The 57,127-nt window shown below is 58.7% G+C and carries 50 protein-coding genes and 1 pseudogene (1 of these 51 cut by a window edge); 26 read left to right on the forward strand and 25 right to left on the reverse strand.

Translation table 11 applies throughout. The features are described from left to right. Nucleotides 1-113: IS1 family transposase (locus MHZ89_RS20905; protein WP_001348174.1), on the reverse strand; the 113-nt coding region annotated here is incomplete at its 3' end. A gap of 49 nt (nt 114-162) precedes the next feature. Here MHZ89_RS20905 and MHZ89_RS20910 point away from each other — a divergent pair. Together MHZ89_RS20910 and MHZ89_RS20915 are read left to right on the forward strand one after the other, a co-directional pair. Beyond that, complete coding sequence (locus tag MHZ89_RS20910) at nt 163-786, forward strand: substrate-binding domain-containing protein (protein ID WP_227741460.1); 624 nt, start codon at nt 163-165, stop codon at nt 784-786. A gap of 214 nt (nt 787-1,000) precedes the next feature. Continuing rightward, nucleotides 1,001-2,275 carry an amino acid permease gene (locus MHZ89_RS20915; RefSeq protein WP_200879048.1) on the forward strand — a complete coding sequence of 425 codons (1,275 nt, stop codon included), beginning with the start codon at nt 1,001-1,003 and terminating at the stop codon, nt 2,273-2,275. Between the two features lie 38 nt (nt 2,276-2,313). On the opposite strand, the gene MHZ89_RS20920 is transcribed toward MHZ89_RS20915, so the two are convergent. Further along, a complete protein-coding gene (locus tag MHZ89_RS20920) occupies nt 2,314-3,867 on the reverse strand; it encodes a sensor domain-containing diguanylate cyclase (protein WP_224481799.1) in 1,554 nt (517 codons plus the stop codon). A 271-nt stretch (nt 3,868-4,138) separates the two neighbouring features. Between MHZ89_RS20920 and MHZ89_RS20925 the strand changes: the two genes are divergently transcribed. After that, entirely contained in the window at nt 4,139-4,504 is a 366-nt protein-coding gene (locus MHZ89_RS20925) for a hypothetical protein (protein ID WP_033755676.1), read from the forward strand. Between the two features lie 49 nt (nt 4,505-4,553). Next, nucleotides 4,554-6,608 (forward strand): pyrroloquinoline quinone-dependent dehydrogenase, encoded by a 2,055-nt coding sequence (locus MHZ89_RS20930; protein WP_369799195.1) that lies wholly within the window; start codon nt 4,554-4,556, stop codon nt 6,606-6,608. 78 nt (nt 6,609-6,686) lie between these two features. Here the strand turns inward: MHZ89_RS20930 and MHZ89_RS20935 are convergent, their stop codons facing one another. Genes MHZ89_RS20935 through budA form a run of 3 tightly spaced genes read right to left on the reverse strand, consistent with a single transcriptional unit; the run spans nt 6,687 to nt 9,960 of the window. Further along, a complete protein-coding gene (locus MHZ89_RS20935; RefSeq protein WP_033755672.1) occupies nt 6,687-7,460 on the reverse strand; it encodes a (S)-acetoin forming diacetyl reductase in 774 nt (257 codons plus the stop codon). A gap of 23 nt (nt 7,461-7,483) precedes the next feature. Continuing rightward, nucleotides 7,484-9,163, reverse strand: coding sequence for an acetolactate synthase AlsS (alsS, locus tag MHZ89_RS20940; RefSeq protein ID WP_033755671.1), 1,680 nt, complete (start codon nt 9,161-9,163; stop codon nt 7,484-7,486). 14 nt (nt 9,164-9,177) lie between these two features. Beyond that, nucleotides 9,178-9,960 (reverse strand): acetolactate decarboxylase, encoded by a 783-nt coding sequence (gene budA, locus MHZ89_RS20945; protein WP_033755670.1) that lies wholly within the window; start codon nt 9,958-9,960, stop codon nt 9,178-9,180. Nucleotides 9,961-10,064: 104 nt separating this feature from the next. Between budA and MHZ89_RS20950 the strand changes: the two genes are divergently transcribed. Continuing rightward, the gene (locus tag MHZ89_RS20950; RefSeq protein ID WP_311784528.1) at nt 10,065-10,988 is read left to right on the forward strand and encodes a LysR family transcriptional regulator; all 924 of its coding nucleotides are present in this window, start codon (nt 10,065-10,067) and stop codon (nt 10,986-10,988) included. Between the two features lie 3 nt (nt 10,989-10,991). On the opposite strand, the gene MHZ89_RS20955 is transcribed toward MHZ89_RS20950, so the two are convergent. Then, on the reverse strand, nt 10,992-11,855 hold the full coding sequence (locus MHZ89_RS20955) for an NmrA/HSCARG family protein (protein ID WP_311784529.1): 864 nt from the start codon (nt 11,853-11,855) through the stop codon (nt 10,992-10,994). A gap of 108 nt (nt 11,856-11,963) precedes the next feature. Between MHZ89_RS20955 and MHZ89_RS20960 the strand changes: the two genes are divergently transcribed. After that, nucleotides 11,964-12,839: a LysR family transcriptional regulator gene (locus MHZ89_RS20960; protein ID WP_033755664.1), complete on the forward strand. Its 876-nt coding sequence runs from the start codon at nt 11,964-11,966 to the stop codon at nt 12,837-12,839. 37 nt (nt 12,840-12,876) lie between these two features. On the opposite strand, the gene MHZ89_RS20965 is transcribed toward MHZ89_RS20960, so the two are convergent. Both MHZ89_RS20965 and MHZ89_RS20970 read right to left on the reverse strand, forming a co-directional pair. Continuing rightward, nucleotides 12,877-13,650, reverse strand: a complete 774-nt coding sequence (locus MHZ89_RS20965; RefSeq protein WP_072010474.1) for a carboxymuconolactone decarboxylase family protein — start codon at nt 13,648-13,650, stop codon at nt 12,877-12,879. Further along, nucleotides 13,637-14,122 (reverse strand): cupin domain-containing protein, encoded by a 486-nt coding sequence (locus MHZ89_RS20970; protein ID WP_033755661.1) that lies wholly within the window; start codon nt 14,120-14,122, stop codon nt 13,637-13,639. Before MHZ89_RS20970 ends, MHZ89_RS20965 begins: the two co-directional genes overlap by 14 nt. Nucleotides 14,123-14,256: 134 nt before the next feature. Between MHZ89_RS20970 and MHZ89_RS20975 the strand changes: the two genes are divergently transcribed. Further along, the gene (locus MHZ89_RS20975) at nt 14,257-15,153 is read left to right on the forward strand and encodes a LysR family transcriptional regulator (RefSeq protein ID WP_033755660.1); all 897 of its coding nucleotides are present in this window, start codon (nt 14,257-14,259) and stop codon (nt 15,151-15,153) included. A gap of 249 nt (nt 15,154-15,402) precedes the next feature. On the opposite strand, the gene MHZ89_RS20980 is transcribed toward MHZ89_RS20975, so the two are convergent. Next, nucleotides 15,403-16,434 (reverse strand): tyrosine-type recombinase/integrase, encoded by a 1,032-nt coding sequence (locus MHZ89_RS20980; protein ID WP_033755658.1) that lies wholly within the window; start codon nt 16,432-16,434, stop codon nt 15,403-15,405. Nucleotides 16,435-16,852: 418 nt separating this feature from the next. After that, complete coding sequence (gene oxlT / locus MHZ89_RS20985; RefSeq protein ID WP_033755656.1) at nt 16,853-18,136, reverse strand: oxalate/formate MFS antiporter; 1,284 nt, start codon at nt 18,134-18,136, stop codon at nt 16,853-16,855. 443 nt (nt 18,137-18,579) lie between these two features. Here oxlT and MHZ89_RS20990 point away from each other — a divergent pair, with 443 nt between their 5' ends. After that, on the forward strand, nt 18,580-19,665 hold the full coding sequence (locus MHZ89_RS20990; RefSeq protein WP_311784531.1) for an aldo/keto reductase: 1,086 nt from the start codon (nt 18,580-18,582) through the stop codon (nt 19,663-19,665). A 151-nt stretch (nt 19,666-19,816) separates the two neighbouring features. Here the strand turns inward: MHZ89_RS20990 and malG are convergent, their stop codons facing one another. Genes malG through malE form a run of 3 tightly spaced genes read right to left on the reverse strand, consistent with a single transcriptional unit; the run spans nt 19,817 to nt 23,499 of the window. Then, complete coding sequence (malG, locus tag MHZ89_RS20995) at nt 19,817-20,707, reverse strand: maltose ABC transporter permease MalG (protein ID WP_033755652.1); 891 nt, start codon at nt 20,705-20,707, stop codon at nt 19,817-19,819. 9 nt (nt 20,708-20,716) lie between these two features. Beyond that, complete coding sequence (malF, locus tag MHZ89_RS21000; RefSeq protein WP_084885377.1) at nt 20,717-22,249, reverse strand: maltose ABC transporter permease MalF; 1,533 nt, start codon at nt 22,247-22,249, stop codon at nt 20,717-20,719. Nucleotides 22,250-22,308: 59 nt separating this feature from the next. Further along, nucleotides 22,309-23,499, reverse strand: coding sequence for a maltose/maltodextrin ABC transporter substrate-binding protein MalE (malE, locus tag MHZ89_RS21005; RefSeq protein ID WP_033755649.1), 1,191 nt, complete (start codon nt 23,497-23,499; stop codon nt 22,309-22,311). A 362-nt stretch (nt 23,500-23,861) separates the two neighbouring features. Here malE and malK point away from each other — a divergent pair, with 362 nt between their 5' ends. The 5 genes from malK to MHZ89_RS21030 all read left to right on the forward strand — a co-directional run bounded on the left by malK (nt 23,862) and on the right by MHZ89_RS21030 (nt 28,133). Continuing rightward, the gene (gene malK, locus MHZ89_RS21010) at nt 23,862-24,971 is read left to right on the forward strand and encodes a maltose/maltodextrin ABC transporter ATP-binding protein MalK (protein WP_033755647.1); all 1,110 of its coding nucleotides are present in this window, start codon (nt 23,862-23,864) and stop codon (nt 24,969-24,971) included. A 41-nt stretch (nt 24,972-25,012) separates the two neighbouring features. Further along, nucleotides 25,013-26,314 carry a maltoporin gene (locus MHZ89_RS21015; protein ID WP_033755645.1) on the forward strand — a complete coding sequence of 434 codons (1,302 nt, stop codon included), beginning with the start codon at nt 25,013-25,015 and terminating at the stop codon, nt 26,312-26,314. Between the two features lie 117 nt (nt 26,315-26,431). After that, entirely contained in the window at nt 26,432-27,346 is a 915-nt protein-coding gene (gene malM / locus MHZ89_RS21020; RefSeq protein ID WP_033755643.1) for a maltose operon protein MalM, read from the forward strand. A gap of 143 nt (nt 27,347-27,489) precedes the next feature. Continuing rightward, nucleotides 27,490-27,720, forward strand: a complete 231-nt coding sequence (vapB, locus tag MHZ89_RS21025; protein WP_033755641.1) for a type II toxin-antitoxin system VapB family antitoxin — start codon at nt 27,490-27,492, stop codon at nt 27,718-27,720. After that, complete coding sequence (locus MHZ89_RS21030; RefSeq protein ID WP_311784532.1) at nt 27,717-28,133, forward strand: type II toxin-antitoxin system VapC family toxin; 417 nt, start codon at nt 27,717-27,719, stop codon at nt 28,131-28,133. The genes vapB and MHZ89_RS21030 overlap by 4 nt, the downstream gene beginning before the upstream one ends. 71 nt (nt 28,134-28,204) lie before the next feature. Here MHZ89_RS21030 and malQ read toward each other — a convergent pair whose 3' ends face one another. After that, on the reverse strand, nt 28,205-30,274 hold the full coding sequence (gene malQ / locus MHZ89_RS21035; protein ID WP_033755639.1) for a 4-alpha-glucanotransferase: 2,070 nt from the start codon (nt 30,272-30,274) through the stop codon (nt 28,205-28,207). Nucleotides 30,275-30,282: 8 nt separating this feature from the next. Beyond that, nucleotides 30,283-32,685, reverse strand: coding sequence for a maltodextrin phosphorylase (gene malP, locus MHZ89_RS21040; protein ID WP_033755637.1), 2,403 nt, complete (start codon nt 32,683-32,685; stop codon nt 30,283-30,285). A 281-nt stretch (nt 32,686-32,966) separates the two neighbouring features. Here malP and malT point away from each other — a divergent pair, with 281 nt between their 5' ends. Further along, nucleotides 32,967-35,669: an HTH-type transcriptional regulator MalT gene (gene malT / locus MHZ89_RS21045; RefSeq protein ID WP_033755635.1), complete on the forward strand. Its 2,703-nt coding sequence runs from the start codon at nt 32,967-32,969 to the stop codon at nt 35,667-35,669. Nucleotides 35,670-35,842: 173 nt separating this feature from the next. Here the strand turns inward: malT and MHZ89_RS21050 are convergent, their stop codons facing one another. After that, the gene (locus MHZ89_RS21050; protein ID WP_033755633.1) at nt 35,843-37,273 is read right to left on the reverse strand and encodes a cytosine permease; all 1,431 of its coding nucleotides are present in this window, start codon (nt 37,271-37,273) and stop codon (nt 35,843-35,845) included. Nucleotides 37,274-37,583: 310 nt separating this feature from the next. Here MHZ89_RS21050 and rluF point away from each other — a divergent pair, with 310 nt between their 5' ends. The 3 genes from rluF (at nt 37,584) to MHZ89_RS21065 (ending at nt 40,254) form a co-directional block, all read left to right on the forward strand. Further along, nucleotides 37,584-38,459, forward strand: coding sequence for a 23S rRNA pseudouridine(2604) synthase RluF (rluF, locus tag MHZ89_RS21055; protein ID WP_033755631.1), 876 nt, complete (start codon nt 37,584-37,586; stop codon nt 38,457-38,459). Nucleotides 38,460-38,868: 409 nt separating this feature from the next. Then, nucleotides 38,869-39,474: a TetR/AcrR family transcriptional regulator gene (locus MHZ89_RS21060; protein WP_033755629.1), complete on the forward strand. Its 606-nt coding sequence runs from the start codon at nt 38,869-38,871 to the stop codon at nt 39,472-39,474. Nucleotides 39,475-39,573: 99 nt separating this feature from the next. Beyond that, on the forward strand, nt 39,574-40,254 hold the full coding sequence (locus tag MHZ89_RS21065; protein WP_033755628.1) for a type 1 glutamine amidotransferase domain-containing protein: 681 nt from the start codon (nt 39,574-39,576) through the stop codon (nt 40,252-40,254). 85 nt (nt 40,255-40,339) lie between these two features. Here the strand turns inward: MHZ89_RS21065 and MHZ89_RS21070 are convergent, their stop codons facing one another. Continuing rightward, the gene (locus MHZ89_RS21070) at nt 40,340-41,089 is read right to left on the reverse strand and encodes a DeoR/GlpR family DNA-binding transcription regulator (RefSeq protein ID WP_311784533.1); all 750 of its coding nucleotides are present in this window, start codon (nt 41,087-41,089) and stop codon (nt 40,340-40,342) included. A gap of 81 nt (nt 41,090-41,170) precedes the next feature. Here MHZ89_RS21070 and MHZ89_RS21075 point away from each other — a divergent pair, with 81 nt between their 5' ends. Continuing rightward, a complete protein-coding gene (locus MHZ89_RS21075; RefSeq protein ID WP_311784534.1) occupies nt 41,171-41,761 on the forward strand; it encodes an NUDIX domain-containing protein in 591 nt (196 codons plus the stop codon). Beyond that, complete coding sequence (locus MHZ89_RS21080) at nt 41,758-42,117, forward strand: NUDIX hydrolase (RefSeq protein ID WP_033755623.1); 360 nt, start codon at nt 41,758-41,760, stop codon at nt 42,115-42,117. The genes MHZ89_RS21075 and MHZ89_RS21080 overlap by 4 nt, the downstream gene beginning before the upstream one ends. A 73-nt stretch (nt 42,118-42,190) precedes the next feature. Here MHZ89_RS21080 and MHZ89_RS21085 read toward each other — a convergent pair whose 3' ends face one another. Continuing rightward, complete coding sequence (locus MHZ89_RS21085) at nt 42,191-43,117, reverse strand: Rpn family recombination-promoting nuclease/putative transposase (protein WP_033755621.1); 927 nt, start codon at nt 43,115-43,117, stop codon at nt 42,191-42,193. 183 nt (nt 43,118-43,300) lie between these two features. Here MHZ89_RS21085 and MHZ89_RS21090 point away from each other — a divergent pair, with 183 nt between their 5' ends. From MHZ89_RS21090 to MHZ89_RS21105, 4 genes and pseudogenes are all read left to right on the forward strand, one after another. Further along, on the forward strand, nt 43,301-43,864 hold the full coding sequence (locus MHZ89_RS21090) for a peroxiredoxin (protein ID WP_033755619.1): 564 nt from the start codon (nt 43,301-43,303) through the stop codon (nt 43,862-43,864). A gap of 23 nt (nt 43,865-43,887) precedes the next feature. Next, nucleotides 43,888-45,127 (forward strand): annotated as a pseudogene (locus MHZ89_RS21095) (protein-disulfide reductase DsbD family protein). A 60-nt stretch (nt 45,128-45,187) separates the two neighbouring features. Continuing rightward, the gene (locus MHZ89_RS21100; protein ID WP_033755618.1) at nt 45,188-45,742 is read left to right on the forward strand and encodes a sigma-70 family RNA polymerase sigma factor; all 555 of its coding nucleotides are present in this window, start codon (nt 45,188-45,190) and stop codon (nt 45,740-45,742) included. After that, the gene (locus MHZ89_RS21105; protein ID WP_033755617.1) at nt 45,729-46,382 is read left to right on the forward strand and encodes a DUF1109 domain-containing protein; all 654 of its coding nucleotides are present in this window, start codon (nt 45,729-45,731) and stop codon (nt 46,380-46,382) included. Before MHZ89_RS21100 ends, MHZ89_RS21105 begins: the two co-directional genes overlap by 14 nt. Before the next feature lie 23 nt (nt 46,383-46,405). Here MHZ89_RS21105 and MHZ89_RS21110 read toward each other — a convergent pair whose 3' ends face one another. Next, nucleotides 46,406-47,557 carry a glycosyltransferase gene (locus MHZ89_RS21110; RefSeq protein WP_033755616.1) on the reverse strand — a complete coding sequence of 384 codons (1,152 nt, stop codon included), beginning with the start codon at nt 47,555-47,557 and terminating at the stop codon, nt 46,406-46,408. A gap of 443 nt (nt 47,558-48,000) precedes the next feature. On the opposite strand from MHZ89_RS21110, the gene MHZ89_RS21115 reads away from it, so the two are divergent. The 3 genes from MHZ89_RS21115 to MHZ89_RS21125 all read left to right on the forward strand — a co-directional run bounded on the left by MHZ89_RS21115 (nt 48,001) and on the right by MHZ89_RS21125 (nt 49,778). Beyond that, on the forward strand, nt 48,001-49,221 hold the full coding sequence (locus MHZ89_RS21115; RefSeq protein WP_311784535.1) for an MFS transporter: 1,221 nt from the start codon (nt 48,001-48,003) through the stop codon (nt 49,219-49,221). Next, entirely contained in the window at nt 49,221-49,391 is a 171-nt protein-coding gene (locus tag MHZ89_RS21120; RefSeq protein ID WP_071997469.1) for a DUF2256 domain-containing protein, read from the forward strand. The genes MHZ89_RS21115 and MHZ89_RS21120 overlap by 1 nt, the downstream gene beginning before the upstream one ends. A 162-nt stretch (nt 49,392-49,553) precedes the next feature. Then, nucleotides 49,554-49,778, forward strand: coding sequence for a hypothetical protein (locus MHZ89_RS21125; protein ID WP_033755612.1), 225 nt, complete (start codon nt 49,554-49,556; stop codon nt 49,776-49,778). Between the two features lie 232 nt (nt 49,779-50,010). Here MHZ89_RS21125 and MHZ89_RS21130 read toward each other — a convergent pair whose 3' ends face one another. The 6 genes from MHZ89_RS21130 to MHZ89_RS21155 form a co-directional block, all read right to left on the reverse strand. After that, entirely contained in the window at nt 50,011-51,021 is a 1,011-nt protein-coding gene (locus MHZ89_RS21130) for a substrate-binding domain-containing protein (protein WP_311784536.1), read from the reverse strand. 29 nt (nt 51,022-51,050) lie between these two features. Next, nucleotides 51,051-52,460: a sucrose-6-phosphate hydrolase gene (locus MHZ89_RS21135; RefSeq protein WP_033755608.1), complete on the reverse strand. Its 1,410-nt coding sequence runs from the start codon at nt 52,458-52,460 to the stop codon at nt 51,051-51,053. After that, nucleotides 52,460-53,830: a sucrose-specific PTS transporter subunit IIBC gene (locus MHZ89_RS21140; protein WP_033755606.1), complete on the reverse strand. Its 1,371-nt coding sequence runs from the start codon at nt 53,828-53,830 to the stop codon at nt 52,460-52,462. Before MHZ89_RS21140 ends, MHZ89_RS21135 begins: the two co-directional genes overlap by 1 nt. 66 nt (nt 53,831-53,896) lie before the next feature. Further along, the gene (locus MHZ89_RS21145) at nt 53,897-55,423 is read right to left on the reverse strand and encodes a carbohydrate porin (protein WP_033755604.1); all 1,527 of its coding nucleotides are present in this window, start codon (nt 55,421-55,423) and stop codon (nt 53,897-53,899) included. A gap of 158 nt (nt 55,424-55,581) precedes the next feature. Beyond that, entirely contained in the window at nt 55,582-56,508 is a 927-nt protein-coding gene (locus MHZ89_RS21150) for an aminoimidazole riboside kinase (RefSeq protein ID WP_033755602.1), read from the reverse strand. Between the two features lie 270 nt (nt 56,509-56,778). Further along, on the reverse strand, nt 56,779-57,127 hold the final stretch of the coding sequence (locus MHZ89_RS21155; protein WP_033755601.1) for an anti-sigma factor. The gene runs 389 nt beyond the window's last position; only the last 349 of its 738 coding nucleotides appear in the window; its start codon lies beyond the right edge, outside the window; the stop codon is at nt 56,779-56,781.

Below are 57,127 nucleotides of genomic sequence, written 5' to 3' on the forward strand. Positions count from 1 at the left end.
GTTTTACGGCAGTGAGAGCAGAGATAGCGCTGATGTCCGGCAGTACTTTTACCGTTACGCACCACCCCGTCTGTAGCTGAACAGGAGGGACAGCTGATAGAAACAGAAGCCACTGGAGCACTTCAAAAACACCATCATACACTAAATCAGTAAGTTGGCAGCATCACCGAGCTTCCCTATGTCACGATTGCGCCCGTGCTATATGAATTCTCTATGACCTTTCCTGAGGTCGATATCCATATCAAAGAGCCTTTTCGCGGCGATGTGGAGGCGATGGTGAAAAATGGCGAAGTCGATCTGGGCATCGCGCTGTCTCACCCCGTTGAGAGCGAGAAAATTCAGTTTAGGCAGCTGGGGAAAGTGGTCATGGTGCATGTCGTCAGCGCCGCGCATCCGCTGGAGCAGCGCATCCCCGTCTCCTTTGCCGATTTGCACAGCTGGCGGCACATCACCTTTGGTTCCCAGGAGACAAGGATCGCCACCACCGAATACTTAGGCAGTCCCATGCTCTGGCGGGTGGAAAGCTACAGCGCGATGCTGGAGGCGGCGCTGGCCGGTCTCGGATGGGCGTCGCTTCCTCGCGAGTTCGTCGATCGCGAATTGCGCGCAGGGACCTTGATCGAGCTACGGCAGCAGGAGTACCCCCATACCGACTGGATCGTCGGCATTGATCTGCTCTGGTCTAAACAGGCGCCCGCCGGCAAAGCGCAACGCTGGCTGCGCGACCGTCTGGTGAAACATAAAATTTTTGAGCAGGACAGGGCGGGGAACCGAACCACGCTATAACGGTTAAAAATAGTTATCCAGACGTAAACGCCCAGGTTTTTTTCACCGAAATCATTTGGCCTGCTCGCTTTTTTACCAGACAATCTGCCGCCTTGTTATGTGTCTGGTCTGGCGCGGATGTCCGGTCTCCTTCGCTCTGTTCAGTCTGGCCAGACAAAGAGTGATCAATCCTGTTGCGCCGGCATCTGAACAACCAGTAATTCAAAGTGTAAAAATGACTATTCAAGCAAGTACGGAAAACGCAGTAGCAAACAGACCATCCTGGTCGCTGAAAGATACCATCTGGATGATGGGGGTATATGGCACCACGGTGGGCGCCGGCACGCTATTTTTGCCGGTGGAGGTGGGAACGCGCGGGCCGCTGGTGTTTTTTATGATGCTGCTGCTGGGCCTGCCGCTGTCGCTGATACCGCACGTGCTGATCTGCCGCATCTTTATGCGCGACCATCAGGCGGAAAACGCCGCTCTTCCGCTCTTCGGTAAATTCTTCGGCCCAAAAGGGCGTCAGGGCATTAAGATCTTTTTCTGCGTAGCCCATTTTCCCGTCACGCTGGTGTACGTCGTCTCGCTGGTCAATGCGTTAGACAACTATGTTACCGCCCACCTGCATGTCGCCGCACTGAACCGCGCCGTGCTGGCTTTTATCGCGGTGTCGTTACTCTATCTGGTGTTAAGCAAAGGCCGCGACCGCGTGGTCACCACCATGAGCACGCTGGCGATCCCCTTTGCCGTCTCTCTGCTGTTGATTGCCATGATGCAGATCCCGTCGTGGCATCTCTCCAACCTGATTCAGGCGCTGCGAGAGACCACGGCCGCACCTGCTGGCGAGTCGCTGAAGGCGCTCTGGCTGGCGCTTCCGCTTATCACCTTCTCATTCTGTTCCGCGCCGATGATGTCGCCGCTCTCCTCCTGGTACCAGGAAAAGGGGAAGGGCGGCGAGCAGAAAGCCGTACGCGTGGTCCGTCTGGCTTACTGCGCCATCTTTTTCAGCATCATCTTTTTTGTGCTGAGCTGTGTGCTGAGCATGCCGCGCGAGGTGTTTATCGCAGCCAGGACGCAGAACCTGAACGTGCTCGCGGTGATGGAAGGGAACAGTGGCGCAGGTCTGCTGTTTATCGTTGCGCCCTTTATTGCGATGGTGGCGATGACCAAATCGTTTCTGGGGGTTTGTCTGCCGGTCGCCGAAACTTTCGCTACGCTGATCGGCGACGCCGCCGGGCTGAAAGATCAATCCGGCCGCAAGCGAGCCAAAGCGGTGGCCTTTGCGCTGATGTTTGCGGTGTCGCTTGCGGTGGCCTACTGGAACCCGGACGTGATTGCGCTGATTGAAACCGTCTGCGGGCCGCTGATCGCGATCTTCCTGTTCGTGATCCCCGCCTGGCTGGTGTACACCCGAAGCGAGCTGCAGACGCTGCGAGGCGGCATGTCGCTTATCGTCATCGTCGGCGGCCTGCTCACCGTGTCGGCGCTGATGTACGGCATGCTTTAAACCGCGCCCCCCGGAGAAACGGGGGCGCGGTCGGGCGGTCAGACCTGACCGCTCGCCTGATTCCGGCCGTTGCGCTTGGCTCTGTAAAGCGCGCGGTCGGCCTCTTTTTTCAGCTGTTCAGCCTCTGCCGGTTTGCCTTCAGAGACCAGCGAACTGTAGCCGGCGCTGATGGTCACGATACCGAGCGAGACTTCGGTACTCTCATGCGCGATGCCCATCTCCATCACGCTCCTGACGGCGCGCTCGGCCACTATCTTCGCCTCGGACTCGTCGGTGTTCGGCATAATAATCGCGAACTCTTCGCCGCCGTAGCGCGCGACCACATCGCCGTGAAAATGAACGCTCTCTTTCAGCGCGTGGGCGACATCCTGCAGACACTCGTCGCCGGCCACATGTCCGTACGTATCGTTAAAGCGTTTAAAGCAGTCGATATCGATCATCACCAGCGCGATCGGGTCGCCGGTTTTCAGCGATTTAAGTAACCCCTGCTCAAGCAGCGCATCAAACTGCCTTCGGTTGGCCAGGCCGGTTAAGCCGTCGACCAGCGCCAGCGACTGCAGCGTGTGATTGATGTTGGTCAGCTCATCGCGCACGTAGGTTAATTCAATCTGATTTCTGACGTTGGCGCCCACCTGGCGCAGCAGCATGATGCCCATGCCGGTAATAGCGCAGAGCAGAGCCAAGTTAAGCAGCAGGTTAACCAAATTCCCCGCCAGCCATTCCCGACGAATGCTGTCGCGGTCGTAGCCCGCCGTGACGATCAACGGATAGCGCTCCAGCCGGGTGTAGCCAAACACGCGCACCACGCCGTCCAGCGTAGAGCGCCAGGTGGCGTTGCCGCTTGAGGCGGCCTTAAGCTCCGTTTTAAACAGCGGGCTGGACGCCAGCGTCCGGCCGATAAAGGCGTCAGGGAACGGGCGAATATATAAGACGGAGGAATCCGCCAGGATCAGCCCCAGGGTGTCTTTATTGCCCAGGGCGAAATAGCTGTAATACTGACGGAAATAGTCAACCCGCACGGTGGCCAGCGCGACGCCGGCAAAATGGCCCTGGCTGTCGTTCAGGCGAACGGAAACCGGGATCACCAAATCGCCGGTTGAGCGGCTGCGGATGACCCGACTGATAAGCAAATTCGTATCGTTATGGGTCCGATGCCAGATGAAATAGGCGCGATCGGCATTACTGGCGTTCGTCGGAACAAAATTGCCGGAGGAGGCGATCCAGTGCCCCTCGGTGTCGTAAATGAAGAGCCCGTGCAGCTGCGGTAGCTTAGCCTGCTGCTCTTTTAGCTGGTGCAGGAAAGCCGGCGTCGCGGCGTACTCATTGCCCCGCTGCCGGAGCTGCCGGACCGCATCCGCCAGGGTGATATCTACCTGCAGAAACGCATCTTCCGCCTGCTTCGCCAGCGAAACCGACAGGTTGCGGGCGTCGTCGTTTTTTTCGCCCACCGTCTGCTGCCATGAGTTCCATAACGACCAGGCGTTGATGGCGATAACGAAGAGGCTGGTGAGCAACAAAAACACGGCCATGCTTTTGCCGAGAGAGGTTTTTAACAGGGCGACGCCGGAAGCGCCTGATTGAGTTTTTCGCATAGTTAAGGGGGATATCAGCGCATACGGCAAAGGTCAGTAACGCATAATACATTAATTATGCTCAGGTCATAATGGTTAGCCGCATGCATTCTGAGCGCGCGCAGGTGCATGAGTCGCCTTTCAAAAAACGAATAAGTCATTCTCGCCTATACTTCACCGCGTTTGCTGGAATGTTCAGTCGCGCTCAGGTTTGCCGTTCGCGCGGCGGCGTATTCAGGCATAACGAGACGCATGATTTTTATCATTTTATTCTTACAGGGGATTTGCTGCTATGTTGCATTCTCAACCTTCACGCGCCGGCACGCTGCTGCTCCTGCTGGCGGCCGCGATCGGCTTCGCGCTGGCGCTCTACGCCTGGCTGACGCCTCTGACTGGCGTCACCGGCACCATCGGCGCGCTCGGCGTGGCGATCGCCAGCGTAGTTCTGGCTTTGCTGACGCTGATTTTGCGCGCCGCGTCAGGGCGCGGCGCACGCATTTTCTGGGGCATCGTGACGCTGATTGTGCTGGTGGGTATCGGCTTTGCCGCCTTACTGCTCCATCAGGGGATCATTACCGCCGCCATGGTACTCGGTCTGGCTGGTCTGATCCTTCTCGGCCGCCGTCCCGCCCGTCACACCACACCCGCCAGAGCCTGAGGAATTGCCCGTGCATAGCGATAAACAAAAGCAGCTGATGAAAGTCAGCATGACGGCGCTCGCGCTGCTGATGACGCCACTCACATTACAGGCCGAGGATAAGGCCGCCGAAGCTTCTCAGGGAACGCAGGAGAAGCTTAATGTGGATGCCGCCGATCAGCAGTCGCCTGGCACCACGAACACCACTAAAGAAGCCTCTTCCGAACAGGATGGCAAAAAGGTCGCGTCCGCCGCTAATACGGCGTCGCCGCTGGTGCCGGAAAAAGCGACCTGGGACAGCTTCCACGGCCAGCTTAACGCCCAGAAGTACAGCCCTCTCAAGCAGATCACGGCCGATAACGTCAGCAAGCTGGAAAAAGTATGGGAATTTCATACCGGCGACGTCTCCGACGGCAAAGGCAAAACGCCTGCCACCGTCTGGTCGGCCACGCCGGTGTTCGCCAACGATACGATTTACATCGGCACGCCTTTTTACCGGCTGATTGCGCTCGATCCCGGCACCGGGAAAGAAAAGTGGCATTACGATACGAAAGCGCCGCGCGAAGCGCTGACTCAGCCGGTCCTGAAGAACCGCGGCGTCTCTTACTGGCAGGCGAAAAACCCGGTTGCCGGGCAGGCCTGCCAGAAGATCGTTTATATGGGCACCGTTGACGGCAAACTCTATGCGCTGGATGCCGACTCCGGCAAACCATGCGAAAAATTTGCCGATAAGGGCGTGCTGAACGTCGAGCAGTGGAACACCCTGAATGCGAAATTTCCGCTGTCGCTGCTGCAGCCGCCCACCGTGGTCGGCAACCATCTGATCGTCGGCTGGGCGGGTAAAGACTGGGCCTATGCCGAAGCGCCTCCGGGTACCGTCTTCTCCATCAATGCCGAAACCGGTCAGCGCGAGTGGACCTTTGACGCCATTCCCGCCGACATCAGAAAGCGCACCGGCACCGCCAACGTCTGGACCCATATGTCCGCCGACGAGGCTAACGGGCTAGTCTATCTGCCGGTCTCTTCGCCTTCGCCTAACTACTGGGGCGGCAACCGCGTCGACGCCATTCCGCTCGGCACCTCAACCACCGCGCTTGATGTGAACACCGGCAAAGTCGTCTGGTCGCGCCAGTGGGTGCATCATGACGTCTGGGATTACGACATCAACTCCGCGCCGACGCTGATGGACATCACGGTCAACGGCAAACCGATCCCGGCGCTTATCCAGGCCACTAAACAGGGCTTCCTGTTCGTCGTGAACCGCCTGACCGGCGAAGATGTCTGGCCGATCGAGGAGCGTCCGGTTCCGCAGGGCGACGGCTCCGTTCAGGGCGAGAAACTTTCGCCTACTCAGCCGTTCCCGACCAAACCGGCGCCTTTGCTCGATCAGTCTAAAAAACCGGAAATCTGGAAGCTGGCCGATATCGTCGGCGCCGGGCAGTGCTCGCGTCTCTGGGATAAGCTGACCTATGAAGGCATGTATACGCCGCCAACCACCAAAGGCGAGGGGGCATTAACCTATCCTGACAGCGCCGGCGGCGTGCAGTGGGGCGGTGTCGCCTTCGATCCGCAGAATCAGATTGCGGTGGTGAACACCTCGCACATCGTGCAGTACGTCAAGCTCTACAGCCGTGAAGAGTACAATAAGGCGGATAAAGACTCCGGTAATGAGAGCGGATTCGCGCCGCAGGAGGGCGCGCCTTACGGGATGCGCCTGAACGTGGCGAATAACTGGCTCGGCATGCCGTGCTGGCAGCCGCCGTTTGGCGAGATCGTGGCGCTGGATATGCACACCGGCGACGTGAAATGGCGACGTCCGGTTGGCGCGTCTCAGCAGTACGGGTTCTTTATGCCGGAAAGCTGGGGCTCGCCCACTATCGGCGGCCCGGCGGTCACCGCAGGCGGCGTCATCTTTATCGGCGCCTCGATGGACGCGAAAGTCCGCGCTTACTCGCTGGCGAGCGGAGAGGAGCTTTGGTCCGATCAGGTTGAAGCGCCAGCCGTGGCAAACCCCTCGGTGTATGAATACAAAGGACGCCAGTATGTCGCCTTTGTCGCCGGCGGCAACACCATACTGAAAGATCAGGTCGGCGACCAGGTCGTGGTCTACGCGCTGCCTAAATAACCCTGCTGATAAGTTCTGAATCGAGAGCAAAGCGATTTGCTCTCGTTCAGAACGTAAAGAAGGCAGGCGACGCGGACGTTAGTTAAACACCATACCGCCGTCGATTAATAAGGACTGCCCGGTCATATAGTCGGAGTCGGGACCCGCCAGGAAAGAGACGCAGGCGGCGACATCTTCCGGCTCGGACAGTCTCCCCAGCGTAATGCGTTTAGCAAATTCCCGCGTGCCGTATCCCGCCGGCTCTCCCGCCGCCTCCGATATCTGCTTGTCGATCGCTTCCCACATCGGCGTTTTTACAATGCCGGGACAGAACGCGTTGACCGTAATGCCCGCAGCAGCCAAATCTTTAGCCGCCGTTTGCGTCAGCCCGCGCACCGCGAACTTGCTGGAACTATACACGGCCAGCTCTGGGTTGCCGACGTGGCCCGCCTGAGAACAGGCGTTGATAATTTTCCCGCCGTGGCTTTCCGCGGCGAAGGCCTGGATTGCCGCCTGCATGCCCCAGATAACGCCCTTCACGTTGACGTTATACACCTTATCGATCACCTCTTCGGTGATATCGGCGATCGGCGTAGAGGGCGCGACGCCGGCATTGTTCACAATGACGTCGAAGCCGCCCAGCGCGCGTCTCGCCTCCTCGACCGCCGCAAAGACGCGATCGCGCCGGGCGACATCGACCTGCAGCGCAACCGCCTTGCCGCCGGCGCGGGTAATCGTCCCCGCAACCTGCTGCGCGGTGTCGGCATTATAATCGGCGACCGCCACGGCAAAGCCGTCTTTCGCCAGGCGTAATGCGATCGCCGCGCCGATGCCCTGACCGGCGCCGGTAACAAAAGCCACTTTATTTTTCATAACGCTATCCTTTTAAGGTTAGATCAGAGCAGCTGGCTGAGATGAAGCTGTCCCATCAGCAGCGGGTTGTCGCTGTAGTCGACGGGAAGGGCAACCACAGCCGGCCCGTTCACATCCATCGCTTTGCGCAGCGTCGGCTCCAGCTCTGCCGCGCTGTTTACCGCAAACCCGGCCGCGCCGAAGGCTTCGGCATAGGCTTTAAAGTCGACCGGGCCGAAGTTGACGCCGGAGAGGCGCTGGTACTTTTTCTCCTCCTGGATGGCGACCATGTTGTAGGCGTTATCGACCCAGATAATGTGCAGAATGTTGGCCTTCAGCCTGACGGCGGTTTCCAGCTCCATGCTCGACTGCAAAAATCCGCCGTCGCCTGAGACCGACACCACTTTGCGCGACGGATCCACCAGCCAGGCGCCGATAGCCCACGGCAGCGCGACGCCCATCGTCTGCTGCCCGTTGGAAATCATGATTTGACGCGCGCGGAAGCTGTAAAGATAACGGGCGATCCAGATATGAAAGCTGCCCATGTCGACGGTCAGGCTGACGTCGTTGTTGATGATGTCCTGCATGGCGCGCACGATGCGCAGCGGATGCAGCGCGAACTGATCCAGGCTGGCGCCCTGCATCGCCAGCAGCTGCCGTTGCTGGCGGCGATCCTCCAGCACGGCGGCGGCCGCCTCGCTGAGCTGCAGCGGCGAGGCGATGCGCGCGGCGATTTTACGCACGGTCTGGGCGATATCACCCACCAGCTCGGCGTCAGGCAGGTAGAGATTGTCAGCCTCCGCCGGCAGCACATCGATATGCACCAGCATCGCTTTTCCGCTGTTCCACATCGCGGGCTCATACTCAACCGGGCTGTAGCCGATGGTGATGATCAAATCGGCCTGCTGCAGCAGACGATCGCCCGCCTGGTTGTTAAACAGGCCGATACGTCCGGCGAAGCGCGAAAAGTGCTCCTGACGCACCGCGCCGGCCGCCTGATAGGTGCTGGTGACGGGAATGCGGCTTTTGCTCAGCAGCTCGTGGATCGCCTCGCTGTTCTCTGGCTGGCTCGCCATCAGGCCCAGCAGGATCACCGGATTTTTGGCCCGGGCGATTTCGCGGCTGACCGCCTCGACCAGCGAATCGGGCGCGGCGCCCAGCGTGACGCGTCCCTTGTGCTGCAGCGGCGTGCCTGACACCGGCTGGTCGACGATATCCTGCGGCAGGCTGATAAAGGCGCCGCCGCCGCGGCCGTTCTCAGCATGGCGAAAAGCGTTGGACACGCATTCGGCCAGCGCAGAGGCGTCGGTAACCTCGACGGCGAATTTCGTCACCGGACGAAACATCGACACGGTATCCATGCTCTGATGAACCTGCTTGGCGCTGTCGGAACGCTTTACCGCGCCGCCAATCGCCACCACCGGATCGCCTTCGCTGGTGGCGGTAGCCATGCCGGTCACGAGGTTCGAGCAGCCCGGCCCCGAGGTGACCAGCGCCACGCCGGCGCTGCCGGTCAGCCTGCCGACCGCGGCCGCCATAAAGGCGGCATTCGCCTCATGCCTCACCGGGATCAGCTGAATAGGGGAATCCACCAGTGAATCGAACACCTTGTCGATTTTGGCGCCGGGAATGCCGAACACATGGTTGACGCCCTGCGCTTCAAGCTGCGCCACCACGAGATCGGCGCCGCTGTTCCAGAGCACGTTGGTTTTTAGCGTTTTCATCATCACCTCAGTTGTTAGCTTTCGACAGCCCGAATGGCTTCATCCAGATCCTGCGGGTTCAGATCCGCCTGCAGAAAATCGCGGTCCTGCGGCAGATCGATCACCAGCTGGCTGATGGCGCCGAACGTCAGCTCTCCTCTCTCCAGCACATAATCGAGGATGTGGCCGCCGCCCTGGCGATCGCCGGTAATAAAGTGCTCGTGGTAGCCTGCGACGTTGATGCCCTGCATATACTGCGGCGTGCGGAAGCCAATCAGTTCGCCCTCCGCCTCGCGAAAGTCGAAGGTGGGCTGATTGCCGAGCACTTCAGGCATGGTGCGATAGGGACGACACTGGCAGGGCACGGTGCGCGTCTGTACGGCATGAAAGCGGCCACTGATGCGCAGCGCGCAGAACTGGTTATCTGAGGTGATTTTGCTGTCGATAACGCGGTGCACATCGTCACGCGTGGCGGTTTCAGCGAAGCGGTGCTGGTATTCAGGTTTGAAAAATGTCATTACCGCAAAAGGCGTTTTCTGATCGGGCCTGGCAGGACGGGCGCTGCCGTCGGAGCGGAGCTGATACACCTCGCTGTCAAAAGCGATCAGCTCGCCGTCGAGCTGATTAAAAGTGCCCAGACCAAAATCGCCTTTGCGCAGCAGATCCGCAACCGTGGTCGATCCGTCGTAAACCCCGTTAAGAAGCGCGCTCATCAGCGAGGTCTGATAGATAACTTTTTCTGGTGATTTTTCCGCAAGTTTGCCAAGGGTTTCCTTGAGCTGATCCTCACATGAACAATCAGATACAATATTACACATATGGTGCCTCACAAACCCATAGTTAAGCCGTGTTAATATCATGTTGGGCCAGTTGGCTCGCAGAATCCAATAGCGAAACCTGTTAACTTTGAGACGTTTTTGATATGGAACTTCGGCATCTACGTTATTTCGTTGCTGTGGCCGAGACGCTGCACTTTACCCGCGCAGCGGAAATGCTGGGCATTTCTCAGCCGCCGCTAAGTCAGCAAATCCAGCGTCTGGAACATGAGATTGGCACGCCGTTGCTGAAGCACTTAACGCGTGGGGTCGAGCTGACCGAGGCGGGCAGCGCGTTTCTGCCTGATGCAATACAGATTGTGCAACAGGCCGATAATGCGCTGGAGAAGGCTCGCGGCGTGGCGCGAGGCATCAGCGGGCAGATGTCGCTGGGCTTCGCCAGTTCGGTGGCGTTTGGTCAGCCGGTATTCGATTTGATCCGGCGTTTCAAGGCGCGCTATCCCGCCATCACCCTGACCACGCGGGAGGAGAACATGGCGCTGCTGATGCAGGATTTACAGGAAGGACTGCTCGACGCGGCGTTTATTCGCCTGCCCTGCGAAAGCAGCAAAGCCTTTAATCTGAAGGTGATCGCCACCGAGAGAATGCTCGTCGCCTTGCCCGCTGGCCACGCGCTTGGCCATCAGCGAAGCGTGGCGCTGTCGCAGCTGGCGGACGAAACGCTGATTATCTTCCCGCGCGACGTCTCCCCAAGCCTGTATGAACTTATCGTCAGCACCTGTCTGCGCGCGGGCTTTTCCACGGCGCGATTTCAGCAGGCGCCGCAGATCGCCTCCTCTCTCGGCATGGTGGGCGCCAACTGCGGCATCGCGCTGGTGCCGGCCTCTATGTGCTGCGTCAATAACCCGCAGATTGTGTTTTGCGAGATCGAGAACAACACGCTTTATACGGATATCGCCTTTGCCTGGCGACGCAGCAGCACGGCCAGAACGGTATCGCACCTGCTCAGGCTGATTAACGATGCTGAGCAGGCCGCGTCGGGCGAGCCCTCTCCGCCCGACGGCGAGTGATCTTCAGCCCGCCAGCGCCGCCGCGAAGTCGCGGTACGAATGCAGCGGACGGCCCAGCAGCGCCACCAGCCGCTCACGATCGCCAGTCTGCGGGATCATGCCGTCGCTGACGTAGCGCTCGGCCATCAGACGCATTTCATAGGCCATCCATCTCGGCATAAATCCCGCCATGTTCGCTTCAAACGCGGCAGGATCGTCGCCGCCGTAGTTAACCGGTCGCCCGAGCGCCTCAGCCCATACCGCAGCGGCCTGAGGTCCGGTAAGGGTATCGGGTCCGACGATATTGATGGTTTCGACCGGCAGTTTGCCGGGAGCCCGGTCGCGTCGTATCAGTTCGATAGCGGCCACCTCGGCAATATCGCGCACATCGACCATCGCCAGCCCGACGTTTCCGATCGGCATCGGATAAACGCCGTGGTTGAAGATGACCTCTTTAACCATCGCGTCGTTATCGATGTAATAGGTCGGCCGCAGGATGGTGGCGCTAAAATTCATCGCCGCGAGCATCTGCTCCGCGCCGTACTTAACGGCAAAATGGGGAACGTTTACCGCTTTATCCGCCTCGAACACCGAAAGATAGACGATCCGTTCAACGCCGCATTCGCGGGCGACGTTCAGGGTAATGATGGCCTGCGTAAACTCATCGGCCGTGACGGCGTTCAGCAGGAAAAGCGAGCTAACGCCTGAGAAGGCGGCGCGCAGGGCGTCGAGATCGAGCAGCTCGCCTTTAACCGCCTCGACGCCTGGCCCAAAGCCGGCAGCGTCAGGGTTACGCGTCAGTACGCGAACAGCAGCGCCGCGGCTGATAAGCTGGGCGACGACATGGCGGCCGACACGGCCGGTGGCGCCGGTAACAAGAATAGTCATGATGTTTACTCCGTGATGTCAGGTGGGTGTAAACAGAGATTAGGGTGTTTTGTTTAATGGCGGAAGACGCTATTCTCGAGACTCTTTGTTCCATAAATGAGACAGCGTATGGATCTTAACGCCTTAACAGATTTTCACCTTATCGCCGCCTCGGGCGGGTTCGGCGCCGCCAGCCGCGCCAGCGGGCGTTCAAAGGCAACACTGTCGCGGCGGCTGGCCGATCTTGAAGAAACGCTTGGCGTCCGCCTTATTGAGCGCGGCAACCGTCGGCTTGAAATTACCGAGGCAGGTAAACTTCTGCTGGCCAGAACGGCCGGGGCCATGCGCGAAATCAGCGAAGCTGTCGTTATGACGCAGGAGGGCGCGACCCGTCCCAGAGGATGCCTGCGTATTGCAGCACCGCTGCTGTTTTCACAGGTGGCGCTGGGCCAGCTCACAGCCCGATTCCGCACGCGTTATCCCGACGTCCGGATTGAGTCCGTGGCAGAGGACAGGCTCAGCAATCTGGTTGAGGAGCACTTCGACGTGGCAATTCGCATTAATCCCCCACCGGACAGCGCGCTGGTGGGCAGATGCTTTGCCAGAGACAAGCTCATGCTGGTCGCCGCTCCCGGGTTTGAGATGCCGCTCAGCGATGGCGGCCGCCCGCTCCCGGTTGCTGCGGTCGTAATGCCCACGCACCGGGAAGGCGAAATCTGGTCGCTGGATAACGGGCGACGCTGCCTGGTCCCGCAGCCGGTGGCGCAGTTCTCTTCCCTGCTGGCCGTGCGTGACGCCGTAACGGCAGGCGCCGGCGCGGCGATGCTGCCCCAGTCGATTGTCAGTAATCTGCTGGAAAAAGGCGCGCTGATCGCATGGGGAGAGGCTAACGAGACGACAGAGCTGTGGGTGCTGCACACCTCTCGCCGCCTGCAGAGCCCAAAAGTCAGCGCCTTCGTGGCATTCATCTGCGAGCAATATCCCGGCGGCTGGTTTACAGCCTGAACCCGCGGGTTTAACCGGCGGGTTCAGGTGCATGCCGTTATTGTGCGCTGCCCGACTCCAGCGCACGCTGCAGCCGTTGCGCCGTGTTTTGCTCGCCCCGGCTCTCAAACAGCGGCACCAGTTCGGCCAGCTGCGCATCCGTCAGCCCTACGTTCCGGCTGATATTCAGGTGCGCTTTTAGCTGGGACTCCACGCCGGTCATGGCTGCCAGCGCGCCTACGGTCGCCAGCTCCCGGCGTTTCCAGTCGAGGTTGTCGCGGCTGAAAATATCGCCGAAAAGATGAACCTTCAGATAGCTATCAATGGCTGGCGCGAAATCGAAAAGCGCGCCTTTGACCGGGCCGCCAGCGAGCGTGGTCTGGTTCTGCGTGCCGACCGCCAGCATCTCTTCAGGCTTCGGCAGCGGCCCTGGCGTGTTGCCCTCCGCATCGTTTTTACCCTGCTCACGACGCGCCTCAACGACTTTCATCAGCTCAGCCAGCGCATTCAGGCTACGGGGAAAACCGGCGTAGGCGTAAAGCTGGACCAGGATCTCACGACAGTCGCTGATGGTGAGACCGGCATCCAGCCCCTGGTGCAGCGCAGCGTTCAGTGCGGGTATGTCGCCCGTCGCAGCGCTGGCGGCAATCGCCACCGTCTGCTTCTGCGGCGCGGTAAGAGGATGTTGCTGCTGGGTCAGCATGGTTCTGTTCCTTATCGAAGTGGGACTGGAAGCTTCTTCGGCAGCGCCGCTGGAGCAAAACAGCGCGACGCAGAGCGCCAGCAGGCTCCCCATGCGCCGCCGAATCGTTATGCCGTCAAGATTTATCATGAAACGCATACTGCTCGTCGCTGACGTGCTCCATCCAGTCAACCGCTATGCCTTCCTGCGCCTCGGCAATGGCGATATGCGACATGCTGTTCTGCGGCGCAGCGCCATGCCAGTGCTTCACGCCCGCCGGGATCCAGACGATATCGCCAGGCCTGATCTCGCGCGCCGGACCGTCCCATTCCTGAACAAGGCCGAGCCCTGAGGTGACAATAAGCGTCTGGCCGAGGGGATGGGTATGCCACGCCGTACGGGCGGAAGGCTCAAACGTCACGGTCGCGCCGCCCACGCGCGCCGGATCGCCTCCCTGAAACGGCGAGTCAATGCGCACCGTTCCGGTGAAATAGTCTGGCGATCCCGGTACCGAGGGTTTTTCTCCACTTTGCATGATGGTAATCACAGGTGTCTTCTCCTTTGAGTAAGCAGCTGAACAGGCCAGTGCGAGGGACATCGCAGCAGCGGCAAGGGTCTTCATACGGCTCCGGTTCTCAGTACAGGGAGCAACGTCAGGCGCCAGCCCCGCTGGTGGATAGTGAGTTCAGTGTAGGCTCCGTAAGATTGTTTGATAAGATGGTCAAATGTGAATGCGTATGTGCAGAATATTCAACAATGGTCCCTGAAAATCTCAACGACCTGCGCGCCTTTCTTCATGTGGCGCGTGAGAAAAACTTCACCCGAGCGGCCGCGCAGCTCGGCATGTCGCGCTCTGGATTGAGCCATGCGATTACGGCGCTGGAGGCGCGCCTTGGCGTCAGACTGCTGACGCGCACCACGCGCAGCGTCTCCCTTACCGAAGCTGGCGCGCGGCTCTATAACATGCTGCTGCCGATGCTGCGCGAACTCGACAGCGAACTTGCCTCGCTTCGCGCGCTGGGTAAAAAACCGGCAGGCACCGTGCGCATAACCGCGCACGATCACGCCATCGAGTCCGTGCTCTGGCCGCGACTGCGGCCGCTGCTGAAGCGCTATCCCGAGATGCAGATCGAATTAAGCGTGGACTATGCGCTGACCGATATCGTGGCGCAGCAGTTTGATGCCGGGGTGCGGGTCGGCAACGTGGTCGATAAGGATATGATCGCCGTCAGGATCGGCCCTGACTTTTATATGGCGGTAGTCGCCTCGCCAGATTATCTGCAGGATAAAACGGTGCCGGAAACGCCCGCTGAGCTGACGACGCATCAGTGCATCAATCTGCGGCTGCCGACACGCGGCGGGATCTACGCCTGGGATTTTGAAAAAGCGGGCAAAGCGTTATCGGTGCGGGTGCAGGGACAAACCGTTTTTAACACGACCGGGTTGATGCTGCAGGCGGCGCTGGATGGGCTGGGGCTCGCTTATGTTCCGCTGGATCTGGCGCAGCACTATATCGAAAGGGGAAAATTAGTGCCGGTTCTGCAGGCGTGGTGGCCGCTTTTTCCGGGATACCATCTTTACTACGCCAGCCGCCGTCAAATGATGCCTGCGCTGACTGAAGTGATTAACGCGTTGCGCTACAAGGAGGCCTGAGGTTCATAAAGCGTGCGAATAAGCGAATTTAGCTGAACCATCATGGAAAAAAACGGTCAAAGTCTGTTGGCTGCACACCTCCAGATATGACATTAACGCATGGCTAAACAACAGGGGGATAACCTGATGTATTTGCGTGTTAATTCAGCGCTAAAATCGGCCTGTTTCCTGCAATACTGTACCGTTCAGCGCATCTTTTCCCGGAGTTTCACACAGGCTGTCCACTTTTTCTGTGGATAACTTAGCGGCTTACTCTTCACTGTTTTCCATCAGATCAACCATTGCGCCTTTGTGCGCTTCCACATAGCGGATATAGCGCATCAGCGTTTCCGGTTTTTTCCAGGTCCCTTCCTGCATGATTTGCGGAACAGAATAGCCTTTGCGCGCCAGATCCTGCGCGGCACCCACGCGTGCGCTGTGGCCGCTCCAGCGGCGATAGCGATTTTTGTTCGGCTTCACGGTCGTGGTATGCCCGGCAGCCTCCCACGCGCGGGTGAAAATACTTTTCAGCGCGGGCGTGCTCATGGGTTCGTCGGTCACGATCATCACTTTTCCTGAGCGGTGCACCGGCGCAAAGAGATAGGCATCGGGTTCATTAATCAGTCCGGATGCCATAATCCACTTTGTCAGCACCGCTGACGACTTCGACCCCAGCGCTTTCACCAGGCTGCCGGTGTCCAGAATGGTTTTGGTCCAGGAACCTTCCAGGATGATGCGGCCATCTTCGGCGCGCATTACGTCGCCAACGCGAAAGCGCGCCACTTCACTGATACGCATTAAGGTACTGTACGCCACATGGAGAAAGGCGAGATCGCGCAGGTGACGCAGGCTCGCATTTTCTGACCATGCTGCTTCCACCTTTTGCAGATCGCTTAGCCGGAAAGGAACCGCCTGGCCGGTGCGCTCGCCGGAGACCACCGCCACGCGATTGATCTTTTTTACCGCACGCGAGACCAGCGGCGAGGTCGATGGCGGCACCAGCCCAGCGTTACGGTGTAACATCGTGATCAGCGACTGATGCGTGCCGATAGTCGATGACGCGCGCCCGATAGACTGCAAATAGCTCAGGTAGTCGCGCAGATCTTCAGGCGACATAGGAAGCAGCAGGCGATTGTTGGCCAATGCCCAGCGGTGACAGACGCGCATTACGCTCATTAGCTGTCGCCAGGTATTGGGCGCAAACGCATCTTTATCCTGTACGAACTCGCGCAGGCGTTGCGCAAGGTCGTCATCCGACTGAGAAAGCGGGAGCAGGGCGTGTGAGGTGATTAATCCATCCATATCTGTTCAATTTGTCCGCAATTCAGCTGGGGATCGCGCTACGTGAATTCTGAAAAAAAAGCAGGGGTAAACTGCTGCAGATTTTGCGTAGCGTTGTCATTTTAAGGCACATTGGTTGCCTTTTTTAATGTCCGGACATCGTTTTAAAGAGGAAGACGGAGGGCAAATAGCGCTTTCACTCAGGATTCAGACCGGATCCGCATGATAGCGGGTTTAGGAAGGGATGTCGCTGGGTTTGTATAAGTCTTATTATATGAAGTTAGAAATTTAGCTCACCCATGATGGATAGTGAGCAGGAGGCACAGGCAGAATCAATATTCAACTATGCTGACAGTTTCAAATAAAAACCAATTCAATTAGAGGCCTAAAATTGCAGATTCAATAACAAATACTGAACCTGCAACTCACCGGCTTTAAATCAGGCTTTGGCTAAAAATCGCGCCCGCCAGGGCTTAAGTACCCATATGGCAAGTAAAGCACAGGCAATGTCCAGAGTAATGGCGCTACCAAATACTATGCTCCAGTTATGCGTATGCTGATAAAGCAATGCCGCTACGGGACCACCGAATATAGAACCAATACCCTGAGAAATATAGAGCCAACCGTAATTCTCCGTAGCGAAGCGAGTGCCAAAGGTGTCCGTTAAGGTTGCCGGGAATAAAGAAAATATCTCTCCCCAGCCAAAGAAAACTACGCCGGAAAGTAAAACAAATAACACAGGATCACTTTTACATAACAGCCACAACGTCATAGCAATGCCTTCAAGACCAAAAGCAAAAAACATCATTTTTTCACGACCAATACGATCGGAAATGTAACCACAAAAGGGTCGTGTAAGGCCATTCATCAAGCGGTCTATGGTCATGGCCAAGGGTAAAGCCGCCATCCCCAAAATTGTTATTGAAGTGATGCCAAAGTCTTCAGCAAATATAGCCATCTGTGACGTAACCATAAGTCCTGATGTAGACATCATGGTCATCATGATAAACATCAGCCAGAATATGGGCTGCCGTAGCATTTCTTTTGAGCTGAAACTTTTGGGAGCGTCAGCTGATCGCTGCCCTGCGCGCGATTCAATACTATCTTTTGGCATCCTTAGCCCCTGGCTGGCAATAAATCCAACGGATGCCATCATAATGCCAAACTGCCAAAACGTCTTTTCCAGTCCTGCTGTAGCGAGCGAGGCGGTGACGGGAAAGGTTGTTAAAATGGCCCCCATTCCATAACCTGCTGCCACCATGCCCGTTGCAAATCCTCTTTTTTCAGGGAACCAGCGAACCATTAATCCGACCACACCGATATAAACGATGCCCGTGCCAAGACCACCAATTACTCCATAATAAAGGTAGAGTTCAAAAAGCGAGTCAAGCCGTGAGACGAGCATCCAGCTAATACCGGCCATCAGCGTCCCGATGGTGATAAGCACGCGCGGGCCAAAACGGTCAATTAATTTTCCCTGAAGCGGGGAGAAAAACGTCTGAAGGATGATTAAAAGTGAAAAGGTGATCTGAATTTCTGCCAGTGGCGCGTGTAATTTTTCCATCAAAGGTCGGGTAAAAAGCGCCCAGACATATTGCGGGCTGGAGATTGAAATCATACACACCAACCCCAAAAAGAGTTGCGCCCATTTCTTTCTGTAGTGGGAAACCTCTACCTCTGATAATACTGAACTTGACATCATCACACTCCGGCTTAAACGCATTTTACTTTTTAAAGCATTTACCGTGCCATGCCTGATCAGAACGCTAATATCGCTGTTTTATAGAAATTTAATATACATGAGGAAGATTCTTGCCCTAAAATGTGGCGTCTCGCATCAAAAATGTGCGAGTGAATATATTTATAGCATTACCAGGGCTCATCTCCCCAAACAAACTGTTACGCAAAGTGATGGTTTACATGTTTATCTATTTTTTGCGCGAAAATATTGCGCATTTTAGCTAGCAGATCGTGATTTATTTTTTTTACAAATACCTTACTTCAGTTTTAATGTAGTTGTTACAAGGAAAAAATAAATTGCACCTTTGCTGACTTGCTTTTGAACAATTTGCACCCCTCCCAATCCTCTCCTACGCTTTCCCCCCTGAACACACAAAACCCATTGCGACTACGATCGCCTTTTTAAGCTGTAAAGGAGGAAAGTAAATGCAATACCGTAAACTGGGCCACTCGGGCCTGCTGGTCTCGAAATTCGTGCTGGGCACGGTGCCGTTCGGCGGCAAAGCGGGATTTGAAAAAACCGGCAACGTTAACGCCAGCGAAGCGCGCCGCTTTATCGATATCGCGCTGGATCACGGCGTTAATATGATCGACACCGCCGATCTCTATTCGATGGGCGGCGCGGAAGAGGTGGTCGGCGAAGCGCTCGGCGATAAACGTGACAAGGTCATTCTGGCGAGCAAAGCGCGCAGCCCGCTGGGCGATGGCCCGAATGAGAGCGGCGCCAGCCGTTACCATCTCGTCAAAGCGTGCGAAGCGAGCCTGCGCCGCCTGAAAACCGACCACATCGACCTTTATCAGATCCATAACTGGGATGGCGTCACCTCGGTTGAAGAGACGCTGCGCGCGCTGGAAGATCTGGTGAAAAGCGGCAAAATCCGCTACTTCGGCACCTCCAACTACACCGCCTGGCAGATGATGAAGACGTTAGGCTGCGCCAGCGAACAGCAGCTGCTCAAGCCCGTCAGCCAGCAAATCTACTACACGCCAGAATCGCGCGAAGCGGAGTTCGAGCTGCTGCCGATGGCGATTGACCAGCAGATCGGCACGCTGATCTGGGGGCCGCTGGGCGAAGGCCTGCTGACCGGCGCGGTCAGCCGTCACGGCAAAGCGCCGGAATCCACGCGTCAGGGCAGCGGCTGGCCGGAACCCTACGTCCACGATATGGAGCACGCCTATAACGTGATCGAGGTGCTGGAGCAGGTCGGCAAAGAGATTAACGCCTCTATCGCGCAGGTCTGCCTGGCCTGGCTGGCGGAGCGTCCCGGCGTCAGCGCGCTGATCGTCGGCAACCGCAGCGAAACGCATCTGCGTGAAAACCTCAATGCCTTCGAGCTCACCCTGAGCAATGAGCAGCGCCAGCGCATTGAACGCGTGACGCGTCCGGCGCCGCGCTATCCCTACTGGCACCGCTTCACCAGCGGCATGGACCGTATCGATCCGGCAGAGCAACCCTTCCTGGATGAGTACCGTCAGACCCTCGACGAACGTAAAGATCAGGCGCAGAAATAAGCCGCACGCTGGCCGCGCGATGTGGCCAGCCTTTATTTTTATGCCGTAAGCACCTCTTTCAGCACAAATAAAAACGGCGGCCCTAAGGCCGCCAAAAACCCTCAATTATGGTTAGTATTGAGGAAGCAGTGGCACTGCAATGATGAAGAGATTAGCCCTTAACGCCGCCCGCCGTCAGGCCGCTGACCAGCCAGCGCTGCGCCAGCAGAAACACCAGCGTGATCGGGATGGCGGAGAGCACGGCGGCGGCGGCGAAGTCGCCCCACAGATAGTTCTGCGGGTTGAGATACTGCTGCATCCCCACCGCCAGGGTGTAGCTGTTGACGTCCCGCAGCAGCAGCGAAGCAACCGGCACTTCCGTTACCGCGGCGATAAACGCCAGAATAAACACCACCGCCAGAATCGGTACTGAGAGCGGCAAGAGCACCAGTCGGAACGCCTGCCACGGCGTCGCGCCGTCCAGCGCGGCCGCCTCTTCAAGCGAGCCGTCGATGGTTTCGAAATAGCCTTTAATCGTCCAGACGTGCAGCGCGATACCGCCCAGGTAGGCGAAAATCACGCCGCCGTGCGTATTCAACCCCAGGAAAGGCAGATACTGCCCCAGCCGATCGAATAAAGCATAAAGCGCCACCAGCGAAAGCACAGCCGGGAACATCTGAAAAATCAGCATCCCTTTCAACAGGCTGGCGCGTCCGGCGAAGCGCATGCGAGCAAAAGCATAGGCGCAGGTGGTGGAAAGCGCCACTATGCCGAGCGCGCTGATGCTGGCGATCTTCACCGAGTTCCACAGCCACAGCAGCACCGGAAAGGGCGGCGGCGTGACGCGGCCGTCGGCATGGGTCACGCTGAAGCCCAGCGCCAGCCGCCAGTGCTCCCAGGAGATCTGCTCCGGGATCAGGCTGCCGGTGGCGAAGTTGCCCGCGCGCAGCGAGATCGCCACCACCATCAGCAGCGGGAAAAGAATCGCGGCGATAAACGCCAGCAGCAGCAGATGGGTCAGCAGCAGACGCAGCTTCTGCGATTTAGGTTGTACCATAGCCATAACGCCTCCTTAGTCGAACTTCATCCGCACGGCTTTCAGGTTAATCACCGCCAGCGCGCCCACCAGCAGGAAGATCAGGGTGGCGATCGCCGCCGCCAGACCAAAGTCCTGTCCGCCGCCCCCCTCGAAGGCGATGCGCCACGTATAGTTCACCAGCAGATCGGTATAGCCCGCCGGCGTGGTGGTGCCAAGGCGATCGGGGCCGCCGTTGGTCAGCAGCTGCACCAGCACGAAGTTGTTAAAGTTAAAGGCGAAGCTGGCGATCATCAGCGGCATCAGCGGCTTCAGCAGCAGCGGCAGGGTAATCAGAAAGAAATTCTGCATCGGCCCCGCGCCATCCATCGCCGAGGCTTCGTAGAGATCGTCTGGAATCGCCTTCAGCAGCCCCATGCAGAGGATCATCATATAGGGATAGCCCAGCCAGGTATTGACGATAACCAGCATGGCGCGCGCCAGCAGTGGGTCGCTGAACCAGGCGGGCTGCAGGCCGAACAGGGCGTTGAGCAGCACGTTGATCTCGCCGAAGCTCTGGTTAAACAGCCCCTTGAAAATCAGTATCGAAATAAAGGCCGGTACGGCGTAGGGCAGGATCAGCATCACGCGATAAATCGCTTTGCCTTTCAGCGCCTCCCACTGCACCAGACAGGCGAGCACCATGCCGACGGCGACGGTCAGCGCCACGGTCAGCAGCGAGAAGAGCAGCGTCCAGCCGAAAATCGCCAGGAAGGGCTTCTGGATGCCTTCGTCGGTGAAGACGCGCACAAAGTTCTTCCAGCCTGCGCCAACCGTAAAGCCCGGGCTGAGCTGCTCGCTGCCCCAGCTGCCGTCGGCGTTGACGCGCTGGAAGAAGCCGGTTTGATCGTTCGCCTGATAGATCTCGCCGCTCTGCTGATTTTTCAGCCGCTGGTCGGCGGTGAGCTGATAGAGCGGCCGCGTGCCGGAGAACTGCCGCAGCGAACTCATCACCAGTTCGCGACCGTCCGGCAGCCTGGCGCGGAGTTGACTGAGCGCCTGCCGGTTGCCGGTGACGACCTTCAGCGTCGCGCGCTGGCCCGCCGGCGGCGCGGCAGGGGTCATGCTGAGCTGCTGTTCGCCGCCAAAAGCGAACGGCGGCGAGACATAGCTCTCGCTGTCAGCGGAGAGCACCAGCTGCCAGCGATCGCCCGCAGGATAGAGCGCGAAGTTCATTCCCGCGCCGTCCTGATACTGACGGCTCAGCAACACCTGCTGCGCGCGCGCCTGGGTGAGCTGGTTGGTGCTGCTGTAGTTGGTAAAGGCGATCGCCACGGTACAGGCGAGGGGAAAGAGCACAAACAGCGCCATCCCGGCGAGACCGGGATAAACGTAGCGCCAGGCGTAGGCGCGCCGGTTAGCGTAGATCCAGATGCCCGCCGCGCTGACGATCAGCGTCAGCAGCGCAAACAGATATTCGCCCTGCGCATACATCAGCACCAGAAGGTAGCCGACCAGCAGACAGCAGATCCCGACGAGAACGCGCTTCAGCAGCTGGCCCGCGCCTCCTGTTTTCGGTTTTCCTGACATGATTCGGTGTTCCTTAACAACCAGTGGTAAGCCGGCGCGAACCGGCTTTGGGAGAGGCGTTACTTGTTCAGGCGCGCCTGCGCGTCTTTCAGTGCGGCATCGACGCTCTGACGTCCGCTCAGGGCGTTAAGCGTGGCGGTGCGCATCGCATACCAGAAGGCCGCCATCTGCGGGATATTCGGCATGATGTCGCCGCTACGCGCGTTGTTCATGGTAGCGGCGATGCGCTCGTCTTTTTCCAGCGCCTGCTGGAACGACTTCAGCGTGACTGCGCCCAGCGGTTTGTCTTTATTCACCGCGTCCAGACCGGCATCGGTCAGCAGGTAGTTCTCAAGGAACTCTTTCGCCAGCTCTTTATTCGGGCTGGCGGCGTTGATGCCCGCGCTCAGCACGCCGACGAAGGTTTTCGACGGTTTGCCGTTCAGGGTCGGCAGCAGCGTGACGCCGTAGTTGATGCCGCTCTTGTCGATATTGCTCCAGGCCCAGGGACCGTTAATGGTCATCGCGGTCTGGCCTTTATTGAACGCCGCTTCGGCGATAGAGTAGTCGGTGTCGGCGTTGAGGGTTTTGGCTTTAACCTGATCGACCAGGAACTGCATGCCCGCTTTCGCGCCGGCGTTATCTACGCCGGTATCTTTGACGTCGTAGCCGCTGTCGCTCTTTTTAAAGGCGTAAGCGCCGCCTGCAGCCAGCAGCGGCCAGGTGAAGTAGGGTTCCTGCAGGTTGAACATAATGGCGCTCTTGCCTTTGGCGCGCAGCTGTTTGTCGACGGCCGCCATCTCTTCCCAGCTTTTCGGCGGGTTAGGCAGCAGGTCTTTGTTGTAGATCAGCGATAGCGATTCCACTGACACCGGGTAGCCGATCAGCTTGCCGTTAAAGCGCACCGCGTCCCAGGTAAAAGGAAAGAGCTTCTCCTGGAAGCTTTTATCCGGCGAGATCTCCGCCAGCAGCCCTGACTGGGCATAGCCGCCGAAGCGGTCGTGCGCCCAGAAGATAATGTCCGGGCCGTCGCCGGTGGCGGCCACCTGCGGATATTTCTCTTCCATTTTATCCGGATGCTCGACCGTGACTTTAATGCCGGTATCCTGCTCGAACTTCTTACCCACTTCGGCCAGCCCGTTATAGCCTTTATCGCCGTTGATCCAGATAACCAGTTTTCCCTCTTCGATCTTCGCGATTGCCGAGGCCGAAAACAGCATGGCCGTAAGGGCGGAAAGGGCAAAAATGCGTGCGCCGGTTTTCATTGTCATAACTCCATCCTGTTAGCGGAAACGGAAATCGTTTTCCCGCACATTGTGACCATCCGCCGCTGCTTCTCATCCTCCCGCGCTCTACGCCTGCCGACGCTAAGCCGTGATCTCCGTTGCAAAACCGGGCGGTTATCACGGTCTGGCGCACACTCCGGTCGCCGCGACTCTGCGCAGTCGATCACAAAAAACCGCGCGCCGCTGCCGTTACAGGGAGAGGCGCGGCGATCTCCTCCTCCTCTCACATCCCCCAGCTAAAGCGCCTGCGGCGGAGGATGCGCGCGCCCGGAACCTTTCCCATAGTGGACGCCGGAGTCTGCCTGCGGCGATGCAGGCAAGAATGAGCAAGCGGAGAGGAAAGCATCATGGCGAGCGTCGCGTTACGCAATGTCACCAAGGCCTGGGGCGACACCCTGGTCTCGAAGGACATCAATCTGGAAATCGGCGAAGGAGAGTTTGTGGTGTTCGTCGGCCCGTCGGGCTGCGGCAAATCCACGCTGCTGCGCATGATCGCCGGTCTGGAGACCATTACCCGCGGCGAGCTGCTGATCGGCGGCCAGCGAATGAACGAGGTGCCGCCCGCCGAGCGCGGCATCGGCATGGTGTTTCAGTCCTATGCCCTCTATCCGCACCTGTCGGTGGCGGAAAATATGTCTTTCGGCCTGAAGCTGGCGGGCGTCAGGCGTGACGAGATCCAGCATCGCGTTAATCAGGTGGCGGAAGTGCTGCAGCTGGCGCATCTGCTCGACCGTCGGCCCAAAGCGCTCTCCGGCGGTCAGCGCCAGCGCGTGGCGATCGGCCGTACGCTGGTCGCCGAGCCGCGCGTCTTTTTACTCGACGAGCCGCTCTCCAACCTGGACGCCGCGCTGCGCGTGCAGATGCGCATCGAGATTTCGCGCCTGCACAAGCGCCTGAAGCGCACCATGATTTACGTCACCCACGATCAGATCGAGGCGATGACGCTGGCGGACAAGATCGTGGTGCTGGATGCCGGGCGCATCGCCCAGGTCGGCAGGCCGCTGGAGCTCTATCACTATCCCGCTAACCGCTTCGTCGCCGGATTTATCGGCTCGCCGCGCATGAATTTCCTGCCCGTTAAAGTGACCGCCACCGCTATCGATCAGGTGCAGGTCCGCCTGCCTAACGATCAGCGCATCTGGCTACCGGTCGAGAGCGCAGGCGTCCAGGTGGGCAGCAATATGTCGTTAGGCATCCGACCTGAACACCTGCTCTCCAGCGATATCGCCGACGTCACGCTCGAGGGCGAGGTGCAGGTGGTCGAGCAGCTCGGCAACGAAACGCAAATCCATATCCAGATCCCCGCTATCCGTCAAAACCTGGTTTACCGCCAGGAGGACGTCGTGCTGGTAGAAGAGGGCGCCCTGATGGGCATTGGCCTGCCACCGGAGCGCTGTCACCTGTTCCGCGAGGACGGGAGCGCCTGTCGCAGGCTGCATCAGGAGCCTGGTGTTTAGCCCTGCAAAACAATAAAAGCAATGATCTCAGGAGATAGAAAATGATAACTCTGCGCAAACTTCCCGTCGCTATCGCCATCGCGGCGGGCACGATCTCTGCCTCGTCGATGGCGGTCGACTTTACCGGCTACGCCCGTTCCGGCATCGGCTGGACCGGCAGCGGCGGCGAACAGCAGTGCTTTCAGGCTACCGGCGCGCAAAGCAAATACCGTCTGGGCAACGAATGCGAAACCTACGCCGAACTGAAGCTGGGCCAGGAAGTGTGGAAAGAGGGCGACAAAAGCTTCTACTTCGACACCAACGTCGCCTATTCAGTGGCGCAACAGAATGACTGGGAGGCGACATCCCCCGCCTTCCGCGAGGCGAACGTCAAAGGCAAGAACCTGATCGACGCGCTGCCGGGCTCCACTATCTGGGCCGGTAAGCGCTTCTACCAGCGTCACGACGTGCATATGATCGACTTCTACTACTGGGATATCTCCGGCCCGGGCGCCGGTCTGGAAGATGTAGATCTCGGCTTCGGCAAGCTCTCTTTCGCGGCGACGCGCTCCTCAGAGGCGGGCGGCTCCTATACCTTCTCCAGCGATCGCATCCGCGATTACGCCACCAGCACCGCCAACGACGTCTTCGACGTGCGCCTGGCCGGACTGGAAACCAACCCGGACGGCGTGCTGGAGCTGGGTGTCGATTATGGCCGCGCCAACGCGCGCGACGGCTACCGTATCGAAGACGGCGCGTCGAAAGATGGCTGGATGTTCACGGCGGAGCATACCCAGAGCATGCTCAAGGGCTACAACAAATTCGTGCTGCAGTACGCCACCGATGCGCTCACCTCGCAGGGCAAAGGGCTGCCGCAGGGCACCAACATCAACAACAACGGCAGCATGTACCGCGTCCTCGATCACGGCGCCATCTCGCTCGCCGACCGCTGGGACCTGATGTACGTGGCGATGTACCAGAACACCGATCTGGACAACAACCGCGGCACCGAGTGGTACACCGTCGGCGTGCGCCCGATGTACAAATGGACGCCGATCATGAGCACGCTGCTGGAAGTGGGCTACGACAACGTGAAGTCGCAGCAGGTCAGCGAACGCAACGGCCAGTACAAAATCACCCTCGCTCAGCAGTGGCAGGCGGGCGACAGCATCTGGTCGCGCCCGGCGCTGCGCCTGTTCGCTACCTATGCCAAATGGGATGAGAAGTGGGGCTACAGCAAAGATGCCTCCGGCGATCTGACCTCGCTGGCTTCCGCAGACAGCACCGGCAACGGGCTCTTCACCAACAGCCGCGGCGACAACGATGAGTGGAGCTTCGGCGCGCAGATGGAAATCTGGTGGTAAACCCTACCGACCTGTAACGCAAACGGCCGCCGTGCGTTCAGCGCACGGCGCTTTCTGAGCAGCCGCGGCCATTGCCTGGCTTCAGCGGCTGTCCGACAGCCTGTTGAGAATATAAAAATGAAAAAGAAAACGCTTACCGCACTCTGTCTGAGCGTCGCGCTGCTGACGAGCCTCGCCCTGCCAGCGCATGCTGAAATTAACCTGGTGCCGCAGGATCTCTCCGCCGCGCCGACGATCCCGACCGCGAGCCTGCAGCGACTGAGCTGGCAGCCCGTCGACACCTCGCGCCCGCAGAGCATCTCGCTGTCGCAGAGCGGCACGCAGCTTGACGTCAGCGGCATCACCGGTCCGGTCGCCGCGTTTAGCCTGCCTGCCAGCCAGGGCGAGCTGACGGTGACGCTGAGCAGCGAAGTGTCGCACAATCAGGTATTCGCCCCCAATGTGCTGGTGCTCGACGAGAATCTGCGTCCCGCCGCCTGGTTCCCGAGCCGCTTTTTTACCTATCAACAGCCGGGCGTGATGAGCGCCGACCGCCTGGAAGGGGTGATGAAGCTGACGCCGGCGCTGGGCCAGCAAAAAATCTATCTGCTGGTATTCACCACCGCGCAGGATCTCGGCCAGACCACCACGCTGGTGGATCCGGCGAAAGCCTACGCCAGAGGCACCGGCCATGCGGTGCCCGATATTCCCGATCCGGTCGCGCGTCACGGCGTGGACGGCAAAATAAAGCTGAAAGTCTCCACCAGCTCCGCCTCCTCGATTCTGGTCGGCCCGCTGTTCGGCTCCTCAGGTCCGGCGCCGGTTACGGTCGGCAGCACCCAGCCGGTTGCGCAGGCGGCGGCACGCACCGCGCCCGCCGCGCCGTCGGCGCCGCTGGTGGACGATACCGAAAGTTACTTTAATCAGAGCATCCGTCAGGCGGTGGATCAGGGCAATATCGATAAAGCCCTCAAGCTGCTGGACGAGGCGGAACGCCTGGGTTCGACGTCGGCGCGCAAAACCTTTATCAGCAGTGTTAAAGGCAAGGGGTGATGCTGCCCCGACAGTGCTGAGTTGCCCCACCTGGTGCGCTACGGCGCACCTTTTTTTATGGAAAAATAACGTATGAAGGGCGGTTATACATCACGCCTTCCCCGGCATATTCTTGGCATATGTAAGGATGGGAGGACAAAAAAATGCGTACGGTATCGATATTCAAAAACGGTAATAAGCGGGCGATTCGCCTGCCGCGCGATCTCGATTTCGACGGCGTAAACGAACTGGAGATTATTCGCGAAGGCGACTCTCTGATCCTGCGACCAGTCAAGCCGAGCTGGGGGTCATTTCGCGAGCAAGAAAAGGCTGACGCCGATTTTATGACGGAGCGTGCAGACGTTTTCAGCGATGAAGGGCGATTTGAGCTGTGATTAAAACCTATATGCTCGATACAAATATCTGCTCTTTTATTATGCGGGAACATCCGGAAGCCGTACTCATGCGGCTGGAGCAAGCTGTGCTGCGTCGTCATCGAATTGTTGTGTCGGCGATAACCTATGCGGAAATGCGGTTTGGCGCTGTTGGCAAGAAAGCGTCGCCTCGCCATGTACAGCTGGTTGAAGCGTTCTGCGCGCGCCTGGATGCCATTCTGGCCTGGGATGGCCATGCAGTGGACGCAACTACAGAAATCAAGCGTGCGCTGACCGCTATTGGCAGGCTCATTGGTCCGAATGATACCGCCATTGCCGGGCACGCTATTGCGGCTGACGCCATGCTTGTTACCCATAACGTCAAGGAATTTGAGCGCGTGTCAGGGCTTGTTTTTGAAGACTGGAGCAAATGATCGCCTGACGGTGATGGAAATAGCGCAGTCCATAATCGTCAGCCCGCGCGCGGCGGGCTAACGTCTCTCTTCTATTTCATCCCCTTTCTGCCGCGATCCACCGCCGCCAGCAGCGCATCGACCGCCGGATCGCTGAACATCTCCTCCAGCGTCGCGCTGAGCTTGCGCCGCCAGTTAGGCCAGGCGTCGACGGTGCCGGGCACGTTTACCGGCGTCGTCATATCCAGCCACTCTTCCGGCTGCAGGCCGAGCAGGGCGCTTTGCGTGTCGGCCAGATAGCCCAGAATCGCCTGGCTGAGCGCGCGAGTCATACGCGCGCCGCCCCGCTGAAAGCGCCGGCGCGGGGGCAGCGCGCCGCTGCGCAGCAGGGTCTGCAACAGCGCTTTCCTTGCCGCCTGCCTGTCGCGATACAGCCCCGCTAGGACATCCTTATCGGGATAGAGGCCCAGCTTGCTGCCCAGACGAAGATCGTCGCTGCGCCACCAGCCGCGCAGCGTCGGCATATCGTGGGTGGTGGCGACCGCCATCGCCTGGCGCGGCCACTGCCCCGGCGCGCGGAACGCCTGCTTCGACGCCTGCTCGAAATAGAGCACCTTGTAGGAGTAGACGCCCGCGTCCCGCAGTTTGTCGACGATCGCCGCCGGCACGGTGCCTAAATCCTCGCCGATCACCATACAGCGGTGGCGCTGACTCTCCAGCGCCAGAATTGCCAGCAGCGCGTCCACCGGATAGTGCACATAGGCGCCTTCCGCCGCGCTTTCGCCCTGCGGGATCCACCAGAGGCGCAGCAGCGCCATCACATGATCGATACGCAGCGCGCCGCAATCCTGCATGCTGGCGCGCAACAGGGTGATCCAGGGCTCAAACGCGCGCGCGGCCATCACCTGCGGATCCATCGGCGGCAGCCCCCAGTTTTGCCCCAGCGGACCGAGAATATCGGGCGGCGCGCCGACGCTTGCTTCAAGACAGTAAAGCTCCCGCTCGCGCCAGGTTTCCGCGCCGTCGCGCGCCACGCCTACCGCCAGATCGCGGTACAGGCCGATCGCCATCTCATGCTGCCGACAGCGCTGCCAGCACGCCGCGAACTGCCGGGCCGCCAGCCACTGCAGCCAGAGATAAAAGCGCACCTCATCGCTCTGCTCAATGCGAAATGCCAGCACGGCGGCGCTGTCGGGATGCTGAAAGGCGTCCGGCCAGCTTTGCCAGCCGTGACTGTCACCATCCTGCTTACGTTGCTCGGCATGCAGGGCGTCAAACAGGCCCTGGCAGAGCAGGCTGTCGCCGCCCGCCTCGACAAAATCCTCAAACGCCGCCGCCTCCGCGTCATCCGCGTCGCGCAGTCGAAACGCCTGCCAGGCCAGCCGTAAGCCCTCCAGCTTCAGGCGCGTCACGGCAGGGTAATCTACCCATTCCGCGCGGCGCGCCGCCTGCAATGCCTGCTGGGTCGCCTCAAGACACCACCAGGCCCGCGCCGCCTCGCTCTGCTGAAAGTCCGGCACCGCGTTGACGTCGATGTAGAGAATATTGAGCCAGCGGCGCGACGAAGGACTGTACGGGCTGGCGCTCTCTGGCTCGGCGGGAAACAGGGCGTGCAGGGGATTCAGCCCGACAAAGGCGCCGCCGCGGCGCGCCGTCTCGTCGATCATCTGCCGCAGATCGCCAAAGTCGCCGATGCCCCAGTTATGTGCCGATCGCAGCGTATAGAGCTGGATGCAGCTGCCCCACAGCGATTCGCCCGCCAGCAGCGCGGGCGGCTCATAGCAGCGCGGCGGCGCGACGATAACGCAGCAGCCGTAGCGCTGCGCCTCATGCTCCAGCGTCAGCTGGTGGTAGCCGTCCGGCAACGGCGGCAGCGTCAGGGTTTCGCCCGCCGCGCAGCGGCCTGACCAGCACGCGCCCCCTTCGCTGGTCAGCTGCCAGCTGGCCGCGCTGAGAAGCACCGGCGAGAGCGTCAGCGGCTCGCCCTGGCGGAAGATGGCCGCAGGCGGCAGCGGAGACGCGCCCGCGTTCTGAGGCTGCATCAGCCCCAGCAGACGCTCGCGGGTCAGCGTGGAGACCTGCTGCGGCCGGCCGTGGGCATCAATGTAATCGGGCGCAATCAGGCCGTCTGCGGCGCGATCGAGATGATTTTTCGGTTTCATGGCGTTCCTCAGCGCGCGGCCTGCCAGATACGTTGCTGATAATCGCGGATGGCGCGGTCGGCGCTGAACATGCCGCAGCGCGCGGTGTTCAGGATCGCGGCGCGCGTCCAGGCGTCCGGATCGGCCCACAGCGCTTCGACCTGCTGCTGGGCGTTGAGATAGTGGCGGAAATCGGCCAGCACCAGGTAGGGATCGCCGCCCGTCGGGCCCAGGCTGCGCACCAGCGCGTCGAAGGCCGTCGTGTCACCGTCGCTAAAGGTGCCGTCCTCCAGCGCGGTCAGCGCCCGATCCAGCTGCGGATCTTTTTTGCGCCAGGTCGCCGGCGCGTAGCCCGCCTGCTTCAGCGCAGTCACCTGCTCGACGGTATGGCCGAAAATAAAGATATTCTCCTCGCCGACCTGCTGGGCGATCTCCACGTTCGCGCCGTCCAGGGTGCCAATCGTCAGCGCGCCGTTAAGCGCCAGCTTCATGTTGCCGGTTCCGGAAGCCTCTTTGCCCGCCGTCGAGATCTGCTCGGAGAGATCGGCGGCAGGAATGAGCCGCTCCGCCACCGAGACGTTATAGTCGGGAATAAACACGATTTTAAGGCGGTCGCCGACGCGCGGATCGGCGTTAACCACGGCCGCCACCTTGTTAATGGCGTAAATGATATTTTTCGCCAGCGCGTAGCCCGGCGCCGCTTTGGCGCCGAACAGCATCACGCGCGGCGTCAGATTCGCCTGCGGATCGCTGACCAGCGTTTGCCACAGGGCGATGATATGCAGCAGCATCAGATGCTGGCGCTTATATTCGTGGAGGCGCTTGATCTGCACGTCGAACAAGGCGTCAGGCTGAACGCGGATGCCGGTCTTTTCGGCGATCCAGCGCGTTAACGCCGCCTTGTTCTGCTGCTTGATGGCGCGATACTCCGCGCGAAACGCGGCGTCGTCCGCCAGCGGCGCCAGGTCGCTGAGCGCATCCAGATCGTTAACCCAGGGGCGCGACAGCGTATTGTCGATCAGCGTGGCCAGCGCCGGATTGCACTGCTGGATCCAGCGACGCGGCGTAATGCCGTTAGTGACGTTGTGAAACTTCTCCGGCCACAGCGCGTGGTATTCCGGGAAGAGATCCTGTACCACCAGCCGGGAGTGCAGCGCCGCCACGCCGTTGACCGCAAAACCGCTGACCACGCAGAGGTTAGCCATGCGCAGCTGCTGATTGTGCACCACCGCCAGCTTCGCCCAGATCGCCTCATTGCCGGGCCAGCGCGCCTCGACCTCTTTTTTGAGCTGCGCGTTCAGCGTATTGATAATCATCATATGGCGCGGCAGCAGCGCGCGTACCAGACGCAGGTTCCAGCACTCCAGCGCCTCCGGCATCAGCGTATGGTTGGTGTAGGCGAAGGTGCGCTGCGTAATGCGCCACGCCCGATCCCAGGAGAGCTGATGCTCGTCGATCAGCAGGCGCAGCAGCTCCGGGATCGCCAGCGTTGGATGGGTATCGTTGAGCTGGATCACTTCATAGTCGGGCAGCGTCTCGATGGCGCGGCCAGCCTGATGGTGACGACGCAGGATGTCGGCCAGCGTGCAGGCGCACTGAAAATATTGCTGCATCAGGCGCAGCTTTTTCCCGGCCTGGTGATTGTCGTTGGGGTAGAGCACCTTCGTCAGCTTCTCCGCATCGATGCCCTGCTGTTCGGCGCGCAGGAAATCGCCGTCGTTGAAGCGCTGCAGGTTGAACGGACGCGCGTGTTTCGCCTGCCAGAGGCGCAGCGGCTGGGTGACGCCGTTGCCATAGCCGACGACGGGCAGATCCCAGGCCTCGCCCTGCAGCAGGAAAGCGGGCTCCCAGCGCGGGCGCCCCTCTTCCGTCACCACCTTGCCGCCCAGACCGACCTGCACGGTCAGCGCGGCGTTGTGACGAAACCAGGGATAGCGGTCGCGTCCCCAGTCGTCAGGCTGTTCATGCTGCGCGCCTTCGATAAAACGCTGGCGAAACAGGCCATATTGATAGTTCAGGCCGTAGCCGATGGCGGGCTGGCCGGTGGTGGCCATCGCGTCGAGAAAACAGGCCGCCAGCCGTCCCAGGCCGCCGTTGCCGAGCGCCGGATCGGTCTCGCGCTCCAGCACGTCGCTCAGGGCGATGTCCCAGGCGGCGAGCGCGTCGGCGACCGCCTGATACCAGCCCAGGTTGAGCAGGTTATTTCCCGTCAGCCGGCCGGTGAGAAACTCCATGGAGAGATAGTTAACGTGGCGCTGCGACCCGGATGCGGGCTGCGCAGGCAGTTCGGCCAGTAGTTCGGCCAGCGCGCCGCTCAGCGCCTGCCACCACTGCTGTTGCGTCATCTCCTGCGCGTCGCGCAGGCCGAAGCGTTGCCACTGCCGCGTGAGTGCGGCGGTAAAGCGGGCGTGATCGAAGGGTTGCGAATTCATGTCGTGTGCTTCCTGTCAGAACGAAAAGGGATTGCCTGCCAGTTTGCCTGCCGCCTTTCGGGCGCTCCTCCTCCTGCATGAAATTCAGCAGGGAGGATAACGAGGGCGGAGAGGCCAGGGTAAATCTGAAAGCGGCGCAGGAGTGTGATTGCACTCGCTTTTGTTAAGCCTGCCTTACAGGTTCGCTTGCATTCAGCTAACGGATCAGTGAACGTGTATGAAGATTAATTACGAAGCGTAAAAAAATGATGCGCTGAACGTTAATGGAGAAGCGTGCGCCCATGTTAATTCCCTCGAAGCTCAGTCGTCCCGTACGCCTTGAAAGCACCGTCACGCGCGATCGCCTGCTGCAAAAGCTGGGCGCAGCGGGCAATTACCGGCTGGTGTTGATTACCAGCCCTGCGGGCTACGGCAAAACCACGCTGGTCTCGCAGTGGGCGGCGGATAGAAAGGATCTGGGCTGGTATTCATTAGACGAGGGCGACAATCAGCCGGAGCGCTTCGCCGACTATCTTATCGCGGCGCTGCAGCAGGCGACGCAGGGCGGCTGCAGCCGCAGCGAAACGCTGGCGCAGAAGCGGCAGTACGTCAACCTCAACGCGCTTTTCGCGCAGCTGTTTATCGAGCTGGCCGACTGGCGGCAGCCGCTGTGGCTGATCGTGGATGACTATCACCACATCGCCAACCCCGCCATTCATGAGGCGATGCGCTTTTTCCTGCGCCATCAGCCCGACAACCTGACGCTGGTCGTGCTGTCGCGCAATCTGCCGCAGCTCGGCATCGCCAATCTGCGCGTGCGCGAACAGCTGCTGGAGCTGGGCAGCCAGCAGCTGGCGTTTACCCATCACGAGGCGAAACAGTTTTTTGACTGTCGCCTGAGCGCGCCGCTCGCCTCTGAAGAGAGCGGGCGCCTGTGCGACGACGTGGCGGGCTGGGCGACGGCGCTTCAGCTGATCGCTATCTCCGCGCGTCAGGGCGCCGGCTCGGCGCAGAACTCCGCGCGGCGGCTCTCCGGCATCAACGCCAGCCACCTTGCCGACTATCTGGTGGAGGAGGTGCTGGACAATATCGACGACGCGACGCGTCATTTCCTGCTGAAAACCGCGCTGCTACGCTCGATGAATGACGCGCTGGTCGCCTGCGTGACCGGCGAGGCGAATGGGCGCATGCGGCTGGAGGAGATTGAGCGGCGAGGGCTCTTCCTGCAGCGTATGGATGATTCGGGCCAGTGGTTCAGCTATCACCCGCTGTTTGGATCGTTTTTGCGCCAGCGTTGTCAGTGGGAGCTGGCAGCCGAGCTGCCCGCGGTGCATCGCGCAGCCGCGCAAAGCTGGATGGCGCAGGGATTCCCCGGCGAAGCGATCCATCATGCGCTCGCCTCAGGCGACGTCGAGATGCTGCGCAACGTGCTGCTGGCGCACGCCTGGACGCTGTTCAATCAGAGCGAGCTGGCGCTGCTGGAGAACTCGCTGAGCGCGCTTCCCTGGGCGACGCTGGTGAATAATCCACGCCTGGTGCTGCTACAGGCCTGGCTGATGCAGAGCCAGCATCGCTTTTCCGAGGTTAACCGCCTGCTGGCGAAGTTCGAGCAGGCGTGCAGCTGCGAGATCGACGCCGCGCTTCAGGGCGAATTCAACGCCGTGCGTGCGCAGGTGGCGATCAACGACGGCAACACCGAAGAGGCGGAGCAGCTTGCCCGCCTGGCGCTGGAAGCCCTGCCGGAAAGCCGCCGCTACAGCCGCATCGTCGCCACCTCGGTGCATGGCGAAGTGATGCACTGCAAAGGCGAGCTGGCGAGTTCGCTGGCGCTGATGCGCCAGACCGAGCAGATGGCGCGCCGCGATGAAACCTGGCACTACGCGCTCTGGAGCCTGATCCAGCAAAGCGAAATTCTTTTCGCGCAGGGATTTCTGCAGGCCGCCTGGGAGATTCAGGAGAAAGCGTTCGTGCTGGTTGGCGAGCAGCATCTGGCGCAGTTTCCGCTGCACGAGTTTCTGCTGCGCATTCGCGCCCAGCTGATGTGGGCGTGGGGCCGGCTGGATGAGGCGGAGCAGGCGGCGCGCGAAGGTATGAAAGTGTTGAAGGGCTACCCGCCGCAGCAGCAGATCCAGTGTCTGGGCCTGCTGGTGCAGTGCTCGCTGGCGCGCGGCAATCTGGATAACGCGCGCAGCTACCTGAACCGTCTGGAGAATCTGCTCAACAACGGCAGCCTGCACAGCGACTGGATCGCTAACGCCGACAAGGTGAGGGTGATCTACTGGCAGATGACGGGCGACGTGCAGAGCGCCAGCCACTGGATGCGGCACACCGCGAAGCCCGCCTTCGCCAATAACCACTTCCTGCAGGGGCAGTGGCGCAATATCGCGCGGGCGCAGATCCTGCAGGGCGATCTCAGCCAGGCGGAAGTGGTGCTGGAAGAGCTCAACGAAAACGCGCGCGCGCTGCGTCTGATGAGCGATATGAACCGCAACCTGCTGCTGCTCAATCAGATCTACTGGCAGACCGGACGCAAAGCCGAAGCGCAGCGCGCGCTCATCGAGGCGCTGAAGCTGGCGCGCGGCACCGGCTTTATCAGCCATTTCGTGATCGAAGGCGAGATCATGGCGCAGCAGCTGCGCCAGCTTATCCAGCTTAACGCGCTGGAAGAGCTGGATAATCATCGCGCGCGCCGTATCCTGAATGAAATTAACAAATACCATCGCCATAAGTTCGCCCATTTCGACGAGGGATTCGTCAGCCGACTGCTGAATCATCCCGACGTGCCGGAGCTGATCCGCACCAGCCCGCTGACGCAGCGCGAATGGCAGGTGCTGGGCCTGATCTACTCCGGCTACAGCAACGACCAGATCGCCGGGGAGCTGGATGTGGCCGCCACCACCATTAAAACCCATATCCGCAACCTCTATCAGAAGCTGGGCGTCTCGCATCGCGCCGAGGCGATGCATCAGGCGCAGTCGATGCTGAAGCTGATGGGATATGTGTGAAGTTGCCCGCCCTGTGCTCGAGCGCGATAGCCTCATGAAAATGTCCGGTATTTCCGGAAAGGGTCTGGCACAAATCCGCCACTGAGGCTCTTTCCCGCCAGCCTGCGGCCAGAAATGCCCCCCTCACAGCCCCCCCCTTTTTTACGGCTGTGAGAGGGGCACACCGCTTTTACTCACTGTACCGGATAGCGCGTCGCGCTCAGCGCACCGCGGCGGTCGAAACGCCGCATCCCCAGCCACAGCAGCGCCGTAGCGAACCAGCCGATAACCCACGAGACGTCATTCCCGGCGAAAATCCAGGTCAGCGAGCCGTGGTGCAGCGGATTATCGATAAAGGGCAGCTGGATCAGCACGCCGATAAAATAGGTGGCGATGCCCGGCCAGTTCCAGCGGCCGTAGCGCCCGTCCGGCTGCGACAGCGCGGGAATGTCGATATGGCCTTTGGTAATAAGGTAAAAATCGGTCAGGCTGATGGCGCTCCAGGGCACGAAAAAGGCCAGCAGGAACAGCAGAAAGTGGGTGAACGATTTAAGAAAAGCGGGCTCACTGATCAGCGCGATACCGCAGGAGATCGCCACCATCAGCACCACGAACCCAATCCGTCCGCCCCGGCTCAGGGAGGTTTGCCGGCTGAAGCCGGAGACGATGGTGGTCAGCGACATAAAGCTGCCGTAGGCGTTCAGCGTGGTAAAGGTGATCTTGCCGAAGCAAATGGCAAAATAGATCACCATCGCCATGGTGGCGCTGCTGCCTAAGCCAACGATATAGCCCACCTCATTGCCGGAGAAGGCGCTGCCCGCGATAGCCGCGACGATAACGCCCAGCGTCATCGACGCCTGGGTGCCGAACACGGTACCGAAGAACACCGCGCTGAACAGACGTTTCGCGGAGACCTCCTGCGGCAGGTAGCGCGAATAGTCGGAGACATAGGGGCAAAACGCGATCTGCCATGACGAGGAGAGAGAGACGGCGAGTAAAAAGGTTGAGAAAGCGAAGTGGCGATTCTGCCAGAGCGGCGCTAAATCGTGGGTCGAGAGCAGCGTGACGAACAGATAGAAGAACGCCAGCACGCCGATGACGCTGGCTACTTTGCCCAGCTTATGAATAACGCGATATCCCAGCACCGCAATCACGATAATGATCAGGCTGAACAGGATCATCCCGGCGGCGTTATCAATATGCAGCAGCTTCGCCATCGCCTGACCGGCCAGCACCGTGCCGCTGGCGGAGAAGCCGATATACATAATGCATACCAGCACCAGCGGGATCACCGCGCCGAAGACGCCGAACTGAATGCGGCTGGTGATCATCTGCGGCAGGCCCAGTCGCGGTCCCTGCACGGCGTGCAGCGCCATCACCGCCGCGCCGATGATCTGACCCACGAGCAGGCCGATAATCGACCAGACCACATCGCCGCCCAGCACCACGGCGAGCGCGCCTGTGACGATAGCCGTAATTTGCAGATTGCCGCCGAACCATAGCGTGAACTGGCTGAACGGATGTCCGTGACGTTCGCGGTGAGGAATAAAATCGATCGATCGGGTTTCAGAAAGCCGCCGGCTCTCGCCGTCTGAACGCGCTGATGCAGGAAGTTCCGCTGACATAGGTTCCTCGCCAGGTTGAAGTGTTAATTATTATCTGCCCTTTGTTAACCGTTGCGATGCTACATGTATATACATGTACGGATGTTGTCATGCCGTTTTAAAAGTTACAAGGCGGCGGGTCATTGGAAATTGTGATGGCGCTGGCAAGCCTGGCATGACGAACAGAGAGAAAAGCGCGCAAGAATATGCTACATAAGCGCAGTCTGCCGCCGCGATAAAAACAGCAGATGAGAAGAACGGGCTAACCTGCAGTAAGCGCAGGATTTACCCGCAAGATTATTGTATAGTCCGCGCTTTTTGGAGGTTTCCCTTGCTTAACGCATCCACGCGCCTGAACAAATACATCAGCGAGAGCGGAATCTGTTCGCGCCGCGACGCCGATCGCTACATCGAACAGGGCAACGTGTTTATCAACGGCAAACGCGCTGCCGTCGGCGCGCAGGTCTTTCCGGGTGACAGCGTCAAGGTAAACGGCCAGCTGATTGAGCCCCGCAGCGAAGAAGATCTGGTGTTGATCGCTCTGAACAAGCCGGTCGGTATCATCACCACTATGGAAGAGGGCGAACGCGACAACATTCGCGACTTCGTTAACCACAGCGAGCGCATCTTTCCTATCGGCCGACTGGATAAAGATTCCCAGGGGCTGATCTTCCTCACCAACAATGGCGATCTGGTGAATAAAATCCTGCGCGCGGGCAATAACCACGAGAAAGAGTATGTGGTCACCGTTGATAAGCCGATCACCGACGACTTTATCGCCGGTATGGGCGCAGGCGTGCCGATGCTCGGCACCGTCACTAAAAAATGCAAAGTGGTGAAAGAGTCCACGTTTGTCTTCCGCATTACGCTGGTGCAGGGCCTGAACCGTCAGATCCGCCGCATGTGTAAGCATTTTGGCTTTGAGGTCACGAAGCTGGAGCGCACGCGCATTATGAACGTCAGCCTGAAGGGCATTCCGCTGGGCGAATGGCGCGACCTTACCGACGACGAGCTGGCGGAGCTGTTTAAGCTAATCGAAAACTCCTCTTCGGAAGAGAAGCCCGCAAAGAAAAAGACGCCCGCGAAAAGCAGCGCGGTGAAAAAGCCGGTTATCAGCAGCGCGCCGAAGAAAAGCGAGAAGAGCGACGACCGCGCGGGCAACCGCAAACGCTTTGTCCAGCCAGGACGCAAGAAGAAGGGGCGTTAACGCCCGGGCCATAACGGCGGCAGCGCGTTGATAAGCGGTTCAGGCGATATCGACGCGCTGCCAGTCGGGCTGGACGTCGGCGATCTCAATGCCTGAAAAAGCGCTCTCCGCGAGCGCATTGCAGTCCAGATGAAGATACACCGGCCGTCCAGCACCAGCCGGTCGAGGCGAATCCCGCTTCCCGGCCCGGAGAACCGCAGGTCAGCCGGCGCCGGGTATCGCCAGATCGTTGTGATCGCCGGCGCCGCCCTGGCAAACCGTTACGGCTATTTTCTTTTCATCATGCTGCTTCTTTTATCCCGTTGATTAGAAAGCTTTTTAACGCTTTAGCATAATCCATGATAAAGTAGACGCAAAAAAATCGCGCCCGCGTCTAGACGACCGGTCTAATAAAGGCTATTTTGAATTCATGAACACAGTCGCTCACAAGCACAGAGAAGACATTCGCGAACATATCCTGGACACCGGCCAGCGCATTATGGCCAGCAAAGGATACTCGGCTGTCGGTCTCAACGAAATTCTGACGGAAGCAGGCGTGCCGAAAGGCTCGTTCTATCACTACTTCGGTTCGAAAGATGCCTTTGGCGTCGCTATGCTGGAAAGTTACTTTGACGACTATCTGGCGAATATGGACGAGACCCTGAGCCAGCCCAACTGCACGATGCAGCAAAGGCTGATGCACTACTGGCAGCAGTGGCAGGATACGCAATCTTTTCAGGACTGTCAGGGCAAATGCCTGGCCGTCAAGCTGGGCGCCGAAGTGGCCGATCTCTCGGAAGCGATGCGCCATACGCTGGAAAAGGGCACCGCCGGCATCGTGGCGCGCCTGACGGACGCCATTGAGGCGGGCGTAGCGGAAGGGTCGCTGCGCACTGAAGAGAAGCCGGCCGTGGTGGCGGAAACTCTCTATCAGCTCTGGCTCGGCGCCAGCGTGATGGTCAAGATTGTACGCAACAAGCGGCCGTTTGCATCAGCCATGGCGCTGACGCAGCAAATGCTTAACGCTGCCTCCTGACGGGGCGGCAAAAAAGGTCGGCAACGACTTTTTTTATCAGCAAAATCTAGACGACTGGTCTACTATTTAAATGGCAACTTCATTAAGCGGAGAACAGACATGAAAGTATTAATGGTTTTGACCTCGCACGATCGGCTGGGCGACACCGGACGTAAAACGGGTTTCTGGCTGGAAGAGCTGGCCGCGCCTTACTACGCCTTTAAAGACGCCGGCGCCGAAATTACCCTGGCCTCGCCGCAAGGCGGCAACCCGCCGCTGGATCCGAAAAGCAATGAGCCTGATTTCCAGACCGAGCTGACCCATCGCTTCGAGGCGGATGAAGAGGCCAAAGCGCAGCTGGCGTCAACGGTACGCCTGGAGAGCGTTTCCGCCTCCGACTTCGATACGGTGTTCTACCCAGGCGGCCACGGCCCGTTATGGGATCTGGCGGAAGATCAGCACTCCATCGCCCTGATAGAAAGCTTTATTGCCGCTCAAAAACCGGTTGCGCTGGTTTGTCATGCGCCGGGCGTGCTGCGCCATGTGAAAACCGCAGAGGGGCGTCCGCTGGTCGAAGGTAAAAAAGTGACCGGCTTCGCTAACAGCGAAGAAGAGGGCGTCGGCCTGACCAACATCGTGCCTTTCCTGGTAGAGGATGAGCTGATCGCCAAAGGCGGCCTCTATTCCAAAGGCGAAGACTGGGGCTCCTGGGTAGTGCAGGACGGCCTGCTAATCACCGGACAGAACCCGGGCTCATCGGCGGCAACGGCGGCGCAGCTGCTGAAAGCGCTAGCGAAGTAATCGCTTATTCTGCGGCGGCGCACCTTCGCCCCGACGAGGGTGCGCCGGTCGTCTCCTCGCCGTATTCGCCCCAGATGCATCGCCTTTAAATCACTGTAATCTGCTTTTGCGCCAGCAGCCTCTTCATCTCCGCATCCGGCTCGCCGTCGACCACCAGCGTGCTGGCCAGCGTCAAATCGCCGATGGCAAACGCCGAGGCCGAATTCATCTTCTCCTGCGATACCATTACCACGATTTCCGAGGCGCGCGCCGCCAGCGCCCGTTTAATTCCCGCCTCTTCATAGTCGCCGGTGGTCAATCCTGCGTTCTTATGAACGCCCGTGACGCCCATAAAAAAAAGATCGGCATTGATGCGTGCGATAGCCTCCAGCACCGCTGCACCTACCGCCACGACAGAGTGACGATAGAGCAGTCCGCCAAGCATAATCACCTCGACCTGAGGAGAGTCGACCAGCGCCACGGCAACGCTCGGGCTGTGGGTGACGGCGGTAAACGCCAGATCCGCAGGCAGCTGCCGCACCATCGCTTCGGTGGTGGTGCCGCCGTCGATAATCACGACCTGACCGGGCTGGATAAGTCTGACTGCTTTTTGCGCGATAAGCTGCTTGGAGCCGGTATGCACGTTTTTGCGTGTTTCAAAAGGGGCCACCGCTGCAGATACCGGCAGCGCGCCGCCGTGTACGCGCTGCAGCAATCCTTCCGCCGCCAGCTCGCGAAGATCGCGCCGTATAGAGTCCTCTGAGACGCTAAAGCGCTGGCTCAGCTCGCTGGACATCACCTGTTTTTCCTCGGCGAGTATCGCCAGGATCTGCTGCTTGCGCTGTGAACTCAGCATAAAGAAACGCCTTTGTTTTTTCTTGATGTTGCACGATTATGCATGGTAGCGTGTTTTTTGTCACCTTCCTGAGGAGAAAACATGCAGCCGAACATACGTCACCTGCGCGAGCAGGTGTTATCCGATAACTGGTACACGCTGAAGAAATATACCTTTGAGCAGCAGCGCGCCGATGGCAGCTGGCAAGAGCAGAGCCGTGAAGCCTACGATCGCGGCAACGGCGCGGTCATTCTGCTTTACAACCGCGCGCGTAAAAGCGTGGTGCTGACCCGCCAGTTTCGCCTGCCGGTCTATATCAACGGCCATAGCGGCTATTTAATCGAGGCGGCGGCTGGCCTGCTCGACAACGCCTCGCCCGAAGCGCGCATCCTCGCGGAGGCGGAAGAGGAGACCGGCTTCCGGGTCACGCATGCGGAGAAGGTGCTGGAGGCTTATATGAGCCCCGGATCCGTTACGGAAAAGCTCTACTTTTTCATCGCCGAATACCATGACGACGATCGGCGCGGCAAGGGCGGCGGGCTGGCGAAAGAGGGCGAGGATATCGAAGTGCTGGAGTGGCCTTTCGCCCGCGCGCTGGCGGCGATCCGCAGCGGCGAGATTGAAGATGCCAAGACCATCATCTTGCTGCAGCACCTGGCGCTCAGCGCCGTTTTCGAGGGGGACAGCCAATGATGATTTTGATCGCGGGCCCGGTTCGCAGCGGCACGAACGGCGATCCGGCGTTGATCGATGCCAACCTGGCGAAGATGAACCGCATGGCGCTGGAGGTTTATCAGCGCGGACATACGCCGGTGATCGGCGAGTGGCTAGCGCTGCCGCTCGCGGCGGCCGCAGGATCGGCCCACATCGGCGACGAGATCAGCGAGAGATTTCTCTATCCGGTCGCGCATCGCTTAATCGCCTGCTGCGACGCCATTTTGCGCATGCCGGGCGCGTCGCAGGGCGCCGACAATGACGTGCGCCTTGGCCAATCCCTCGGCCTGACGATCTTCACCTCGCCAGAAAGCCTGCCTGTCATCAAGCCGTAGTAAACAGAGCGAAGCGGGTGACAGCTTAGCCGCCGGAAGGCGCGGCGGCTAAGCGTAATGAGTCAGGCAGGACTTAGTGGCGGATCTGCTGCAGATCTTCTTCGGACAGGCCCGTCACTTTCATCACTGAAGGCACGTCCATACCGTTTTTCAGCAAGTTTCGGGCGATATTGAGGCTGGCTTCACGCTCGCCAAGCTGGCGGCCTTGTTCCAGCCCTTGTTCCAGTCCTTTTTTCAGGCCTATCTGCTCAAGCTGTTGTGCAAGGGTCATCAGTTCATCCTCATGCTGCGGCACGCGCTGTGCCAGTTCACGAATCATCGCTTTCGCGTCCGGCGTTTCGCCGGCCTGAAGCATATAGTTTACCAGCGCCATCACCTGCTGTCCGGTCATAAATTCCGTCAGCATTAGCGTGGCCAGCTGATCGAGCAGTCCTCGAAGATCGCGCTGGCGAATATGCTTTTGCAGCAGGGTCAGGGCCGCCATGCTGCGGTGCTGCATAATCTCTTCATCCGGGATCACGGTCACGTCCACCAGCGGAAAATGTCCGCTATAGAGCGCCGCGGCCCGCTCACGTTCGCTAAACGAATCGAGCCAGTTCATCGAGTAAGGATAAGGGCTGCGCTTGCCCTGGTAAAAAAGTACCGGGATCACCAGCGGCAGGGTTTTATGCCCGGCATCAAGATGACGCTGCATCGCCGCCACGGCATAGCGCATCAGCCGAAACGCCATATGCTTATCCGGCGAGCTCTGATGCTCAATCAGGACGTGCACATAGCCATCCCCGCCGCCGGTTTTCAGCGAGTAAAGCACGTCGCTGTAGTAAGGACGCAGGTCATCCTCGACGAAACTGCCGGATTCCAGCTTCAGCGTCGAGAGATCGCAGATCGCCAGCAGCGCGGGCGGCAGATGCAGCGCCATGAAGTCGCGCGCCGTCTCAGGGTGCGAGAGAAAGGTTTTGAACACCGCGTCGTGCGGGGTCGGCGTACTGTTTTTATGCATCCCGATTCGCCTCATGCGGTCTGAAATCCGTTCGGCGCATAGTATCACAAGGTACCCGCGCCGGTTCAGGAATCGCCCTGCCGCAAAAATATTTTCCGGCAGCGAAACTTTTCCGCAGCGGCTGACGAACCTCTGATTACATCCTCCAGGCATGTCGCCTGATTACCCACGGAGAAGAATGAGATGCCGATGAAAAACAACCTGAAAACGCTGGCGGCCGCCACGCTTCTCGCCCTGAGCCTGCCTGTCGCCTCGGCGTTCGCCGCGCTGCAGGTCGGCGACAAGGCGCCCGATTTCACACTCGACGCGGCGCTGGCCGGTAAAGCGACCACCTTCTCTTTGCAGCAGGCGCTGCAGAAAGGGCCGGTAGTGCTCTATTTCTTTCCGGCGGCCTTCAGCGCGGGCTGCACGCTGGAAGCGCACGATTTCGCCGAGGCGACTGACGAATTCAACAAGCAGGGCGCGACGGTCATTGGCGTGACCGCGGGCAATACCGACCAGATTGCGAAATTCTCGCAGCTCGAGTGCCGCGATAAATTCACCGTTGCGGCCGATCCCGGCGCCAAAGTGGCGGCGGAATACAAAAGCACTATGGATTTTAAAGGGAAAACTTTTTCCGATCGCACCTCTTACGTGATCGCCCCGGACGGCAAAATTCTGCTCAGCTATACCGACAAAAATCCGGATGCGCATATCCAGAAGGCGATGGACGCGGTGAAAAAATATCGTCAGGCCAATCCTGCCTGACCCCTGAACCAGGTGAAATTATCATGCTGACAGCTATCGCCGCCGCGTTTCTCGACGGCCTGATACTCAATCTTATGCCGTGCGTATTCCCGGTGATTTCGCTGAAGGCGCTGAGTTTGATCCGCCATCACGACAAACCGGCGCACGCCCGCGCCGAGGGGCTGGCGTTTTTACTGGGCGTGGTCGTGACGATGCTGGCGCTGGTGGGGGTACTGCTGCTGGCGCGAGCGGGCGGCGCCTCGGTCGGCTGGGGCTTTCAGCTACAGTCGCCGATGGTCATCGCGCTGCTGATTCTGGTGATGCTGGCCTCGGCGCTTAATCTCTTCGGCGTGTTTGAAATTGGGCTTTCCCTGCAGCGGGCAGGCGAGGTGGGCGGCAATCGTGGCGGCTTAGTGGGGTCGGCGTTCACCGGCGCGCTCGCTATCGTCGTGGCGACCCCGTGCAGCGCGCCCTTTATGGCCAGCGCCGTCGGCTATGCGCTGACGCAGCCGCCCGCCGTCAGCCTGGTGATTTCTTATCGCGCTGGCGCTCGGATTCGCCGCGCCCTTTACCCTGATCGCCTTCTTCCCGGTACTGGCGCGCGTGCTGCCGGCACCCGGCGCCTGGATGATGACGCTGAAACACGGGCTGGCTTTCCCGATGCTGGGCGCCGTTGGCTGGCTGATTTGGGTGCTGGAACGCCAGGCGGGTTCGGCGGCGCTGGCGGCGATCCTCGGCTGCTGCCTGCTGCTCAGTTTTGCCGCCTGGCTATATGGCATGGCGCAGAAACGCCGTATGATGGGACGTCGCCACTGGGCGCTGCATCTGACGACGGCGGTTTTCCTGCTGTTGCTGGTGCCGCCGCTGATCAATCTGAAAAGCGTTGCCGCGCCTGAAGAGAACGTCGGGAGCGCCGTGGCGGCGGCGGCCGTCGCCTGGTCGCCGCAGAACGTGGATGCGATTAAAGGCCAGGGCAAGCCGGTACTGGTGAACTTTACCGCCTCCTGGTGCATCACCTGCCAGGTTAACGACCGCACCTCTTTGTCGACTCAGGCGGTGAAAGCGGCGATGGCGCGCACCGACACCATCTATATGGTCGCGGACTCCACGAAATATAATCCGGACGTCGAGCAGGCGCTCAGCGATTTCGGGCGAGGCGGGCTGCCGCTCTATGTGGTTTATCCGGCAAACGGCGGAAAACCGCTGGTGCTGCCGCAGGTCCTGACGCCGGGCATCGTTATTTCGGCGCTTGAGCAGGCCGCTGAAAGCGGAAAGAAAACGTGAACGGGTGAATATTGATTAACCTCTTAGCCGGGCGGATGGTTCAGCCTTTAAGCGCGGGCGATGCCCGCCACTGACGCGCGCGCTCAGCACTGGCCTCTCTTAATGGCCCGCGCGCAGGCTGGCGATAAAGCCGCCTATAACCAGCTTCTGAAAGCGATGGTGCCCGCCATCCGTGCCCTGGTGCGCAAAAAAATCGCCGACGACGCGCTGGTTGAAGATGTGATTCAGGAGACGCTGCTGGCGATACATCGGGTGCGCCACACTTACGATCCGCGCCGTCCCCTGCTGCCCTGGGTGGCGGCTATCGCTTCGGCAAGGGCGATCGACGCCCTGCGTCAGCGTGGCCGCCAGCATGAAGTGCAGGACGAGGACGTCCTTCACCGCCTGACGACGGAAACGAACGAGGCCGATGCAGGCGAGGACGCGCTAAACGACTGTTTAGGCGCGCTGCCGGCACGTCAGCGACAGATCGTCGAGTCCGTTCACCTGCGCGAACAGAGCCTGGCCCAGGCGGCGGCTGAGGCCAATCTTTCGCTTTCTGCGGTCAAATCGCTTTTGCACCGCGCAATGCTCAACCTGCGTAAATCTGGAAGTGGCAAGCATGAGAAATCATGACCAACTTATCGAACAGCTCAGCGCGTCAGCGCAGCCGGTCAGACGCATCTGGCCAACGGCATGGCGCGTAACTGGCTGGATCGCGGCGGCGCTGCCCTGCGGCGCGCTCGGCAGCTGGGCGCTGCACAGCCGCTACACCGACTGGTCGCAGCCTGGCGCGCCGCTGGCGATAGCGGCCTTGCTGTTGTCTTTTATGCTGGGCGTCGGCGCTATCGCCGGAGCCTTTACCCTTAGCCTGGCGGGACGGAAGCCGCCCGCGCTGCGTTACCTTCTTTTGCCGGCGCTGGCGTGGCTGGCGCTCAATCTCGGCAACATGACCGCCGCGCAGGTGCCCGCTGGCGCAGGACGCTTTGGCGAGGGCATTCACTGCTATCTCTTTATGCTGTGCGCGGGCCTGCCGATGATGGCGATCTCGGTGTTCAGCCTCTATCGTACCCGCTCGCTCTTTCCGGCAAAAAGTCTGGCGCTGGCGGGATGCGGCATCGCTTTTATGTCGTCGATGCTGCTGTCGCTCTGCCACGACACGCAGCTGCATATGATCGATTTTTTAATGCATCTAGCAGCGGGCCTGACGCTGGTTGCGCTCACGGTGGCGACCGGACGTCGCTGGGTCCGTCTGGAAGGCGACGCGCGAATCTGACTCTCGCGGCCCTGCTGCTTGCATCACCGCGCCAGCGCATAAATTGCGTCGAGGCTCTCTTTAAAACGCGCCGGATTATGGTGCGTCTCTATTCGCCGCAGGGCGTTTTGAGAACGGGAGAGAACAGACGCGCGGTCCGCCAGGATCGCCAGCACTTGCGCTTTCAGCTGGGCCACCATCAGACGCCTCAGCGCTATTTTATCCCCAACGGACGCCACGGTGAGTTCAAACATCGCGTTCAGAGGACAGGCGAGGGTCCAGCCCGCGGCGTCTGGATTTATTTCAGGCAGCGCGCGCACGTTGGTGGTGATAACGGGACAGCCGCACGCCTGCATTTCCAGAACGGAAAAGCCATAGGTATCTTGCCAGCTAGGCAGCAGCCCGACATGGGCGCGCTTAAATAACGCGATGAGCTCGCTGTTGGGTCTGGACGTAGCATGAGTAAAAATATTATATCGCGTTAGCGATTGTTCAATTTTACTGTAAAAAGCGGCTTCATCCTGATATTTGCCATGAGCGATGTTATACCTATTGTTAAGATCGCCTGTTATATTCACCTCGACGGTATCGGCATTAATTACCCCTTCTTCGGCCAGCTCGCTAAAAGCGAGCACCACCTCGGCGCCGCCTTTGCGATAAAATTCATTACCAACAAAGGTAAAAATTAGCTTTTTGTCAGGCGTATCGCGCGGCCCGTCATAAAGCACCGGCTGCGGGGGATGCAGCTTATGCATTTTAGGGATGATGGCTGCCGCCTCGTCAGGAAAGGCTTCCAGCAGTTTTAGCTGAATCTGCCTTGCGGCTTCAGACATCGCCACGATCGCCACACACTGCGGCGCGGCGACCAGCCTGAGCGCTTTCTTTAGCGCGGGATTGGCGAGTTTGGGCACGCCCGGCACCGGCAGAACGCGTGGCAGCTCGGTTTCAAAGGTGGCGATCCAGCGCTGCCGGGTCTGAGCCACCTCGTTAAACAGATGGATGACCTGGGTGTCCGCCGGCATAAGGAAACGGAAAGGCCAGAAGATAAAGACCTTATTAGCACGCGCCAGCTTCTGTCTTATTTTATTGATGTAAAGCCATATATTTTTATAACGAAAATCAAGGTAGGTGTACTGCTCGTTAACGATAATGTTTCTTTTTTCCGGGTAGCCGCGCCCGCTCACTATTATTTTCATATAAGCCCCTGATAAAATTCCGGAAGCAACAGGTGACACGCTGAAAAAGCACGCTCAGGTGAAGTGATTATATAATCAACATCTTTTTAATTCCGCCACCGAGTAAAGCAAAGCATAATTATAGGAACATTCCCTTTTTCATTTAATTTATTTAATATTTATTCCTTCGCTCTCGCCTTATCTCTATTTATTATCAGCTAATCCGGTTTGAGCATTTGTCTTTTTTGGTTACACCGGGACGCTATTTATTACTTCTTTACTTAATGCAAACTGATTTATTTATCAGTTAATTTTTTTTATGCGTTATAGACGCGGGTGACAGGGTAGCAGGGCGTTTAGCTGGCCAGTCACCCCTGTTTTTTACGCAACCTCGCTTTCCGTGCCAGGCTTAAACGAAGCGGGGTTTATCCCCGATAATCGTAAACTTATTAACGAGGATGTGTATGACGCTGCGATCGCTTCAGGCGCTCTGTCTGGTAAATTTTTTTATGGCGGACGTGCGGGACGGACTGGGCCCGTTTTTGGGCATCTTCCTCACCGAACATCACTGGCGAGCGGATGATATCGGCTGGGTGATGTCTGCCGGCGGTCTGGCGGGCCTGTTCGCCACGCTTCCCGCCGGACTGATAACGGATGCGACACGCCATAAGCGCCTGCTGCTGATTGTCGGCTCGCTGGTCATTACCGTGTCGACGCTGCTGCTCTGGTATTTTCCCGATTCATGGGTAACGCTTTTTTCGCAGATCCTCACCGGCCTTGCAGCAGCGTTTATCGCGCCCGTGCTGACCGGCATCACACTTGGCCTGACCGGGCCAGAGGGATTCAGCCGCCAGATGGGCCATAACGAAGCCTTTAACCACGGCGGCAATATGACCGCGGCCATTATCGCCGGGATTTCCGTCGCCTGGTGGGGAACAGGCGCCGTCTTCGTTTTGATGACCGCCATGGCGCTCTGCGCGGCGCTTTCCGTTTTAGCTATCCGGCATGAAGATATCGATCATCGCCTTGCGCGCGGATTAAGCGGCGATGACCACCGGCTTGCGGTGCCCAGGCTTTCGGTAATTCTGCGCAACCCCGCCATTATCATCACCGGATTGACGCTGCTGCTGTTCCATCTCAGCAATGCCGCGCTGCTGCCCATGCTGAGCATGCGTGCCGCCGCCGCCCATGACGGGACGATGCCTGCCGGCGTTTATGCAGCCGCCACCGTGGTGATTTCGCAGTGCGTGATGATCCCGGTAGCCCTGTTTGCCGCCAGCCGCGCGCAAAAGTCGGGCTATTCACTACTGATTACGGCGGCGCTGCTGGTATTGCCGCTGCGCGCTGCTATCGCCTCTGCCTGGCCTGGCGCCCTGGGGATGATCCCGGTTCAGATACTGGATGGCCTGGCGGCCGGACTGCTGGGCGTGGCGGTGCCGGGCTATATTGTTAACGTGCTGGCGGGAAGCGGACATACCAATGCAGGGCAGGGCGCGATTATGCTGATGCAAGGGGCGGGCGCCGCGATGAGTCCGGCGCTGGCGGGCACCATTGCCGCGCGTTACTCCTACAGCACGGCATTCGCGGCGCTGGGCGTTATCGCTCTGACGGCGCTCGCGCTCTGGTGGGTGGGCGGTCGGTTCGAGCGAAGAAGCGATAATGCTGAATTTGAGAGAGGCAAATAATGCGCGTTTTTAAGGGAAACAAACAATCGCTGCCGGTACGCTATTGTAAAAACTGCAAGAAGCCGATGACCTGGCGTAAAAAATGGGAAAAGTGCTGGGATCAGGTGCAGTACTGCTCCGAACGCTGTCGCCGGGAAGCAAAGCGCGGCGCCGACGCTAACCAGGCGTGATGCCGAGAAGCGCAATGGGTGCTCTTCACATAAACATGCAACGATTCCTCAACAGAATGACAACGGTAGTCGTATTACCCTCTACGGGCCTAACATTGCGACTATGCTCATCGGGCTGCTTATCGGCAATGTGCTGTTAATTCTTATGAGGATAGCGTTCAAATGCGTAAACTGTCGTGTTTAGTGATTACCCTGGGCCTGCTGATGTCGGTCGCCTCCCAGGCTGAGGCGAAGGGCTGCCTCAAAGGCGCAGCGGTCGGCGGCGCGGCCGGGCATATCAAAGATCATGCCGTCGCCGGCGCGGCGGCGGGCTGCGCCGTAGGCCATCATATGGCCCATAAAAAAGAGAAAAAGGACGCGGAAAAGAATCAACAGCAGGCGCAGTAAGCTGGGTTTCAGGGCTGCCCGGGCGGCCCTGAGTTCGCCGTGCAGGTGAGGCTGTAAGATCTGAACGGCGCTGTGAGCTATCAGGCGCAGTAAAATAGCGGGTAGCACGGGTTTTGCATAAAGTAGGGTAGCGGACAGAACATCGAGGCGGTATGAATATCGCGATCACATTTAACATAATTATGATTATACGAATCATGATCCAGTGTACACACAAACGGCAAGCCTCAGATTAATGTTTACCACGTAATTTAACGGTTGCCGGTAATACCGTTTGCTGGTTGGTAGGTTCTCCGCCGCCAATCATCGCAGTCAACAGAGTGAAACATTCTTGGGCCAGTCTGGGAACATCTTGCTCAATAGTATCAATCGCGACAGAGAGCGAGTCATAGAGATAGTGATCGTCGAAGCTGGCCATGCGCATATCGCTACTGAGCAAATGGTGCTGGCTCATATAGCGCAAAACGCCTTCCATCAGCCCGCAGGCGGCAGTGAATATCGCTTTAGGAGGACGGCCCAGTCTGGCACAAAGCGCTGCAAACATTTCGTAACCGCTGCTGGGGTGATAAGTACCATGAATGATCCACTCCGGACGAGGCGTGACGCCTGCACGTTCCAGTCCCGCCATAAAGCCCGCAAGACGGTCTCTGGTAGGAGAAAGGCGCGACTGCCCACCCAAAAAATAAATCTCGTCGGGATTAGCGCGCGCCATCCTTTCAACCAGGTCAGAGGTAGGCGTCACAGAGTCGGTGATCACCAGCGGCAGCCTGGTATCGCTCATGTAGCGGTCAAACAGCACCACCGGCAGTTGTTCGCTCAGCTTCACATAGTCGCTGTCGCTGAGCATGCTTGATGCCACAATTAATCCATCTACCTGACGCGCCACAAGGTTATCCACGACCACCCGCTCCTGCCCGGCATTTTCATCCGTACAGGAGATGAGCAACTGTAAACCCGCCTCGCGGCAGAGATTTTCCAGGGCATGAGAGAAAACTGCGAAACCATAATTAGTGATCTCAGGCACCACCAGACCCAGCGTATGGCTGCGATTCTCACGTAACAGGCGCGCATGGATACTCGCCTGGTAGTGATGTTCACGCGCCAGCGTTAGTACTCTTTCGCGCGTCTCTTTCGCTACGCGCAACTCTTTGCCCCGGCCATTCAGTACCAGGCTGGCGGTTGCTTTAGATACGCCTGCCAACGCGGCGATATCGGCAATGGTAACGCGTCTGGTTTTTTTCACATCAATGCGACATTTAATGAAACAATGACTTATTCTACCATGAGGTGACGCAACGGCCAGTAGCGGGCATTCACTTCTTCGTCGCCGATCAGCGTGAGTTGCGCGTGATGCGCCGGAAAATAGCGGCTGCTCATCACGCCTTCACCCTCATTGATAAAAATTTCAACGCTGGAGTGATCGCATAATATATGCAGCTCAGTAACCGCTCCACGCCAGTAGCGATAGTGCCATTCGCCGCTCACCAAACTGCGCCGGGCGAGACGCAATCCTTCTCCATGCCAGTCCAGATACAAAGTTTCAGCAAAATTCAGCGTAATACCGCCCGACCCCGTAAGCACCAGTTCCAGCCGCTGCGCTGCTAACACCGGGGCGCCGCTTGCCCGACCGTAATAACGGTGTTCGTCGCCGCGCAATGCCTGCAATTCAGCGACCGGTCGCTGCAGAAGACGGCCATCACGCGCGTCAAGTTCGCGCACGCAAGTCATCTGGTGGAGCCAGGATTGCGCAATTGTTGGCTGGTACATCTCTTCGCCGTCCGGCACGCCCATCCAGCCAATCAACAGCCGCCGTCCGTCGGCGGTAAGCGTGGTTTGCGGGGCGTAGAACTCAAAGCCAGCATCAAGCTCGTGAAAGGGTCCATGAGCGAAGTCGGCGGTGTCGTAATTAAAATTGCCAGCGAGCCAGGCACTGGCATGTGCGTTGAGAAAGCGCTGCTCTTCATGTGCAATGCCCTGCGGGCAGCAAATCAGGAAAGTCGTCTCCCCAAGAGTAAACAAATCTGGGCATTCCCACATATAGCCAGCGTCGCCCAGCCCGTTCAGACCGCTGCCGGCAATCTCGCCTAAAGGGTGCCAGTGATGCAAATCTGCAGAGCGCAGCAGCAGCACCTTGCCCTGCTTATGGCTGTCTTGTGCCCCGAGCACCATGTACCACTGATCGCCATGCCGCCATACTTTTGGGTCGCGAACATGTCCGGTATATCCCTCCGGCAGCGCGATAACCGGCCCCAGCTTATCGAAACAGCCCGCCTCATTTTGGACGGCCAGACATTGCCAGGCGGTGCGCGATCCGTCGTCAAATTTCACGTTGCCGGTGTAGATCAGCGTCAACACGCCGTTATCATCCACGGCGCTGCCAGAGTAGCAGCCGCTGCGGTCAAAGGCTTCATCAGGCATCAGCGCAATCGGCTCATGCTGCCAGTGGAGCAGATCGGTGGAACTCCAGTGTCCCCAGCATTTAAATTTGTGTTCACAGCCCAACGCATTCCACTGATAGAAGAGATGATAGCGACCAGCGAAATTGATAAAGCCATTGGGATCGTTAAGCAGCCCCGTTACCGGCGCAAGGTGCCAGCCAGGATAGTGGGGATCGCTGAGTGCCTTCGGCTGACCACGCATCACTGCGTTAAGAATTTGGGGTAACAGTGTGGTCGAGCCCATTAGTCTGCATCCGTTTGGTATTTGAGCAAATAAGAGAGAATAAACGCAGCGCTAAATGCGATCACCATGCCAGTCGCATAATTGAGCAGTGAGCTTGCCTGCACGATCGCCATGCCGGGAATACCGGTCAGGCCTACTGCGGTCATTGAAACATGCATTGATACCACCCAGGCCCCGCCTAACGCGCCGCCGACCATTCCGGCAATGAACGGCTTCATAAAGCGCAGATTAATACCAAAAATAGCCGCTTCCGTAATGCCGAGCAGTGCGGAGAAGCCGGATGGCAGCGAAATCGCCTTGATTTTGACATTTTTGGTTTTGAACCAGACCGCCAGACAGGCGCCGCCCTGCGCCACATTCGCCATTGCCCAGATCGGCAGCAGGAAATTAACGCCAATCGACGGATTGCCAAGCAGCCCTGCCTCTATGGCATGGAAGCTGTGATGCACGCCGGTAATAACAATCACCGAGTACAGGCCGCCGAAGAGTAATCCAGCCAGCCAGCCCGCATGAGCAATGAGTGTGCTGAGCACAAATGAAATGCCGTCACCGAGCATACGGCCTGCCGGACCGATAATAAGTAGCGCAATGAAGCCGGAAATGATTACCGTCAGGAACGGCGTGAGGATCAGATCAAGTGCATCCGGAATCACCCGGCGCAGCTGTTTCTCCAGAATACTCATAAACCACACCGCCAGCAGTACCGGGAATACGGTGCCCTGATAGCCGATCATCGCCACTTCTATGCCGAAGAAGTTCATTGTGTGGTATCCGGCCGCTACGCCCCAGGCATTTGTCAGCGCAGGGTGTGTCAGAATGCCGCCCAGCGTGGCGCCGAGGAACGGGTTACCGCCAAATTCTCGCGCAGCGGTGAAGCCAATCAGGACTGGCAGAATGATGAATGCCGCCGAGCTGCACATATCCAGCATGATATAGAGCGCATTGTCAGGGTTTACCCAGCCGTAAGTTTTTACCATTCCCAGCAGTCCCATCAGCAGGCCGGATGCAACGATGGCCGGAATGATTGGGACAAATATATTCGACAGCAGACGCGCGATGCGCTGGAAGGGGTGGAGCTTGCGCGCGGCGATATCAGCCGCTTCTGACTTACTGGCTTCACTAATGCCGGCTTCGCGAATAAAGGCAGCGTAGACTTTATTAACCACGCCGGTGCCAAAGATCACCTGCAATTGTCCCGCATTGCGAAAACATCCTTTAACGCCCTCAATTTTTCCAATTGCGGCGGTATCCGCTTTGGCATCATCCACCAGCACCAGGCGCAAGCGCGTTGCACAGTGCGCCGCGCTGGCAATATTTTCTCGGCCTCCTAGCAACGGCAGCAGCGCGCGCGAGATGTTCACAAAATCCATAATGACCTCAGTTTTTCATTTTAATGCCAACAAAAGGGAACAGGGCCCCCGTGGGGGGCCGCAATATCAGAACCAGGTTTCCATCTGTACGCCGACATTCCACTCACCACCGGCCTTAAAGCCGCTGCTGCCAAAGGCATCATCTGTGGCGTAGTTATCCAGGCGGTGATCCCAGTCCATCCAGCTGGCGAACAGGCGGATTTCAGGACGTTTTAGAAATTCCCCGACGTCGCTCGCCTTCAGCGTCGGCGCCATGGTTAATTTGTAGAAGTTGCCGCTAACGGCGTTGCGGTTGTTGTAGCCTGCAGGACGCAGATCCATATACTGCCAGGAGCCTTCATACTGCATCTCGAAATTCTGGGTAATTTCCTGAATCAGACGCAGGTTAGCGGTAACCCATTTATAGCTGTCGCTTTTGACGTAACGGTCTTTACTGCTTTGCGCCAGTAGCGCCGGTGCGACATGCCAGCCCTCGCCGAGCGGCGTCATGCCATAACTGGCCAGACGCCAGGTATCAGCTTCCGGCAGCAATGCGCCATCGGCACCGATGGTTTTCACCTCAGCGCCTAAGCCGTGACCATAGAGCAGAGCGGTTTTCGATGACCCTTCACGCAGGCCATAGAAGCTATCGCTGTGTAGTCCGATTAGCGCATGCACACCGTTGTTCGCTGCATCGTTTTTAACGCGATTGCCGTCAATATCGGTGCGCTCATTATTATCTTTAGCGCGCATGCCGCTCACCATCAGCTGCAGCGGCCCTACAAAATTATTCAGAGACAGAATGTAATTCTGTGCGGTGTTGTCATTATTCTCGATATCACCGAAGGTACGACCGTAAATCGCCAGGTTGCTGCGCGCTTCGTCGCTCCACTTGACGTCATAGATGCCTGCGCCGGTGCCAGCAAGAAACACCACGTCAGAATCAATCCAGTGAATATCGAAGTTATCGCGATCAAAGCGCTTACCAGCCCAGACGGTACTGTCTTTGAACGCACCAGTGAACGTGGGCAACTGTCCAAGTTCCACGAAAGCCTGACGCAGGTTGAGATCGCTGCTGGCGGCACTCCAGTCATTGTAGGTTCGCTGACCGTCGGCCAGCATCGCCTTGAACCTGGTCGTCGCGCCGTTAGCGAGGATTTGCTTATGTTCGAGATTAAGCTCAACGTAGGTATCGGGTTCGTTGCCGAGTCGGCCAACGTGACCGCCGGTTTCTCCTGCCGGCGTGACGGTCGGGCCGCCCTGCGTTTTTGCTGCGGAGCTATTCATCAGCAGCCCTGAACGCGCGTAGCCATGGAATTCAAATCCATCTGTATTATTCCTGCTACTCTGTTCTGGTTTCTCGGCGCGCGGTTCTCTCTGTTCGTTCACGATCTGGGGCTGCTGTTGCTGCTGTTGCGCGGCAGTCAGCTTCTGTGCCTGATTCTCAGCAGCCAGCGCGCGGTATTCCGCAGCACTGGCCCGCTGTTCAGCTGCAGCCAGGCGTTTTTCCATTGCCGCGAGACGCGCTTCAATACTTTCCATGGAGTTAGCCGCCCAGGCGGGGCCAGAACTCAATAATGTGCCGAGGCTAAGCGCTAAAAGACGTTTTTTCACTGGTTTGCATCCCTGAGGTAAGGCCATCATCAATAAAACGTTATTGCTAAACCGATTTAGGTCAGCATCATAGTTGTGCTGATTTTGAAAGCGCAACGGAATTTGCTAAACCGGTTTAGTTGATGTGAGGCATGTCTCAAAACAGGGAGTAAAAGCGATTACTGACTGAGGTGATCCTGCAGTTGCGGGTAATCAGGCAAAGCTGTCATTGCCCCTTTGGCTGTTGTCGCAAGCGCGCCGCATGCCTGTGCGCACTGCAGACGTGCCGCCAGTTGCGCAGCATCAGCAGGAAGCCCGTTCTGCGCAAGTCCCCATAACAGCCCTGCGACAAAGGCATCGCCAGCACCGGTTGTATCGATGCTGAGTACGGGCTTCGCCGGATAGTGAACAAGCCCGTCGTTATACCAGGCCCATACGCCTGCGCTACCCTGAGTGACCAACAGTAATCTGATCGCAAAATGCTTCGCCAGCTCCTCGATAGCGGCTTCAACGTCGGCGCAATCCGCTATCCATATCAGCTCTTCCTCGGAAAGCTTCACAACATCTGCCAGTTGAAGTGCCTGCCTGATACAGCGATGGAGTTCAGCTTTATCCTGCCAAAGATCGAGTCGAATATTGGGGTCAAAACTGACATAGCCGCCTGCGTCACGCACTGATTTCATTGCCTGTAAGGTGGTGCTTCTAGAGGGTTCCTGAAGCAGTGCAATTGAGCAACAGTGTAACCAGTCGTGAGGGATAAACTGAGGAAGATCATGGCGTTCCAGAAATAAGTCCGCGCCTGGGCGAACCATAAATGTGAAGGTACGTTCACCCTCGGCGTCCAGTGCTACTACCACGGTTGAAGTGCGGTGCGTCTTATCCATCAACATGCAGGAGACATCCACATTTTCCCTCTCAAGCACTTGTCGCAAAAAGCGTCCGAAAGGATCGTCTCCCACACGGCCAATAAATCGACTGTTTCCTCCAAGCCGGGCGATTCCCACCGCCACGTTAGCCGGCGCGCCTCCAGGACATTGCAGGAGACGCCCGTCCTCTTCAGGAAGCAAATCAACCACCGCATCACCTAAACACCAGATTCGATTCATCAGTAAACTCCAGTAAAAAGCTAAACCGATTTAGCTATGTGGCGATAGTATGCATTAAGGATTTGGACATTGTCACGGCTGTTAATAATGCCAGGCAGCAGGTAAAGGCAGATAACAGATTTGGATGGCGCTCTTACAAAGGATGCCCGGTTCCATGATAGTGTCCCCAGCCCCTCCTCCGGCTCAAACAACCGGGATAAAGAGAGAGCCGGGCATGTTGGCGTAGCGGTTATGATTTAGCTGACGTTATTGTCGATGGGCTTCCTGATATCACCCCGTTACTTCTGAGAGCGCTTTACGCACGTCGCCGGTCGCCGCCGCATCAAGCGGCGTGACCAGGGCATAATTGTAATGCTCATCACTCCAGTACTGCGCCATCACATTCTCGGCTTTGCGCTCGCCGTGCGGCAGCTTAACCGGACTGAGCGGCCGGATATACCAGGCGAGGCGGGTGCCGTGCGCATCCTGATACATCACCAGCGCCGCCGGGCCCTGCGCCGTTGCTATCAGGCGCGCGCCGAGCGGTTTAAAGCCATACTGCTCCAGATTAGGCGGCAAATTGCCGTTGATAAAATAGCGCCCGACCCAGCTCGCCAGCTCGTTTTGCTGGCTGGCGACC

The organism is Pantoea sp. ACRSB, assembly GCF_022346905.1.
Lineage (GTDB): Bacteria > Pseudomonadota > Gammaproteobacteria > Enterobacterales > Enterobacteriaceae > Pantoea > Pantoea piersonii.

Coding starts and splice junctions, on each gene's coding strand:
- MHZ89_RS20915 (WP_200879048.1), top strand. CDS start 1,001: ATGACTATTCAAGCAAGTACGGAAAACGCAGTAGCAAACAGACCATCC.
- MHZ89_RS20920 (WP_224481799.1), bottom strand. CDS start 3,867: ATGCGAAAAACTCAATCAGGCGCTTCCGGCGTCGCCCTGTTAAAAACC.
- MHZ89_RS20925 (WP_033755676.1), top strand. CDS start 4,139: ATGTTGCATTCTCAACCTTCACGCGCCGGCACGCTGCTGCTCCTGCTG.
- MHZ89_RS20930 (WP_369799195.1), top strand. CDS start 4,554: ATGACGGCGCTCGCGCTGCTGATGACGCCACTCACATTACAGGCCGAG.
- MHZ89_RS20935 (WP_033755672.1), bottom strand. CDS start 7,460: ATGAAAAATAAAGTGGCTTTTGTTACCGGCGCCGGTCAGGGCATCGGC.
- alsS (WP_033755671.1), bottom strand. CDS start 9,163: ATGAAAACGCTAAAAACCAACGTGCTCTGGAACAGCGGCGCCGATCTC.
- budA (WP_033755670.1), bottom strand. CDS start 9,960: ATGTGTAATATTGTATCTGATTGTTCATGTGAGGATCAGCTCAAGGAA.
- MHZ89_RS20950 (WP_311784528.1), top strand. CDS start 10,065: ATGGAACTTCGGCATCTACGTTATTTCGTTGCTGTGGCCGAGACGCTG.
- MHZ89_RS20955 (WP_311784529.1), bottom strand. CDS start 11,855: ATGACTATTCTTGTTACCGGCGCCACCGGCCGTGTCGGCCGCCATGTC.
- MHZ89_RS20960 (WP_033755664.1), top strand. CDS start 11,964: ATGGATCTTAACGCCTTAACAGATTTTCACCTTATCGCCGCCTCGGGC.
- MHZ89_RS20965 (WP_072010474.1), bottom strand. CDS start 13,650: ATGATAAATCTTGACGGCATAACGATTCGGCGGCGCATGGGGAGCCTG.
- MHZ89_RS20970 (WP_033755661.1), bottom strand. CDS start 14,122: ATGAAGACCCTTGCCGCTGCTGCGATGTCCCTCGCACTGGCCTGTTCA.
- MHZ89_RS20975 (WP_033755660.1), top strand. CDS start 14,257: ATGGTCCCTGAAAATCTCAACGACCTGCGCGCCTTTCTTCATGTGGCG.
- MHZ89_RS20980 (WP_033755658.1), bottom strand. CDS start 16,434: ATGGATGGATTAATCACCTCACACGCCCTGCTCCCGCTTTCTCAGTCG.
- oxlT (WP_033755656.1), bottom strand. CDS start 18,136: ATGCGTTTAAGCCGGAGTGTGATGATGTCAAGTTCAGTATTATCAGAG.
- MHZ89_RS20990 (WP_311784531.1), top strand. CDS start 18,580: ATGCAATACCGTAAACTGGGCCACTCGGGCCTGCTGGTCTCGAAATTC.
- malG (WP_033755652.1), bottom strand. CDS start 20,707: ATGGCTATGGTACAACCTAAATCGCAGAAGCTGCGTCTGCTGCTGACC.
- malF (WP_084885377.1), bottom strand. CDS start 22,249: ATGTCAGGAAAACCGAAAACAGGAGGCGCGGGCCAGCTGCTGAAGCGC.
- malE (WP_033755649.1), bottom strand. CDS start 23,499: ATGACAATGAAAACCGGCGCACGCATTTTTGCCCTTTCCGCCCTTACG.
- malK (WP_033755647.1), top strand. CDS start 23,862: ATGGCGAGCGTCGCGTTACGCAATGTCACCAAGGCCTGGGGCGACACC.
- MHZ89_RS21015 (WP_033755645.1), top strand. CDS start 25,013: ATGATAACTCTGCGCAAACTTCCCGTCGCTATCGCCATCGCGGCGGGC.
- malM (WP_033755643.1), top strand. CDS start 26,432: ATGAAAAAGAAAACGCTTACCGCACTCTGTCTGAGCGTCGCGCTGCTG.
- vapB (WP_033755641.1), top strand. CDS start 27,490: ATGCGTACGGTATCGATATTCAAAAACGGTAATAAGCGGGCGATTCGC.
- malQ (WP_033755639.1), bottom strand. CDS start 30,274: ATGAAACCGAAAAATCATCTCGATCGCGCCGCAGACGGCCTGATTGCG.
- malP (WP_033755637.1), bottom strand. CDS start 32,685: ATGAATTCGCAACCCTTCGATCACGCCCGCTTTACCGCCGCACTCACG.
- malT (WP_033755635.1), top strand. CDS start 32,967: ATGTTAATTCCCTCGAAGCTCAGTCGTCCCGTACGCCTTGAAAGCACC.
- MHZ89_RS21050 (WP_033755633.1), bottom strand. CDS start 37,273: ATGTCAGCGGAACTTCCTGCATCAGCGCGTTCAGACGGCGAGAGCCGG.
- MHZ89_RS21060 (WP_033755629.1), top strand. CDS start 38,869: ATGAACACAGTCGCTCACAAGCACAGAGAAGACATTCGCGAACATATC.
- MHZ89_RS21065 (WP_033755628.1), top strand. CDS start 39,574: ATGAAAGTATTAATGGTTTTGACCTCGCACGATCGGCTGGGCGACACC.
- MHZ89_RS21070 (WP_311784533.1), bottom strand. CDS start 41,089: ATGCTGAGTTCACAGCGCAAGCAGCAGATCCTGGCGATACTCGCCGAG.
- MHZ89_RS21075 (WP_311784534.1), top strand. CDS start 41,171: ATGCAGCCGAACATACGTCACCTGCGCGAGCAGGTGTTATCCGATAAC.
- MHZ89_RS21080 (WP_033755623.1), top strand. CDS start 41,758: ATGATGATTTTGATCGCGGGCCCGGTTCGCAGCGGCACGAACGGCGAT.
- MHZ89_RS21085 (WP_033755621.1), bottom strand. CDS start 43,117: ATGCATAAAAACAGTACGCCGACCCCGCACGACGCGGTGTTCAAAACC.
- MHZ89_RS21090 (WP_033755619.1), top strand. CDS start 43,301: ATGCCGATGAAAAACAACCTGAAAACGCTGGCGGCCGCCACGCTTCTC.
- MHZ89_RS21100 (WP_033755618.1), top strand. CDS start 45,188: ATGCCCGCCACTGACGCGCGCGCTCAGCACTGGCCTCTCTTAATGGCC.
- MHZ89_RS21105 (WP_033755617.1), top strand. CDS start 45,729: ATGAGAAATCATGACCAACTTATCGAACAGCTCAGCGCGTCAGCGCAG.
- MHZ89_RS21110 (WP_033755616.1), bottom strand. CDS start 47,557: ATGAAAATAATAGTGAGCGGGCGCGGCTACCCGGAAAAAAGAAACATT.
- MHZ89_RS21115 (WP_311784535.1), top strand. CDS start 48,001: ATGACGCTGCGATCGCTTCAGGCGCTCTGTCTGGTAAATTTTTTTATG.
- MHZ89_RS21120 (WP_071997469.1), top strand. CDS start 49,221: ATGCGCGTTTTTAAGGGAAACAAACAATCGCTGCCGGTACGCTATTGT.
- MHZ89_RS21125 (WP_033755612.1), top strand. CDS start 49,554: ATGCGTAAACTGTCGTGTTTAGTGATTACCCTGGGCCTGCTGATGTCG.
- MHZ89_RS21135 (WP_033755608.1), bottom strand. CDS start 52,460: ATGGGCTCGACCACACTGTTACCCCAAATTCTTAACGCAGTGATGCGT.
- MHZ89_RS21140 (WP_033755606.1), bottom strand. CDS start 53,830: ATGGATTTTGTGAACATCTCGCGCGCGCTGCTGCCGTTGCTAGGAGGC.
- MHZ89_RS21150 (WP_033755602.1), bottom strand. CDS start 56,508: ATGAATCGAATCTGGTGTTTAGGTGATGCGGTGGTTGATTTGCTTCCT.